Genomic DNA, 57,460 nt, shown 5'->3' with positions numbered 1-57,460 from the left:
TTGTTATTCTTAGTCAAGTATTTGTTGGTTTAGATATTTACCAGTATTTGCTTGAAGGTTCATTCAATTCGAAAAAAAATGCGAAGGCTAATGTAATTTCTCGTTTGTTAGCTATTTTTCTTCGTTATTTACTGATATTTTTTTCAGCAGAAGTTTTATGGTTTGTAGTTCCTTATTTCGTTGCTGGATCGGTCTCCTATGTTCTTAAAAGAAAGTACGCAGGAATAGTAAGGGTAAGAAATAACAGATTATATAGTGCATATTTGATTACAAATGGTAAGTATTTCGCCATTGCCGGTGTAATGGCATTTTTGTATACAAAAATATCTGAGATATTACTTGGGACATTGTTAGGATTTGAGGAATCAGGCATTTTTGGTGTTGGTGTTACCATAGGGTTTGCTGCGACTTTCTTTCCATTGTCCATAGGGCATGCTTTGTTGAGTAAGGGATTAGCGGAGAACGACCTTTCTAGTAAGTTCGTTGTTAGTAACTTTCTGATGATAGTTAGTTTTCTACCGGTTATTATTATCCTCGGTCTTTTCGGCGAATATTTGGTTGATCAATTCCTGGGCAAACAATACAGTGTGCTAGGAAATTATATTTGGTTGTTTTCTTTGATAGGACTTTGCTCAGTTTTAAGTGTTATAAACAATAGATATATAGGCACATTCAGCAATGGGTCTAAATATTTAATTAAAAAGGTTATTCTTGCCGCATTAATTGCTCCTATAACGAGTTATTTTTTGATAATTAGGTTCGGGCTGGCGGGCGCGATATATTCGCTTTTGCTCGTAGAATTCTTGCAGTTAACTATCTTTAATTATCCATTTCGAAGTGGACTGTTGTTAAAGCAGCATTTTAGAATATTTCGAGTTCGTAAGTTTACAGTGTGATTTCAGGTCTTGATGTTTTGAAACATTTATTCGCAATAATTTGTCATGAACCAACTAATACTCTACATCACTCCTTATTAGAGATACAAAACGATCCTTGCAGTCAAGCGATTGTACATGTCGACAAGAAGACTGATATAGAAAAGTTTAACAAGTACTTTGATTATGAGAGCTGTAAGTTTCTAGAGGAACGAGTTGATGTTACTTGGGGAAGCAAGTCTCAGATAGAATGCATGTTAAGAATTTTAAAGTACGCAGTCTCAGAACTAAAGTTTACACACTTAAGTTTTATATCTGGAGATGATTACCTTTTTAGAGGGATTAAACCTCTAAACACTTTTTTACAAGCTAACTCAGAAAGAGAGTTTATAGGTATAGACCATAGTTTTTTTTCTGATTGTAAAGGAGAAGCCAGATTTAAACGTAAACACTTTTGGTTTGATTTTGAAAGAAAAGCTAATTTATTGAATCTAATGTTGAGGAATTTGCGAAATGTAGCGTTTAACTTCGGTTGGTTTGGAAATACTGAGAAGCAACCTTTCGAGAGAATGTATAAAGGTAGTAATTGGTTTACTGTTACGTTCAAGTGTTGTAAGGACATAGTTTTATACACTCAGAATAATCAAAAGTATGAATCATATTTTAAAGATAGCTTTTGTTGTGATGAAGTTTTTTTTCATAGTTTGGTTTTAAATAAGATAGTTAAAAATCATATCGGGCTGGAACGTCGTTACGAGGATGATAACCTTCAATCTTTAAGGCTGGTCGATTGGAAGTCTGGTCCGGATTTTCCAAAAGTATTTACTTTAGAAGAGCTAGAAAAAACAAAGTCATTAGATGTATTTATTGCCCGAAAAATTGATAGGAAATATAGTTTAAAGCAACTTGAGGATTTCGTAAGTAAGTATGTATAGACTTGGTAAACAAAGAGTCTTCGTTGATGCCTCTAACATCAAAGTAGGAGGAGGCGTACAAGTAGCGTTATCTTTCATAAGTCACACTCTTAAGGTTGAATACAAAGAATTTGAATTTTTCTACTTAGTATCCAGTAATGTCGCAAAAGAATTGCCCCCTGAATTTTTTAATAAAGAACATTTAGTTTTAACGACAGGCGTAAAAACACTAGTACCCCTTTCGAAGGATAGATATAGAATACGTTCGTGTATAAATAGTTTTAAACCACATGTGGTCTTTACAATATTTGGCCCTTGTTTTTGGGGGACTAGCAAAAATCATGTAGTTGGATTTGCAAATGCTTGGTTAGTTAGACCCGACAGTAGTGCTTATTTTGAGTATAGCCCATTTAAAAGATTTTTTAAGAAAATAAAGAACTCTATACTTTTATCGTTTCTTAAAAGAAATGGAAGTAACTATATAACCGAAACTAAATCAATGAAGTTAGCGTTAGTTAAATATGGGAAAGTTTCGGAAGATAAAATTGTGATTGTACCAAATGCGTTACCATACAGTTACACTAAAAATGACTATATAAACTTCGAAAGAATGAGTGGTTCTAAGAGCGATGAAGTGGGTGAATTCAAATTCGTCACAATTTCAGCTCCTTATGTTCATAAAAACTTGTCGATAATAGAGGATGTTGGGAACGTTCTCTTAGAGCGTGGTTATAATTTTAAGTTTTTAGTAACTTTCACTGAAGAAGAATATGAATGCTTTAGTTGTCGGTTTAAACTTCACACAACAAATCTTGGAAGGCTGACTGTAGAAGAATGCAAGGAACATTACTCAAGTGCTGATGCCATGTTTCTACCAACATTGCTAGAAAGTTTTAGTGTTAGCTATTTAGAAGCTATGGCTTGCCATACCCCCATCTGCACTAGTGACTTATCATTTGCTCGAGATGTTTGCGGAGATGCAGCGTTATACTTTGACGCTAGAGATCCAATTGACATAGCAGGTAAATTGGCATTATTAATGGATGATCGAACACTAGCCGACCAGTTAGTTGAAAATGGCCGGAAGCGATTGTCATATCATATTGATAACGATGAACGTGCTAAGCGGTATTTAAATTACATTAAAGGTTTTGGAGTTAATTAGTATGTTTAAAGATAAAGTTCTGCTCATTACTGGCGGTACCGGCTCTTTTGGAAATGCAGTATTACGTCGTTTCCTGAATACAGACATAAAGGAAATTCGGATTTTTTCCCGAGATGAGAAGAAACAAGATGATATGCGCAAGCATTTTCAGTCGGATAAGTTGAAATTCTACATTGGAGATGTACGAGACTATCAAAGTGTTTCGAACGCAATGCGTGGCGTCGATTATATATATCACGCAGCAGCTTTGAAACAAGTTCCATCTTGCGAGTTTTATCCGTTAGAGGCTGTTAAAACCAATGTTATTGGCACTGAAAATGTACTAGAAGCAGCTATTAATCACGGCGTAGAACGCGTTGTATGTTTGAGCACTGACAAGGCCGTTTATCCGATCAATGCGATGGGTATTTCAAAAGCTATGATGGAGAAGGTAATCGTTGCTAAGAGCCGAAACCTAGAGCACACAAACACTACTATCTGTTGTACTCGTTACGGAAACGTTATGGCATCTCGCGGTTCCGTAATTCCTTTGTTTATACGTCAAGTAGTGAACGGTGATCCAATTAGTATTACAGATCCAAATATGACACGTTTTATGATGACATTGGATGACGCTGTTGATTTAGTACTGCATGCTTTTGAAAATGGCAGTAATGGGGACATATTCGTTCAAAAGGCACCTGCAGCAACTATTGATGTACTAGTTAAGGCGCTATTAGAACTTCTCGATGAGGGAGGACATAATGTTAACATCATAGGCACTCGCCATGGCGAAAAGCAATATGAAGCGCTGTGTAGCCGAGAGGAAATGTTTGTCGCTCAAGACCAAGGTGATTACTATCGTATACCCGCTGACAATCGAGACCTAAATTACTCTAAGTATTTCGATGAGGGCGAAAAAGATCTTTCCAAAGTAGAAGATTATAACTCCCACAACACCGAACGCCTTGACGTTGAAGGCATGAAGCAATTGCTGAGAAAGCTTGATTTCATTCGCGAAATTGAAGCTGGCAATATGATTGTTCCGGAAGGTGTGTAACGTGAGAGTTCTTGTTATCGGAGCGACAGGGATGCTGGGTTACAGTATCTTCTCAAACCTTTCTGAAGTCCCAAATCTAGAGGTTTATGGCACTGTTCGTACATTAAAAGGCTTAGATAAGTTTTTTTCGTCAACGGATAAATTGATAGCCAACGTTGATGTGAAAGATTTCGAGACCTTAGAACGCACAGTGTTAGAGGTGAAACCTGACGCGGTAATCAACTGCATTGGTTTGATTAAACAGCATGATGTCTCTAAGCAACACGTTGACGCGGTAGAGATCAACGCTCTGCTTCCCCATAAAATTGCGCAACTTTGCGATACCATTGATGCTCGTCTCGTTCATTTTTCTACAGACTGTGTCTTTGATGGCAAAGTGGGAAATTACGTTGAGTCGGATTTGCCAACAGCAACAGATCTTTACGGAAAATCCAAGTGCCTGGGCGAAGTTGACTATGGTAAACACGTTACTTTGCGCACCTCGATTATCGGTCATGAGCTGAAGTCTTCGGTGAGCTTAGTTGATTGGTTTTTGAGTCAGGAAGGCTCTGTAAGAGGTTTCTCGAAGGCAGTCTTCTCTGGACTACCAACAGCTTACGTTGCAAAAGTTCTTGTCGAACATGTACTGAATAATCCGTCGCTTTCGGGCTTGTATCAATTATCTGTGCAGCCTATTGATAAGTACTCTCTGCTTTCAAGAGTTGCCGATGTCTACAACAAGCGGATTGAGATTGAGAAATTTCAAGACTTCGCAATTGATCGCTCTCTCGATTCAACAAAGTTCCGCGAAGAAACCGGATTCGTACCACCAAGTTGGGATGAATTGGTAGCATTCATGCACAGCGATTACAGCAAGAGATATAGCAATGACTAAATTAAAAGTGGTAACCGTGGTTGGCACTCGCCCCGAGATTATCCGCCTTTCGCGCACGATAGCTAAGCTAGACCAGTACACTGAGCATCACTTAGTTCATACTGGCCAAAATTATGACTACGAACTGAATCAAATCTTCTTCGATGATTTAGGGATCCGCGCTCCAGACGTTTTTCTAGAGTGCGCCGGCGGCACTGCCGCTGAGACCATGGCCCAGGTGATTAGTAAGTCAGACAAGCTTTTTGAAGAGATTAAACCAGAAGCGGTACTGATTTTGGGTGATACCAATAGCGCCCTTGCTGCGATTTCGGCTAAACGCAAAAAGATTCCAATCTTCCATATGGAAGCTGGTAATCGCTGTTTCGATTTACGTGTTCCCGAAGAAATTAACCGAAAGATCGTCGATCATATCTCTGATGTGAATATGCCTTACAGTGATATCGCTCGAGACTACCTGTTACGCGAAGGGATCAGTCCTGACTTGATTGTTAAAACCGGTAGCCCGATGGATGAGGTCTTAAATCACTACAAAGAAAAAATCGCACAGTCTGATGTGTTAGAACGTCTAGAGCTCATCAGCGAAGGCTACTTTTTAGTCAGTGTGCACCGCGAAGAGAATGTCGATTCTGAGCGCAATATCAACAACTATGTGTTGGCGCTAAATACGATTGCTGAGAAATATAACCTGCCGATTATTGTTTCGACACACCCTCGGACAAGAAAGAAAATTGAGTTACTGAACCTAGAGTTCCACCCTCTAGTGCGTTTGATGAAACCTTTGGGTTTTAGTGACTACATTCGTCTGCAGAAAGAGGCGAAAGTTGTTCTTAGTGACAGCGGCACGATTACCGAAGAGTCTTCAATTTTAAACTTCCCGGCAATCAATATTCGTGAAGCACAAGAACGACCAGAAGGTTTTGAAGAAGGCGCGGTAATGTTCACCGGGATGAGCGTAGAGCGCATTCTGCAAGCGATCGAAATTTTGGATGACCAACCAAGGGCACAACAGCGCTTGTTGAATAAAGTCGCTGACTATATTGCGCCTAACGTATCTGACAAGGTGCTTCGCACCATCCTAAGCTACACGGACTATGTAAATCGCGTTGTTTGGAAGAAGCAGTAATGCGGTTGGCGTTGATTATTGATGACTACTTGCCACACAGTACTCGTGTGGCAGCCAAAATGTTCCACGAATTAGCTAAGCAGTTTTTATTGATGGGGCATCAAGTAACTATTATTACTCCTGATGTAGGGCAAAAGTCCCAACTAGTGGTTTCAGAGTATGATGGAGTGACTGTTTGGCGCTTTTCGAGCGGTGCTATCAAGGATGTTGGAAAAGTCAGAAGGGCTATAAACGAAACATTATTATCTAGTAGAGCATGGGGCGCAATTTCTTCCCAGGTTTCAGCAGATACCTTTGATGGTGTAATTTACTATTCACCCTCGATATTCTTCGGGAATTTAGTAAAAAAACTTAAGAGTCGCTGTAAATGTCCTTCATACCTGATTTTGAGAGATCTTTTTCCTCAATGGGTTATCGACGCGGGAATGGTGAAAGAAGGGTCTGTCATTGAGCGTTACTTTCGGTTCTTCGAAGCACTCTCTTACAAGCAAGCTGATACGATCGGCCTAATGTCTGAAAAGAATCTGGAATTGTTTGATCGAATGACAGATGCCCGGTATCCCACTGAAGTATTGCGCAATTGGGCCTCTCTCGAACCTCATAAAAGCCGAGAGAAGGGGAGATACAAAAGAGAGTTAGGCCTTGAGAGTAAAGTTGTTTTCTTTTATGGCGGTAACATAGGTCATGCACAAGATATGAGCAACCTAATGCGCCTAGCCAAAGCAATGCAACCACATGGCGATGCACACTTTCTTTTCGTAGGGCAAGGTGATGAAGTTGATTTGATAAATCGGTTAGCATCAAATTGGGAGCTGACAAACTTTTCTTATTTACCATCAGTTAGTCAGGAAGAATTTAAAGAGATCCTAGCAGAAATGGATGTTGGGCTTTTCTCGTTAGCTGCAAATCATACCGCGCACAACTTTCCCGGCAAGCTTCTAGGATATATGGTTCAGTCTCTACCGATTCTAGGCAGTGTTAACTCTGGAAATGATTTGTTAGATATAGTGAACAGCAATGAGGCCGGCTTTATTACAATCAATGGGGAAGATGACCTGTTATTCGAGAATGCGATTCGGCTGTTGAATTCGTCTGCGCGAAAAGCCACTGGCTACTCTGCCTATAATCTACTTGAAACTGAGTTTTCAGTGGAGAGCATTGCTAAAAGCATAGAGTCCAATTTAAGTACAACAGAGAAAACATAGGGCTTTTTAGTATCTAAGTCCTTCTAATTTTGGAAAGCTCCGGTTAATTTCACGCATACTCTTTCATAATTCAGACTAAAAGTTCAATTTAGCGAGAACTCCCGCCCTAGTGCGTTGTGTGGATATTTTCAAAGTGGCTGAGCTCTTTGAATGCGTGAATAAAGATTTCTATAGTCGTGGCTGGAAAATCTCCGAGATTTACCCAAGCTAAACATCTAACAGATAGTGAAGTTGTGGTAAGGACAGTCTGTTTCCGACTTATCATTTGTAGTGATTCATGAAGAGTTTGTTATATGAAAGCAATTATTCCTGTAGCTGGCTTAGGCACTCGCATGCTGCCTGCTACCAAAGCAATTCCGAAAGAGATGTTGCCAATCGTCGATAAACCTCTAATTCAGTACATCGTTAACGAATGCGCTGCAGCGGGTGTTACTGAAATTGTATTGGTCACTCATGCATCAAAAAATGCCATCGAAAATCACTTTGACACCTCTTACGAGCTTGAATCGACGCTTGAAAATCGAGTAAAGCGTCAGCTATTAGATGAGGTGCAAAGCATATGTCCCAAAGGCGTAACCATTATGCATGTGCGTCAAGGTTCAGCAATGGGCCTTGGCCACGCGATTCATTGTGCTTACCCAATGGTTGGCGATGAGCCTGTTGCGGTTGTGTTGCCTGATGTGCTGATTGACGAGTATGAATCAGATCTTGCCAAAGATAATTTGGCTGAAATGGTTAAGCGCTATCAATCAATTGGTCATTCGCAAATCATGGTAGAAGCTGTGCCTGATACCGAAGTAGATAAATACGGAATTGCTGATATCAACGGCGTTGAACTTAACCCTGGCCAAAGTTCTGCCATATCTCAATTGGTTGAAAAGCCTTCGGTTGAGAATGCACCTTCGAATCAGGCGGTTGTCGGTCGTTACGTGTTGTCAGCCAAAATTTGGGAAAAGCTTGTCGTAACACCACTTGGTGCAGGTGATGAAATTCAGCTGACTGACGCTATTGCCATGCTCATGGAAGAAGAGCAAGTAGAAGCCTATGGGCTTAAGGGCTGTTCTCATGATTGCGGCAGCAAACAAGGATACCTGCAGGCCAATGTGCTTTATGGCTTGCGTCACTCCGAACTTGGCACTGACTTTAATCGATTCTTATCTCAACTGAACCGCTAGAAAGCACCCCTTCAAATCTCCGTTTCTAAGTGAGACACAATGTTTGAATTCACTCCTTTAGCCGTCATTTTGGCGAGCTTTATAGGCTCGCTAATGGCTATTACTTTGCTGCGTAAGTTCGCGCAGCGCGTTGGTCTTGTCGACAAGCCAGATCATCGTAAACACCACCAGGGCGCTGTTCCTTTGGTTGGTGGTATTGCTGTGTTCGTCGGTATTGTCATCGGTGGGCTTGGGCTTGCCCATGTTGCCGATTTTGGCATGCACGATGTGTATCTATTTCTCACCGCTTCAACGATTTTAGTAGTGGTAGGTGCAATTGATGACAAGCGTGACTTAGGCGTTCGAATTCGTATTGTCTGCCAGACCATTGCAGCACTGATCATGATGCTTGGTGCGGGTTATGGCATATTCGAGCTTGGCGCTTTATTGGATATCGCGGGACTTGAGATTGGTAGTATCAGCCTAGGCTGGTTTGGCTATGTGTTCACCATTCTTGCGGTTATCTTCGCTATTAATGCCTTTAACATGGTTGATGGCATTGACGGTCTCATTGGTGGAATGGCGGTCAGCGCCTTCTTAGGCTTGGGTATTTTGTATTACTCGGTCGACCTTTGGGAAAGCGCTGTATGTGTGTTGTTTGTAGCAGTACTGCTTCCTTACCTTATGTTTAACCTGCAGCTGTTTGGCAATCGCCGTAAAATCTTTATGGGTGATGCGGGGAGCATGTTCATCGGCTTTGCGGTGATTTGGATGTTGTCTACTGGCAGCCAGGGAGAGGACGCTGCGTTTCGTCCGGTAATGGCTTTGTACCTGGTAGCTATTCCGATTATGGATATGGTGGGGATTATGATCCGCCGTGTGCGTAAGGGGCAGTCGCCGTTTCGTCCTGATCGGGATCACCTGCATCATATATGTTTGCGTGCCGGTTTTAACTCCTGGCAGACCTTGGCTTTGATTACCACTTGCTCGCTTAGCATTGTTGGTATGGGTTTGGCGATGGAAATGGCGGGTGTGGCCGAGTCGATTATGCTGCTGGTGTTCTTGGCTATGTTCGCTTTGTATGTTTGGGTGTTGAACCATATTTGGAAATTGCTGGTGTGGTTTCACAAGCTTGGGTTGGTTAAGCCAAATGCTGAGGTTCGTCAGAACAACTAAGATGCAATTTCGTTGATACAAATAAAGCAGCTATCTAGCTGCTTTTTTCGTTTGTGGATTTTGTGCTGCTCAGGCTAAAGCGAGGAATCCAATAATTTTTTGACATAATCAGGAGAGCGATAATACTTCTCCCAAACTTCATCTATCGTCATGTCCAAAGATGGAATGTATTCACTGGGTGAGCGGTTGCCATCATACTTGCCATTATTCAGTTTGGTTACTGAGAAAATAAGACTTCTTTGCACATCGAATACTCGTAACCAATGCCCGGTAGACATTACCGTTACAGCCCATCTTAAATCGGTTTCAACCGCTTCTCCACCGTAAAAAGCCTTGCCAGTTTCTACCCCTTGGTAGAAGGAAGGCTCGTCATTATCCCTACCTACATTTGCCGAGAAAAAAGTCGTATCGCACATATTTCTGCCAAAGGCTGGATTGCCGTCACGATCGTATACAGGCGGAAGGGAGTGAGACCAAAATCGATAATCAATGGTTGTTGAGTGACCAATAGTTTCGTACCAATGGTCATTGGCGCAGCCTTTTGGAAATCCATTTCGATCAACTTCAGGGCCAGGCTGTGTCGGTGGCTCTGGTGGAGTGGGTGTAGAGTTGGATTTTGGATTGGAGCAGGCACTGAGCAACAGCAGAGCGGGTAGATACAAACAAGCTTTTTTCATTCTGTTTTTAGTTACCTTGAGTAAAACGTGAATTACGTGAGCATGCTAAGCCTTTTTATAGTGAAACGCCACGTTTAAGCCGGATTAAAAGTGCCGCGAGATCGGGTGTTTTTCGTTTGTACGACAGGCGTTATTAAAAAAAACGTTGGCAAGGGCTGTGGTCAGATGGGGGCAGCGGATGATGAGGATTAAATCTAGCCTGTTTGAGTTCTAAAAAAGCTCTCCCTGCGAACAGCGGATTATTATCTATTTGTAGCTCATTAACCAATCTGTAAACCCACTACCTCTTAAGCGCAAATGGTAGCCTTCGGCTATCGTTAATGCTTCTATGTCTGTCACTTTTTTGTCATTTTCACCTGTCAAAATTTTGCCAATTTTCATTTGAGGCGTATACTCTCCGATGCTTTCTTTGAGTCACGCAACCGCGTGAGCCGTCTCAAGTGCTAAAGCAGGATTGTTGAAAACCGTTATGGAAGATGGGTGGGCACCATGGATACGGCACTAATCGCAGCAATATTGCTGTGCAGTTTTTTGGGTTCTTTTCTTACGCTAACAGCCTTGCGCAAGTTGGCTCTCTCTATCGGCTTGGTCGACAAGCCAGATCATCGTAAGCATCACGCCGGTGCCGTGCCACTGGTTGGTGGATTGGCGGTATTCACTGGCGTTTTAGTCGGTGGTCTCGCGCTCACTTATATCGCAGAATTCCCTTGGTACAATGCCGCGCTATTTTATGGCAGTTCGGGCCTACTAGTATTAATTGGCGCCATTGATGACAAGCTCGACTTAAGTGTGCGAGCTCGGCTCGGTGCACAAGCTTTGGCAGCCGTAGTAATGATGTTCGGCTCCGGTGCGGTAATCATTGAGCTAGGTGCTTTACTCGATTTTGGTGCGTTCAGTTTTGGCAGCGTGTCCATGGGGGGCTTTGGCTACCTATTTACTCTGCTTGCTGTGGTATTCGCGATTAACGCTTACAACATGGTCGATGGTATCGATGGACTAATTGGTGGTATGGCAGTTAGTGCTTTTCTTGGCCTTGGCTTTATGTTCGCGCTAGGCGGTCATTTTCTGTTTTGGTTCTGCTTATTGTTCGTTGCTGTGCTACTCCCTTACTTGATGTTTAACTTGGAACTGTTAGGTAACCATCGCCGCGTGTTTATGGGTGATGCGGGCAGCATGTTCATTGGCTTTAGTCTTATTTGGTTGTTGGCGCGTGGTACCCAAGGTGGAAGTGCTGCTTTCTCTCCGGTGTTGGCGTTGTTCTTTGTGGCTATGCCGGTAATGGACATGGTTGGTATTATGCTGCGCCGAGTGCGTAAGGGGCAGTCGCCGCTAAGGCCCGATCGCGACCATTTGCACCACATCTTTATGCGTGCCGGTTTTGATTCTCGTCAAACCTTGGCGTTAATGACTCTGGGCTCGTTTGTGATTACTGGGATTGGTGTCACCATGGAAGTCAGTGGTGTGCCGCAAGGGGTTATGCTGTTGGTCTTCTTGGGGATCTTTGCCTTTTACAATTTCAGCCTGTCGCACATTTGGCGCATATTAGTTGTCTTTCGCAAATTGGGCTTGGTTAAGCCTTTGGCTAAGACTCATGAGTTTGAAGCGCCGGCAACTGGTGTAAAACCTAATTTGGATAAAGCGGCCTAGGCTTGGTTTACCAATCGACAAAAAATGAGAGGATGCCTTAACGGCATCCTTTTTCGTTTTAGACACACAGAATCCGGGGCACGCGCAAAGGTCGAAAATCCCATCCGAGTTTGGTAGCGTCTTAAATTGGCTTTTGCTTTTTAATAAGCTCAGCGCAGTCAGTAAAGACTTGCACTGATTATCACTGTGGTAACGGCTACTGGCTAACTACTTTGCTACAACATGACACAAGGAGGTGTTATGAAACAGATTGCTATTTTAACCTTACATGGCATGGGCAATCAGACCCGTGACTATTCCAAAGATCTAGAACACGCCTTGGCAGAGCGATTGGGCTTGGCTTGGGAGCAGGTCTACTTTCATCCCATCTATTACGCTGATTTATTGCAAGGTCCACAGCAGACTTTGTGGGAGGCGATGAAGGCTGAGCCGACTAATCGGTTAGATTTCGAGGCTTTACGTCAGTTTTTGTTGTACTCGTTGGGTGATGCAGCGTCATTAGAGTACAGCGCCCATCGCAACCGGGGGCAATATGATGCGGTTCAACAGCGCATTAGCCAGAGTTTACTAGCGGCCTATGATGCTTTGGGTGGTGAAGCCAAGCCTGTGATTGTGGTGGCGCACTCGCTGGGGTGTCAGGTGTTTAGTAACTACTGTTGGGATTTGACCCATGATGAGGCGTTGTGCAAAGCGGTTGGGGTTTTGGATGACAAGGCTTGTGAGTTTGTTCGTTTACGCAGTTTGGCATCGATGGTGACCCTTGGGTGTAACATTCCGTTGTTTGTTAGTGGGCTTGAGCGTCGGGAGTGTTTTACTCGACCGAATGAGGCGATGCGTTGGCTGAATCTGTACGATCCGGATGATGTGCTGGGGTGGCCGGTGAGGCAGTTGGGGCCAAGTTTTAAGTGGGTAGAGGATTATCCCACTCACGTAGGCGGAGTCACCAACGGCTGGAGTCCACTAAGCCACATGGCCTATTGGCAAGACCGCGATGTCATCCAGTGTATCTGTGATCAAGCTCTTAGTTTGCTGAAATAAACCTAATTGCGGTTCTTCAAAGCGCAACAGAGTGTGAAAATTCCAATGCGTTTAGCTTATACAGTAAGTTGCGTTATCCGATGGCGCAGCTAACCATGTCCACTTTCCAAAAGAAAAGAATGACAGCGAGCTGTGTCACACCAAAATCCTCACAAGTTCACTTGTGACATGAAGTGCATCACGGTAAACTCGGCTTCAATCTAATTGTAAGATGGTCGTAATAATTAATTGAGCGCCACGGAAGCGGCAGGGTAGTGCCTGTTGCAGGTGTTAATACAGGGACAGGAAGTTTTTCCCTAAGGGTTTCAGCGTGCTGACAATAAAAAACAATCGTTGGATAGCCGGCATTCGCTCGGTTGCCATGGGCTTTTTCGTACTTGCGTCTAGTGGTTTTGCAAGCGCCCAAATGAATATCTCTCCTCAAATGCTAGAGCAGTTCAAGCAGCTGCCACCGGCTCAACAACAACAACTCGCTCGCCAATACGGCATTGATCCCAGAACTTTGCAACAGATGATGCAAGGCGGTGGTTCAAGCACAAATCAAAGCATAGATAATCAGTCTCAATTGTCTCAGCCAATGCCTATGGTTGAGGAAGAAGAAGACCTAAATGCGTTGCCAAGCTATGAGCTGGTTCGCCGTCTCGAAGAGCTGCAAGAAAAAGAAAAAGCGATTGAAGACAAAACCTTAAAACGTTTTGGTTATGACCTATTTGAGCAAGCCAACTCAGCCATGCTAACGCCAGGCGACATTCCGGTGCCCACAGATTATGTACTGGGTCCAGGCGATGTGGTCGAGGTTCAGATGTACGGTAAAGATAACCAAGAGTACAGCCTGCAGGTTAACCGCGAAGGCCAGGTGGTATTTCCACAGCTAGGGCCAATTTCGGTTGCCGGGCTTAGCTTCACCGAAGCCCGTGCTGTCATCGCTAAACGCGTTAAGCAGCAAATCATTGGCGTTGAAGCGTTAGTCACCCTAGGTGAGCTCAAGTCGATTCGTATCTTTATTGCCGGTGATGCCAATAAACCAGGCGCCTATACCGTGTCATCTCTGTCGACCATAACACAGGCGTTATTTGTCGCCGGCGGCATTAATGACATCGGCTCGCTTCGTAACATTCAACTCAAGCGCCGCGGCCAATTAGTAACCGAGTTTGATTTGTATGACTTGTTGGTGCGTGGAGACGCCTCTAACGATGCCAGGCTGCACTCGGGTGATGTGGTCTTTATTCCGCCGGTCGGTAAGTTGGTGTCGGTTGGCGGTGAAGTGCGTCGCCCAGCGATTTACGAATTAAAAGGCAAAGAGACCTTTGCCGATGCCATTGCCGTTGCCGGTGGATTAACTGCTGGCGCCTATCCAAAGTCTTCTAGCGTCGAGCGATACAACCCGGGCAGTTTGAAAAGCGTTATCAGCGTTGACTTCACCTCTGATACAGCCAAGCGCCAGCTTGCAAGAGACGGTGACGTGATTCGAGTTCAGTCGGCTTCAAGCCGCTACGACAACGCCATTACTCTTGTGGGGGCTGTCACCCGTCCTGGTCACTATCAGTGGTATCCAGGGCTTAGAGTTAACGGCATTATCCCGTCGCTTTGGGACGACTTAGCGGTATCAGCCGATTTGGATTACGCGATTGTTCTGCGTCAAATTAACGACCGTGGCGATATTGAAGTTCACCAAGTGAACTTGGGCGATGCGATCACTAAGCCAAATTCAGTCTCTAATATCGAGCTTCGTGCCCGCGATAAGTTAATGGTGTTTAACTACTCAGACGCCACGCTCGCGCGCAACGAGTTGAACAAATTGGTTCAATTCCGCTTGGACGAGCACGAGGCTATAAGCAGTAATCCATTACTTACCTCTGACATGTTTAATGTTGGCTTTAACGAGTTGCAAGAGAATCGCCTTACCGAACGTCGCGAATTGGGCGGTGTGAGCCTATCGGACGAAGAGCAAGCTCAGCAGGACGAAGCCGACTTGTTGAAAAATCAGGTTAGCAAAATGCTGTTTAACCTGTTTAACGATGAAGAGCTGATTGCACTATCGGGCAACCTTAGCCGAAAAGAGTTGTTATTTCCTGTTCTGGCAAAAATTCAAAGCCAGTCTCGCCATGGTCAGCCGGTTCAGTTGGTCGCTATTACTGGCCAGGTAAAACACGAAGGCGTCTATCCGCTGGCGGTAAACTCTAAAGTCTCCGATTTGTTGGTAGCCGCAGGCGGCCTGGAAGAAAGTGCTTACGTGGTTCGCTCTGAGTTAACTCGACTGAATGACAATTCTGAGGGTTCGTCGATCTCTCACCAAGGCCTAGATTTGACCTTGGCCATGATTGGCGACGAGCAACACAATATTCAGCTAAAGAGTCGCGACAAGTTATCCGTATTGACCGTGCCTGACTGGCAGCAAACCAGCACGGTAGAAATTCGCGGTGAAGTTAAGTTCCCTGGGGTTTACAACATTAACCGCGGCGAAACCCTTAAAGACGTGATTGAGCGCGCTGGTGGCTTTACCCGCTTTAGTTACCTACCTGGCGCGGTGTTCGTGCGCGAGTCGGTTCGCAAACAAGAACAGTTAGAAATCTCAAAGCTTGCGGATCAACTGCGACGTGACGTAGCAACTCGAGGTGTATCTCAAGAAGGCAACTGGGTTAGTTTTGCCGATGCTCAGAGCATGATCGAAGAGCTCGAAAACCTTGAAGCCGTGGGTCGTTTGGTTGTTGATGTTGATGCGATTTCCGGTGGATTGGAGAGTGCCAACTTACAACTTGAGAACGGTGATGTTCTGTATGTGCCGACAACTCAAGAGACCATTGCGGTAATGGGCGAAGTTCAGCACGCAACCACTCATAGATACACCCCAGGTTTGTCTGTTGAAGATTACTTGCTGCGCTCCGGTGGACCTAAAGAGCGCGCCGACGAGAAGCGTTTGTACGTGATTCGCGCCAATGGCGAGGTGTTCTTGCCCAAGCGCTCGTTCTGGTTTGGCAATCAGTCCCAAGAGCTTCAGGCCGGTGACACCATTATTATGCCGCTGGATACCGCCTACAAAGACAACATGACTTTGTGGACTCAGGTAACCACCATTATTTACAACAGCGCAGTAGCGTTGGCGACAATTGCTCGGTTGTAGCAAGCACTAAGAACAAAGGACAGTTGGACGTGACAACACAAGTCTTTAGCTTGAACGACTTTTTGAAGCAAGCGTGGAAAAACAAACTTGCCCTAGCAGGGTTCATTACCGGGTTTTCGGCGATAGCTTTGGCTATCGCCCTTTGGCTACCCAACGTATATCGCTCAGAAGCGCTATTACTCCCAACCGAGAGCCAACAAAATTCAGGACTAGGGGCACTAGCTTCTCAATTTGGCGGGTTGGCATCGATGGCAGGGCTCGGTGCACTTGGGGATGGAGCTGACAAATCGGAGCAAGCGTTAGAAATTCTGAAATCCCGCCAATTCTTTGCGCGAGTTATGGATAAAGAGGACATGCGTCCGGCATTGCTCGCTGAACCCAGATGGCAGCCTCATAGTGACCAATTAGACTTTGACGATTCTTTGTATGACGCGAGTTCTAGCGAATGGGTGAGGGATGTTAGCTGGCCTCAGCAGACCATCCCTACCTTGCAAGAATCCCACAAAGAATTCTTGGAAGTGCTGCGTATTAACAAAGATCTGAATTCGGGTTTTGTTCGCATTGGGATTGATCATGTATCTCCTATCGTTGCTCAACGTTGGGTTCAATTGTTAGTTAGTGAATTAAACGACTATTTGAAGCTGCGTGACATTAAGGAAGCTAACAAAAGTATCGCTTTTCTCAATGAGCAGATCGAAAAGACCAATGTAGCCGAAGTACGCTCAGTACTGTTTCAGATGGTCGAAGAACATTACAAAACGCTAGTACTCGCCGAAGCTCGCGATGAGTACGTGTTTCGGGTGGTAGACGCCCCAGTGGTAAGCGAGCGAAAAGTAAAGCCTATGCGCGCTGTCATCTGTATAGCCGGTAGTTTGATTGGATTATTTATTGGACTTATCTGGATGGCATTGTTTCGTATGCCGTCAAAAGAACAGTCCTAATTTTTTGTATTCGAGGTCAGGATAGATGTTGAATTTTGCATTGGTAGGGTGTGGTCGTATTGCTAAGCGCCACTCTGAGTTGCTAGGGAACGGCATAATTGAAGGCGCAAAGTTAGTCGCGGTTTGCGATGTGAAGGTTGAGAGAGCCCAAGCGATCGCTGAAAAGTTCTCGGTTAATTATTACCAAGACTTGCATCAAATGATGAAGAGCGAGCAAATTGACGTTGTTGTTGTGCTGACACCTTCAGGTATGCATGCACAGAACACCATTGATTTGGCGCCTTACGGAAAAGACATCATTGTTGAGAAGCCAATGGCTCTGACGCTAGACGACGCGGATCGCATGATCAGTGCTTGTGACACCCATGGTTGCCGACTGTTTATTGTTAAGCAGAACCGTTTCAATGTACCAGTTCAAAAGTTGCGTCAAAGCCTAGAGCAAGGCCGCTTTGGCAAGCTTGTACTGGGTACAGTTCGAGTTCGTTGGTGTCGTGACCAGGGTTACTATGATTTAGACGATTGGCGCGGCACTTGGGCTCAGGACGGCGGTGTTCTGACCAACCAAGCGAGTCATCACATCGACTTGTTAGAGTGGATGATGGGTGACATCGAATCGGTATTTGCTCGAAGCACTACCGCACTTGTCGATATCGAAACCGAAGATACTGCGGTAGTAACCGTAAAATTTACCAATGGCGCTTTGGGTGTTATTGAGGCGACTACTGCTGCTCGTCCAAAAGATCTCGAAGGCTCTTTGTCGGTGCTTGGCGCAACAGGAACTGTTGAAGTTGGCGGTTTTGCTGTCAATGAAATGAAGACCTGGAATTTCCTTGAGCCTCAAGAAGGCGATGACCAAGTGCTAAGCGAGTTCTCGGTTAACCCGCCAAACGTATATGGCTTTGGGCACCAGGCGTACTACGAGCACGTGGTTGAATCCATTAATCAGGGCTCTGCTGCTTTGGTTGATGGTTTACAAGGCCGTAAGAGCTTGGAGTTGATTTCGGCGATTTACGAATCCATTGAAACCGGCGAAGAAGTGTTCCTGCGCTTTAAACCTAAGCGTTGCAAATTGGGCGGCGTATGATTGCCAAAACCGCGATTGTTCACCCAAACGTAGAGTTGGGTGAAAATGTAATTATCGAAGACTACTGCATTATTGGAACGCCTTCGGCGTCTGCGTTGAAGGCTGGAGACCAGGTGCCAGTGACTCGAATCGGCGATAACTCTGTGATTCGAGCTCACACGATTATTTACGCGGGCAATCAAATTGGGCGCGGGTTTCAGACCGGAAACCGCGCCAACATTCGAGAGAACAACACAATAGGTGACAACGTCAGTGTTGGCACTGGCTCTGTTGTGGAGCACAGCGTCACTATTGAAGACGGAGTCCGAATACACAGTCAGGCTTTTGTGCCTGAGTTTTGCGTGCTTAAAGCCCATTGTTGGATAGGTCCCAATGTGGTTTTGACTAACGCTAAATACCCTCAATCAGAATCCGCTAAACAAAACCTTATCGGCCCGACTGTTGGAGAGAATGCCCGTATCGGAGCTAACTCAACCGTGTTGCCGGGTGTAGACATTGGTGAGCGCGCATTGATAGGCGCCGGAAGCTTAGTAAGCAAACCGGTTGAAGCTAAGAAGATTGTTGTCGGTAATCCAGCGAAAGTCGTAGGAGAAGTGGATTATTAATATGGTACGTTTTTTAGATCTAGACAAAGTACACACAGGCATGGGCGACGAACTGTGGGAAGCAGTGCAGTCCGTGGTAAAGCGCTCTGCATTTATTGGCGGTAGCGAAATCAAAGAGTTTGAGCAAGCCTTCGCGGAATATCAGCAAGCGGAACACTGCGTTGGGGTTGCCAACGGTACCGATGCTTTGGAAATTGCCATTGAAGCGCTTGATTTGCCAGCAAACAGCGAGATCATTGTTCCAGCAAATAGTTTTGTTGCCAGCAGCGAGGCTGTAACTCGCGCTGGACACAAAGTTGTATTCTGCGACTGTAATGACCAAGACATGGGTATTGATCTTGATAGCATTGCTGCCCAGATTACCGACAAAACCGCTGCCATTGTGGTTGTCCATTTGTATGGCCATCCAGCTGACATGGATGGTGTTTTGGCGCTAGCTAATCAACACGGACTCAAAATTGTAGAAGACTGCGCTCAAGCCCACGGCACGGAATACAAAGGTCGACGTATCGGCGCGATTGGAGACGTTGGTACCTTTAGTTTTTATCCAGGTAAAAACTTAGGCGCTTGGGGTGATGCGGGCGCGGTATTGACCAATGATAAGTCGATAGCCGAGCGCGTGCGCATGATCGCTAACCACGGACGTTTGAGCAAATACGACCATGAATTCGAAGGTCGTAATTCACGCATGGATACTTTGCAAGCTGCAGTACTTGGGGTGAAACTCAAGCACCTAGAAAAAGCGGTTCAGCAACGAATCGCTATTGCTGATACCTATCTTGCGCAGCTGTCTGACATCACTTCACTTGTGTTACCAACTCGACAAGAATGGGCTCGCCAAGCCTATCATTTGTTTGTGGTACGCACTGAGCAGCGCGATGCGCTGAAGCAGCACCTAACAGATAGCGGCGTTGCTAGTGGTATTCATTACCCAATCGCGCTTCCCAAGCTTCAAGCCTATGACTATCTAACGCAAGATACTTCGGGCTTTAAGGCGTGCCAGATGGATACTCAATTATTGAGTTTGCCGATTGGCGAGCACATGACCAATGACGACGTAGAGAGAGTTGTGGTGGCTGTTAGGTCGTTTTTTGAGAACGGTCAGGCCTAGAGCACCTCGGAGAAGTTGTTGATGAAACGTGTGCTCATGGTAGTGCATTCGTACTACAAAGAAGATACTCGTGTTCGCAGGGAAGCGCAGGCCTTGATTCGTGCCGGATACGACGTCGATGTGGTTTGTCTCAACAAGGGGCATGAACCACAAAACGAAGTATTCGAAGAGGTTTCGATCTATCGATGCGACGTTAAACGCTCCGAAAGCCGTGGCAAGCTCGATTACATTTGGGAGTATTTGAGTTTCTTTTTTGGCGCTTTCGCTAAGTGTTCGCGCCTAGCATTCAAGCACAAATATCGCGTGTTCGAAGCGCATAATATGCCTAACTTTTTGGTGTTTTGTGGCTTGATACCCAGATTGCGTGGTGCTCGAGTATTGCTCGATATGCACGATTCGATGCCTGAGCTGTACGTAAACATTTTTGGCATCAAATCAAAGTGGTTAAAGCGTTTTTTGTTCGCAGAAGAATGGATGAGCAACAAGTTTGCCCATGCCTCTATGACGGCCAATCTGCCAATTGCCAAACTGCTAGGTGACAGGAATAATTGCGAGTTTTTTGTACTTCACAATACACCTGATCCCAAAGTCCTACCGCAGGTTGAATCCGTTGAATTAGAACAACAGTACGTTCGGTTATTCCATCACGGAAATATTCATCGGCGTTATGGTTTAGAGCGGATTTTGCCAACGCTGTCTTTACTCAATCAAGGAAGTAACTCGAGCCAGTTCCGTCTAGAGGTTCATGGCCAGGGACCTTGGTATGCTGAAGTCCAACAGCAGGCTACCGAGCAAAACGTTGCTCAGCACTGTGATTTTCACGGGGCGTTTAATCCTGAAAGTATCGGGCCACATTTGGCACAGGCTGATATTGGCCTCGTGCTGAATCATAAGGACGACCTTACCGATTTGCTTTTACCGGTCAAGATGCTTGAGTACATCAGCTTTCGAATCCCTGTGATTTGCCCAAGAACCGCCGCGATTGAAGATTACTTCGACGATGAATGCGTTTTTTACTTTGACAATGATGACGAGCTCGAGCAGTTGGTTCGATACATCGCGGCTCATCCGGAGGAAGTGAGTCAGAAGGTAGAAAAGGCATACCAGATCTACAGTGATATCACTTGGCCAAGGGAGCAAGAACGATTTGTTCGCTTTGTTGAAGCGCTTTAAAAGTGTAGGGGTAGTCTTCGTACTAGCTATGGTAGGGCACTTGCTTGGCTTTGGCCGAGAAGTGTCTACCGCTTACTACTTCGGTACCAGTGGGATCGCCGATGGTATTTTGGTGGGTATTATTCCTCTGACTTTGTACGCTTCTGTGTTTGGCACTGCCTACGCTAACGCGGCAATTGTGCACATTAAAGAGCCAAGTAATCTTCAGGCTATCCGTAACTGCAGTACTCCTTTGCTGTTATTGGCTATTTTTACCGGCGCATTCTTTTTGTGCTTTGCTGAGCCTTTAGTTGCTCTAATGGCTCCAGGTATCAATGAGCAAGGGCGCGAAGTCGCAATAGCCTTTGTGCAGCTTTCTTCCATCGGTATGGCGTTAGCGTCGTTGTCATTTCTTGGGCGCGGAATACTGCACTTGGAGCAACGGTTTGCTCGAGCCAGTATTTCGGATTTGATGCCGAATCTAGGGGCTATCACCGGCATCGTTGTTTTGTATCACTGGCTCGGTGTTTACGGGTTAGCCTTGGGTGCGCTCGTCGGCTACTTTTTGCAGTTTTGGGTGGTATCGAACCCTAGCCATTTCGCGATTAACAGACGTTCGTTTCAGAGCCTGTTGAGTGAAGAGCAAAAAGCCATCTATCGCAGCACCTTGATGGCGGCGGTAAGCTATTCGGTGGTTTATATCGATGTGCTCGTAGACCGTTATTTTGCCTCTCAGTTGGCTGAGGGCGCTGTTGCGACGATGAATTACGCGCAGAAGATCATGTTGTTGCCCTTGTATACGGTCATCTTCGCAATCACAACTGTGTTATTTCCAAAGTTAATTGCTTTGCAGGACAACCCTGAGGCTTTCCATAGACTGAAGAGAAAGACCTATGGTGTGGTTTTGGGCAGTAGCGTAGCCATTTCGATTTTTACGATTTTTGCTGCTGAGTTCATTATCGAACTTGTTTTTGGCTATGGTCAGTTTACTCAGCAAGACGTACAAGCCACTTCTCAGGTCTTGATGATCTACATGTTGGGCCTGACAGGGCATGCGTTTGTGCTTATGGCGAGTCGCGTGCGCTATGCGATGAAAGATTTTCGAACCCCATTGATAGCCGGGGTGGTAGGTGCGTTCGTTAATTTAGGTTTAGATATTTTATTGGTAGACGAATACGGCATGACTGGTTTGGCGATGGCCACAACCATATCTGCATTCGTCAACGGGCTCATTCTCGTCGCGAGGCCTTATGGCAAGCCTGTATAACCAAACTTTACTACTGAGATTACTGTTTTTGGGAATTCCTTTAGCGGATGCCCTTTACGGTATGTTGGTATATTTCGGCGTTGAATTGCCAATCAGTTTGGGGTTTCGACTACTGGTAGTCGCCTATTCATTGGGCGTTTTTGTGATGTTTCCCGCTGACCAAAAACGCTGGTTAGCGATGTTCGCGATGATGCTGCTGTTGCTTGCTAGCGCAGCGGTTTGGAGTGTATTTAATCCCTCCGGTGTTGCGGAAGGTGTAGGCATTTACCTTAAGAGTTTTTATTTCCTTATTATTCTGAATTTGCTGCTCTGCTTGTCTGATGTACCGCTAGAAAGGATTGTTCGCTACGCGAGCTTTTACGCTGTGATGTGTGCTCCGTTATTCGTATTTTCATTTGTAACGGGGATAGGTTTTGCGACCTACGGAGACTATGCCTTTGGTACCAAGTCGTTCTTTTTCTCAGGAAACGATATTGGTCTAACCGTATTCTTGTCGTCTGTGTTTTCGGCGTTTGGTTTGATTCGCTATCGCAAATCTCTGTACTACTGGCCTATGCTTTGTGGCTTGCTAGTACTGGCCTTACTCGGGACTAAAACCTCGTTTATTTTCACTTTATTGCTCGCGGGGCTAATCGTATTTGTCTGGTTTAGCCGTCCCTCTAGAGCGGTAGTGATTCCCGTTAAGTTAGCTTTGTTGTCCTGCGTCCCCGTGGTTTTAGTACTGAGTGCAAAACTAATCGGCGAGAACCTGGAAGCCCTGGCTTTTCAGCTTGAAGGCTTTAAGTCGTTGCTTGACGCGAAAGGGCCTCGGGACTTTTTGATTGTGTTTGGAAAGCAGGTTCTCTCACAGTTTCACGGTTTTCAGCACTTATTTGGGGTAGGTGGGGATTTTTATCACCTAGTAGGAAACGAGTTCTTTAGGCACTATGTCAACGACTTCATGGCGCCGTCCCGGCGCGCGATTGAGAGCGATATTTACGATTTGTGGGGCTGTCTAGGTTTGATCAGCTTAGTAGTGATTTTGGCTGTGTATGTTTTGATTTGGCGAAGTTTATACCAATTCTATAGAAACACTTCTAAGCTTGAGTTTTTGGTGCTCTGGGTAGGCTTTGGGTTGGTGATTGCCCATGGCTTATTGGCTGGTCACGTGATGGGCAGTCCTCAGGTAGCACTGATGGCGGGTATGTGTGGATACTTGGTACTGCGCTTGAAATCGAATAGCGCTAGCAAGGAGGTGTCATGACCGAGTCTAAGTCTGTCGACAACTTGTTGGTGTCCAACATGTTCCCCAGCGCGACTAACCCGTTAAGAGGCATTTTTGTCAAGCGCATCGCCGATCAACTACGAGATAGCGGTATTGGCCTAGATCAGCAAGTATACATTGCCAAAGGTGACAGCAAGCTAGGCAAGCTGTTGGGGTATGTAGCCTTTTACTGGCGCGTGGTTGTCGCGCTGATGTTTGGCGGGTACCAACGGGTGTACATCCATTACGCATCACATTGCGCTATTCCGGTTTTGATAGCTCGGTTATTCAAGAATTTTGAAATCATTACCCATGTTCACGGTGGCGACGTCAAGCTGCACAGCGCGCACTCTAAGCTGTTTTTCCGCATTAAAACGTTTTTCTCTAAACGGCTGATACTGTCATCGGACACGGTTGTCGTGCCCTCAAAAAATTATCGTGAAATGGTGGAGCAGTCATTCGGTGCAAACAACACCTTGGTCTATCCGTCGGGTGGGGTCGATCTTTCGTTGTTTGATGCTCCAGCTACGAAGATCAAACCTACGGTTTCTAGGCTTGGTTATGCCGGTCGTCTTGAGGCTCTAAAACGAGTTGATTGGGTGATTTCATCATTTGCAAAGCTGCAACAAGTGTACCCGGATTTACAGCTAGATATAGTCGGTGACGGCAGCGTCAAACAGCAGTTAAAAGAACAAGCAAAGGCGCTCGGTGTTGACGGCAAGGTCACTTTTTCCGATACCAAGAATCAAGCGCAATTAGTGAAGTGGCTTCAAACACTAGATGCCTTAGTTTACCCCTCTGAGAGCGAGAGTTTAGGGCTGATGCCGCTTGAGTCTATGGCTTGCGGTGTTGTTCCAATTTTGTCTGATATTCCTGCATTTGCGGAATATATCAGTGATGACAATGGCTACCTTTGTTCCGATGAGGAGTCCTTGTACTTAGCATGCCGTGAGTTTATGTCTTTATCGCAAAAGCGCCGACAAGCGATGGCACATGCCGCCAGAGCGACCGTTGAAGCGCGCTACGATTCGAACAAAGTTTTAAGCCAATTGGTGCACTTATTTGCACCCGCAACAGCAAAGATTTAGGAGAGTATATCCATGGAAAATACGTTTTTTGCCCATGCAACCGCAGAAGTATCTCCAAAAGCCTCAATTGGGGCAGGCAGTAAAGTTTGGAACCTTACTCAAATCCGTGAGGATGTGGTCATTGGTGACGACTGTATTTTGTCGAAAAATGTTTACATCGATTTTGGTGTAAAGATCGGGAATCGCGTAAAGGTTCAGAACAATGTGTCTGTCTACAACGGGGTCACGATTGAGGATGATGTCTTTGTCGGACCGTGCGCTGTATTTACCAACGACATGACTCCGCGAGCAGTTAACCCTGAATGGAAAGTTACAGAAACCTTGGTTAAGCACGGAGCGTCGCTCGGAGCGAACTGTACGGTTGTCTGCGGGAACACCATTGGTCGCTATGCCATGGTTGCTGCTGGTTCTACGGTTACCAAAGATGTCCCAGATCACGCACTGGTAATGGGAAATCCTGCTCGAATCGCTGGGTATGTTTACCGCACTGGTGAGCGCGTGAGCCTAACGCATATTCAATCTGCTAAAGACGGGGTAGCAGTATTTATAAACCCCCAAGATGGTGAAGAGCTTCAATTGCAAGCTGGCAACATACAGTTGCGCTAACACCCGAAAAGCCGAATTAGAAACTAGAAGTGAGAAGTAAATTATGATTGGTATGGCAAAGCCCTTTGTAGGTCAGGAAGAAATCGACGCAGTAGTCAATGTCATGAAGTCTGGAATGTTGGCTAGTGGCGCAGTTGTTACCGAATTTGAGCAAGCCTTTAGCGATTACATTGGTACTGCTGCGGGAGTAGCAAGCTGCAACGGCACCACGGCACTGCATATTGCGCTGTCGGCACTGGATATCGGTGAAGGCGACAAGGTTCTGACGACTCCGTTTACTTTTATTGCTTCATCTAATTCGATTCTCTTTAACCGCGCAACACCAGTTTTCATAGATATTGATGAAGACACTTACTTGATGGATCCAGTAAAGCTGGAAGCATACTTAGAGACTCACTACACCCCAGAGATGAAAGCTCTGTTGGTCGTCCATTTATTCGGGCTCGCTTGCGACATGGAAGCCATTATGGCGATTGCCAAACGCTATAACCTCGCGGTAATCGAAGATTGTGCCCAAAGCCATGGCGCTTTAATCAACGGCAAAAAAGCGGGCTCATTTGGCGATGCCGCTTGTTTTAGTTTCTACCCGACCAAAAATATGACCACTGGCGAAGGTGGCATGACCTTGTTTAATGACGCCAGCAAAGCAGATCTTGGGCGCAAGATCGCGAATCACGGCCGCGTCGACCAGTATCGTCACGACGTACTGGGCTTTAACTACCGCATGACTAACATTGCCGCAGCCATTGGCCTGCAGCAGCTAAAACGCCTTGATGGGTTTAACGACTTGCGAATTAGAAATGCTGGTATTTATGCTGAAGAACTTTCAGGTGTTGCTGAAATTCAATTGCCATTCGTTCCTGAAGGCTACAAGCACGTGTTCCATCAATTCACTATCGCTTTGAAAAATATCGATAGAACCGCGTTTCAAGCCTTCTTGAAGGAACATGGAATTGGCAGCGCTGTCGTTTATCCGTTTAGTATGCATGATCAACCTGTTTACAAAGACCGTTGCGAGTATGACTCACTTGAAGTAGCATCGTCTAAGGCAAAAGTTGTGTTGTCTTTGCCCGTTCATCCAGGATTGACAGAACAAGAGGTTCTGACAGTGTGTGAACGAGTCAAGGAGTTCTGCGTTCAGCAAAAGGAGGCGCGCTCATGAACAAAGCAAACAAGGAAGTCAGGGTTGGTATCGTAGGCGTTGGCGCTATGGGTAAAAACCATGTGCGTGTTGCCACCAGTCACCCTATGACTCAGTGTGTTGGTGTATTCGACCCTAATGAAGTTGCTGGACGTGAGATCGCACGCCTTCATCGTTGCCAGTACTTTAGCGATTACGCTACTATGCTTGATGCTGTCGATGCAGTCATTATTGCTTCTCCTACTTCTACTCACTTTGAAATGGGAATGGCCGCTTTGGAAAAAGGGGTTCACTGCCTGATCGAAAAACCTATTGCTGTAGATGTGGAAGAAGCGACTAAACTGTATCAAACGGCTCGTGAAAAAGAATTGACCTTGGCTGTGGGCCACGTAGAGCGTTACAACCCCGTGTTCCCGGAATTGATGAAGATTCTTGAGTCAGAGACTTTGTTGTCGGTGAATGTTAATCGTTTGAGCTTTAACCTATCGAGAGCAAACGACGTTGATGTAGTACTGGATCTGATGATTCACGACCTGGATGTGGTCAATCAAATGCTAGGTGGCAAAGTTGCAGTAACTGGTGCTGCCGGTAATGCATTTAGAGGACACACTTCGGATTACGTAACCGCATTATTGCGGGGACAATCTGGAGCAATCGCGCAAATTACGGCGAGCAAGATTAGTCAGACTAAACATAGAATGATGACTATCTCTTGCGTCGATAGCTTTATACGAGTCGATTTTTTGCGTAAAGAAATTGAAATTACTCGCCACCACGTTGGCAAGTACATTTCAGATAAAGACAATGTGCGCTTTAAACACGAAGCTCTGGTTGAAAGAGTTTGGGTGCCGAATGTTGAGCCCCTTTTCGCAGAGCTCTCAGATTTTGCGGAGTCGATTCTTGAGAATCGTGTACCAAAAGTGTGCGGATATGCAGGGATAGAAGCACTAAGTTTGGCGAAAGGAGTACAAGAGAAATGTCTCGCCTCATAATTCGACTACTGGATCTGGTAATAGCCTTAATAGCTATTGTCGTATTTAGTCCAGTCATGCTGGTCGTAGCCTTCGTGGTTGCAAAAACCATGGGACGTCCGGTGATTTTTACTCAACAACGCATGGGTAAAGATGGCAACTTGTTCACTTTGTATAAGTTTAGAAGCATGGTGAACCGGCCTCTTAAAGAGTGTGAACAAGGGGAGTTGGTCAACAGCTATACCATTAAGCTGAAAGACGACCCAAGAATCACGCCTTTTGGGAACTTCATTCGCAAGACCAGTTTGGATGAGTTACCGCAACTTTGGAACGTTATTAAGGGCGATATGTCGATTGTTGGACCGCGTCCTTTCGTTCCAGAAGAGTACGACAACTTTCCAATGGATTGGCACCGACGTCTAGACGCTTTGCCTGGTATTACCGGTCTAGCTCAGGTCAGTGGTCGCAGTGACTTGCCGATGGATGACATCATTCGATTGGATAGGGTTTGGGTTGAGAGTATTTGCCCTAAGCTTTATTTCAAAGTCATCATGCAAACTGTGCGTTTGGTAGTTAGCGGAAAAAGCAGCTATTAGAACGTGTTGGTACTAAAAAAGGACGCTTTTAAGCGTCCTTCTTAGTATCTATGCTGGGGTTAACCCTGTTTAGCATGCGGATTTCGTGTCGTCTCCGCTTCACCCAAGTTGCGCATCAAAATCGCTTTACTCAGGTCTAGCTCTTCACTCAACGGCATATAAACCGTGTGGCCAGAGCCTAAACCTGCTTCAACGGCTTCGCCCTTTTGATTGACCAACTGCTCAACGGTTAGCATTTCATTGCCTTGTGGCGTCATCAATTCAACGCTATCACCTAGGCTGAATTTGTTCTTCACAATGATCTTGGCCCAGCCTTGCTCGTTGCGCTCACCGGTTAGCTCTCCCACAAACTGCTGCTTATCTGAGATAGAGTAGCCGTACTCGTAGTTTTGATACTCATCGTGGGTGTGACGACGCAAGAAGCCTTCGGTGTAACCGCGGCTTGCTAGGTTTTCTAGGCGGAACATCAAGCTTGGGTCGAACTCGCGACCCGCTGCTGCATCTTCGATCGCCTGACGATAGATTTGCGCGGTACGAGCTACGTAATAGAAGGACTTAGTGCGGCCTTCGATTTTCAAGCTGTCTACGCCAATCTTGGTCAGGCGCTCTACGTGCTGGATTGCGCGCAGGTCTTTTGAATTCATGATGTAGGTGCCGTGCTCGTCTTCGAACGCTGGCATGTACTCGCCTGGGCGGTTGCCCTCTTGCAGCAAGTAGATGTTATCTGTGGTGCCGCCTTCGCCTAGGGTTGGCTCTGGGCTATCAGCTGGCTGAATTGCAACGACATCGCCGGATTCGTTCTCTTGCGCTTCGTGCACACCGTATTTCCAACGACAGGCGTTGGTGCAAGTACCTTGGTTCGGGTCGCGCTTGTTGATGTAACCCGATAGCAAACAACGGCCAGAGTAGGCCATGCATAGTGCGCCGTGTACGAACACTTCTAGTTCGATGTCTGGGCAGCGCTGACGAATCTCTTCGATTTCATCTAGTGACAGTTCGCGACTGAGAATCACGCGCTTAATGCCTTGGGTTTCCCAGAACTTTACTGAGGCCCAGTTAATCGCATTGGCCTGTACCGACAGGTGAATTTCTTGGTCAGGGTAGGCTTCGCGCATCATCATGATAAGACCGGGGTCGGACATAATAATGGCATCTGGATTCATTTGAACCACAGGGTCCATATCTTTGAGGTAGGTTTTTAGCTTGCTGTTGTGCGGCGCAATGTTGCTCACCACGTACAGCTTCTTGCCCAGCTCGTGAGCTTCCTTGATACCGGCATCCAAGTTTTGCAGATTAAAGTCGTTGTTGCGCACGCGCAGACTGTAGCGCGGTTGGCCGGCATAAACGGCATCGGCGCCGTAAGCGAAGGCGTATCGCATGTTTTTGATGGTACCCGCAGGCGACAATAATTCTGGCTTAAACATGGGCGGAAATAGACCTCAAAGCGTTAGCAGATGGTTAAAGGCGGCCATTATAGTGACTCGCATCTGTTAAGTATATCGCTTGCGCTCAAATAGTGACCATGGGTTTTGTGTGGTTAAGTGTGTGTCTAGGGCTTGTGGGGCGTGGGTTTTGGGGTGGTTGAGGTGTTTCATGCACAGGGTATACGTGGGGCTATTGCTGGTACCGTGGGTGAATAGAATGGAGCAGCTAGATGGCCAGGGCGGCAATTACGCGCAAGGCTGCGAATAAAAAAGGAGCCAAGTCACTTAGCGAAACTTGGCCCCAACGCAGGAACTCTGAGCATTAGCAATTCATTTAGAAATCGGTTTGCAGGGCTAACTGTGCGAGTAGTTCGTCGCGAGTTTTGATGTTAGCTGGCTGCAGGCGACCATTGGACTTGATCATGGCTTTTGGAGCGCTCGAGAATCTCATAGCTTCTTGAACTGACACTATTTTGTCGGTAACAAGCTCGATTGGGTCACCCTGATTGTCCACCACCAAGTAAAACGGGGTTGATAGGATAAAATCGTGGCTATCGGTGCCGGTGTAATGCAACTGCTTGTATTGCAGGGTTAGAACCTGGCGCCCCTCACCGAGAGGAATCACGTCTTGAAAAGCGGCAATGTCTTGTCCATTGAGCTCTAGGGCATCGATGTACTCGGGCAATTTAAGTTCACCAGCAAAAACAGAGGTGCTCGCTACAGCACTAAATAAGGTCGCGGTTAGAAGAGTCTTGATGTTCATGGGGCACTCCGGCAAAAGTTATCGTCTGCAATAAAGACCCACTGAACTACTAAGTTATTTCAAGGTGTCGCTCAAAAAATAATCTGCCCATATCCCCCAAAGGAATGAAAGTCTCCCTGTGGACAGTATTTATGCTTCTACCCATAGGGGACAGTCCCCTGTGGGTAAGTATTCGATTTTGCGGGATTCGGTACGATTTCCTGTGGGTAACGGCACTGGATTTTGGGGGAGGGGACAGTCCCCTGTTGGTAACTACTGGCGGGCGAGGCGAATATTTTTTGGGGTTGGCTCGAAATTGGAGCGAAACGGATTAATATCTAGTCCGCCTCGGCGAGTGTAACGGGCGTATACGCTGAGTTGTTCGCAGTGGCAGTAGCGCATTAGGTCCATGAAAATTCGTTCGACGCATTGCTCGTGAAATTCGTTGTGCTGACGAAAGCTGATCAGGTAGCGCAGCAGAGCTTCGCGGTCGATCTTCGGGCCTTTATAGCGAATCTGCACCGAGCCCCAGTCGGGCTGACTGGTGATCAGACAATTGGATTTGAGTAGGTCGGAGTTGAGGGTTTCTTCCACCAGGTTCGAGGTGTCTGCAGCGTCTTTAAGCCAGTCGGGGTTGAACTCGTAGTTATCGATGCTGATGTCTTGCTCATCGATGTTGTCGCCCGATAGCTCGGTCACGACCTGCTTAGGAAACTCTCTGGCGGGAGTTACGTTGACTAGGACGTCGCCACCGGCGCAGGCACTTAGGTCTTGGCTCAAAATGTTGGCTACTGCCTCAGTGCTGTCAAAACGAGTCTGGTTAAAACTGTTGAGATACAGCTTGAAGGACTTCGACTCTACTAGGTTTGGGCTAGTGCAGGGCACTTGTGCTTCTAAAATCGCGACGACAGGTTTGCCTTTGCTATTCAGCCAGGACAGTTCAAAACCGGTCCACAGATCGCTGCCGCTAAATGGCAACTCGCCACTAAGTTCGATGGCGTCGCGGTTTAAGCTGCGAGGTACGCCTTGCAGCAGACTCGCGTCGTACTCACTTTTGTATTCTGTGCTTTGACCTAAGGTTAGGTCGCTTAGGGCTTCGGCCTGTTGGTAGGACTTAGGTGTGGTCGGTTTGTGTGTCATTTGGCGCGCTAAACGGTGTAAACTTGGCGCCATTATAGATCAAAACCTTGCGGAAACTTACCGATGGCCGGTGAACTGACAACTGAATCCATGGATAACTGGCTTAACGCCTACGTTGAGCGCTACAAAGACTCTCTCGATGAACTGCCTCAATTTTACTTTGGTGCTGAGTCGAGCCCCTGCCAAAAGGGTCAGGCGAGAGATGGGTTTGTTGGCTGGAAGCCTGTGCTGCGTGAGCCCCAAGATGACCTTAATGCGATTGAGCAAGCCTTAGAAACTCAATTCGCTGCGGATATGCATTGGTATTACGGCCGTTACTTCTGTCCACCGGTTAAATTCTCTTCTGAGTTTGGCGAGGGTGAGTTGCTTCAGTGCTATAACCAAGAAGATTTTGATTTTCTACAGAAAAATCTAGTGGGCCACGTGCTGATGAAGCGTAAGCTCAAGCAGCAAGAGACGCTGTTTATCGGTGTGCTGGATGACGGCGATTGGATGATTACGGTAAAAAGTGATGACGGCAGTGTCTGGCTAGAGCAGCCTGGGCAAGAGCCCGAAAAGCAGATCGCCACTAGCATCGCTGAGCTGTTTGAGACGATTCGGCCTCGAGTCGCACCAGCGAGCGCCCCAGAGATTGACGATATGCCAGAGCATCAGGGCCTGTTCGCCCGTTTTAAGCGAATGGCGCGCTCCTTATTTGGCCGCTAACCCTTTTCTAGCGCATCCAGTCGGGTGCGCAATTCAGCGACTTCCTTCTGTAAGCTTTTGATTTCAGCCTTGAGCTGAGCCACATCACTCGCAGCTTTTGTTTTTTTGGTCGGGACTTTGTCGATTTGAGCGACGTCTAAGCGCGCGCCGCCTTGAAAGCGTTTTATTCCTTCAATCATGGCAGGCAGGCTCACCTTGGTGGTGAGGCTACTTTTTACCGTGGCGGTTGAGATTTTTCGGCCCTCAGCTTCGAGGCGAGTGGCGGCAGCGATGACCTGTTCAATTTCGTTCATTATTGAGTGATTTGGCTAGTATCTGGTAAATTCCACAACTAGAGCTGACAAGTATAAACCTAAAGCCTAATAAAAACAGCGGGTTGCGATGTTGGCACTAGCTTTGCAAATTCAGGGCAATGCTTGTCATCCCCTTTTAGACGAGCGACGCGGCAACACGATCGCCGCGGACTTATAATCATACTGAAATCTCTAGGGAGTAGAAATGTCAAAATGGGTAATGTTGGCGCCAGCGGCGCTTCTGGTAGCGACTTTGTCCGGTTGTTCGGTTCACGTGGGTTCCGATAAGTATCGCGAGCACAACTCTGATTGGGAGAAAACCCAACTGGAAAACCGTAAGAACCTGAATGGTCTGACGATTGGGATGGACAAAGACCAGGTTCAGAACGTGATGGGTTTTTCTGACTTAAACGAAGCTTTTCAAAAAGATGGCAAGTTAGTTCAGCTTTGGTACTACCGCACTCAACATGTCAAATCAGACGGTCGCACCACCAAGGACGAGTGCACCCCGCTGGTTTTGGTTGACGGTAGTTTGATTGGCTGGGGCGAATCGGCGGTACAAAGCCTATAAGCTTTGTTGCAATTCAGTTAATTTTTGATAGCTTGGTCTCATTGCCTGCCGAACAAGGATTTGCCAATGAGCCAAGCTGCTCTCGACGCCAGCTACCGCGCTGCCTACCTGACTCCAGAAGACTTTCGAGTCGCCGCCTCGCTATTGTTTAGCGCCTATCAAGACGATCCCGGTTACAAGCAAGCCTTGGGCGATGAAGATCAAAGCGTCTTTGAAAAGCGTCTTCGCAGTGCCATTCGCGAAGAGCTCAGCGAGCTTTGGACCGAAGAGCAACCGTTAATTGGCTTGTTCGAGCAAGACAAGCTAGTGGCTATGGCAGGACTGGCGTTAAACAAGTTTCCATTGGGTGACCAAAGATATTGGCACTGGCGTTTGAAGATGATGCTAGTGGCAGGCTGGAATAGCACGCAGGCGCTCATAGAGAAAGAGCAGGTCATTCGCGGATGGTTGCCCGAAGGTGAGCAGGCCATGCTGCAGTTTGTGGCAGTGGCCAAACACCGACAGCGACAAGGCATTGGTCGAGCACTGTTAGAGGTGGTAGAGCAATGGCGCTCTGAGCAGGAAAAGCCAACCGGCCTTGTGGTATTTGCGCCAGATGAACATCAGCAGGCCTTCTTTAAGTCCATGGGCTTTAGTTTGCACAAGCAAGTGGACCTTCCAGACATGCAAGGACAGCTGTTAATTAGCGCCGGCAGTTAACTTCCTTGTGGATAATTTGAGCGATAATTGACCCATATTTCGCAAAAATTGTGGATAAAACAGCCGAAAAATTGGGTAGGGGACAGTCCCCTGTTGGTAAGTTGTGGGTAAAACGGAGGTTTTGGTGATGGCTAAGTTTGATAGCTTTTGGGAGTTTTACCCTTATTACTTGAGTGAGCATAAGGATGTTCGCTGTCGTGCTTTGCATTATGTTGGCTCGACGCTGGCTTTGCTGAGCTTGGCCTGGGTCATTTTGGTTGGTGGGCTGGGTTATATCTGGGTGCCGTTGTTGTGTGGTTATGGGCCGGCTTGGGCGGGGCACGCGCTGTTTGAGAAGAACAAACCTGCGACCTTTAGCTATCCCTTTTACAGTTTTTGTGGCGATTGGGTCATGTTTTTTCAAGCCATCACTGGACGCTTGCGAATTCCCGCCTAAAATCTACCTCTAAATTAGTATTTTTATACCCATTTTGGATTGGTTTTTTTTCTGAAACAGCCCAATATTTAGAGTAATTACTCTAAAATTTGTAATCCGCGGATTACAAATTTGGATTACACGAGAATTAGGCTTGCGAACAATAAATCATTAAATCGCGCTGTGATGCCCGTAGTTATTGGGTTTCGAGTTTTACCAGCGATAATTAGGTTAATCTAAAGTTAAAAAACTGTTGTGCCGCTCTTTACTTCTTGCCAGATCAGTTAATCTATGTATGTCCGATGGATAAGTAATGGATTGCATGGACAATGCAGGAAGCAGGTTTGGGGTTATCAAGGAAGAGAAGGATTCTCTATCGATAAACCAAATCAACGAAGCGATTAGGAAGATCGCTACAAGGAGTTAGGAAAGGCGTTCACGGAAGATGTGTCATGGATATGGCAGCCACGGCTCGGTACAAGGAGTTACCGGATCAAGGACGGTAGTAAAAATACATGGAACCAACAAGACGTTGAGCATGGAAGACGCAGGACGCAAAAAAGCAAGGATGGCGCACGGAAGCACCATATTAGTAGGAAGCTAAACTTAGCATTAGCGAACTAAGATACAAGGAGCGGCCTTCGGGTCGCTCCTTTTTCTTTTTGGGATTTGGCGTCATTCCCAACTTGATTGGGAATCTACCTATTGGCGAATAGCGGTTGGCTAGATTCCCGCTTTCGCGGGAATGACGGAATTAGGGGCGGAAATGACGGGGTTGGCTAGCGGCAACGTCCGCCGCTAGTGCCGCACTTAGGTCCACAACCACCAATCTTGCCACGGGCCGTCGGGGCTTCGTGCCACTCAGGCTCAGGGAAAATCGGCCAGTTGATTTTGGTGATGCGCAAGCCGTGCATGGCGATGCTGCCAACGAATTGATTGATGCCGTCGGTGGAAAACTCAAACTGATAGTCGGCTTTCCAGCCAATCCCGCTAGTACCGCCAAAAGCTGGGCGCGCGTTGGACTGAGCCACGCTTAGCAACTGCACGTTCTGACGAGCGCACTCACGAGTGGCAAACTGCTTGGCTTGCTCGGCCATTTGGCGTAACTGCCAAAATAGCGCGGCGATGCCAATTAAACCTAAAATCAGTAGTAAATCTGTCATGACTGCATCATCTCTTAAAACACTTGTCACTATAAACAAGAGTACTTTTTAGCTAGGAAGTCAGTCTAGCTAAGACTCCCTTCAACCAAGAGCTGTGTTAACCCCCAGTCCCTTTAACCAATAGTCCCTTTAAACAATTGACCGATAGCACTGCCAAGCGCTTCGCTGCGCTCTGGATTGCGTAGCTGAGCCAGCAAATTGACTCGCACGCTAGGAATCGCCACCAAGTCAGCAAACAGTTGCGCAAATACCTCAAACTCTTGAAGTGCCGCCGCCTCTAGATACTGCAAGGCAAACTCTGGACGCTCGAATTGCGGCCAATGGCGAGCGGCGATAATGGCCAAGCTGTTAACGTCCAGCTTTGGATGCGCCAACAAGGCTTCGCAAACCATTTGCGCTTTGCCAGGATGTCCAGCCAAACCGCGCAACCAAGAGTGCAAACGCTCTGGCGCCACGTCATTATTCAACGAATCCATCACATGCGCCGCAATCGCGCCAGCCAAGTCGTCGTTGAGTTTTTGGTTCTCAAGACAGGATAACACAGGCTGTAACACCGGCTCAGGCAACTTAGCCAACGCACGCAGCAAAACCTCGGCGTGATCAAGTTCGTCTAAACGGGCGACGAAGTCGGCGATACCTTGAAGACCAAGCTGTTGCCAATGTTCAGAAGGCATTTGCCCCGACAGGTACTGATAGGCCAACTCGTATTGCGCCGAAGCGCTTTGACCTAAGGTCTGCTTCACCTTGGCGTTGAAGGTGGCTAGCTTGTTCTGCGATGGGGTAAACACCAATATATTGCTTGCCAACTCTTGCTGCTGCTCTTGGCTCAAAGGCTGAGTTGGGTCTTGCCCCAAGCCTTCAAGCACTTGCTGCATAAACTGAGTGCGCGCCGCCGGTTGAATTAAGCCGCGCTCATCGAGGGGTAACTTTAAAAACCAGACAAAATGGCTGTCGGCACTCTTCCAGAACACTATCCCCAAAAAGGCATGGCCTTGTAGCGGGTAGGGGTATGGCGAAGACAAAGCTTCGATTTGCTGAAAAGCGACATGATCGATTGGCACAATGCGGCGTCCCAGGTCAAAAACTTGGTACTGACTGCCGCTGGCTTGCAGGAAATCGCCTAAGGTATTGATTTGCTCCATCACTGATAGGATCACTTGATAAAATCAGGCGCCATTATAGGGAGTTGCGCTTTAGGATGATATGATGTTGCGCCGTTTTTTGCCTTGGAGTGGTCATGAACACCGTGCGCGCTGCCGAAATTTTGATCGACATCGAATCTCAACTCAAGTCTTTGTCCTTGTGGTCTGAGCAACTGCCCAGCGAGCAAGCACTCTCCAGCCAGCAGCCGTTTTGCGTCGACACTCTGGCTTTTGAGCAGTGGCTGCAGTTTGTGTTTCTGCCTCGCATGACTCAAATGGTGACAAGCGGACAAATTCCACCGCACAAATCTGGATTGGCCGCGATGGCCGAGGTGGTGTATCGCGAGCGCTTTGACACCGATGCGCTGGTGTCTTTGCTAAAAAGCTTTGATGAGCTAGTAAACGGGGCGAGCTAAGTGGAATTACAGGCTTTATACGAAGACGAGTACCTGATTGCGATTCACAAGCCGGCGGGCTTGCTGGTTCACCGAACTTACCTGGCGCGCAAAGAGCGCTGGTTCGCGATGCAGCTAGTGCGCGATATGGTTGGAACCCACGTGTATCCAGTGCACCGACTCGACCGTCCTACCTCTGGCGTGTTGCTGTTTGCCAAATCCAGCGAGATTGCCCATCAGCTCAATCTGCAGTTTCAGGCGCACACCATTGAAAAGGACTATCTGGCCATTTGTCGCGGCTATGTGACCGAGACCGAAGAGCTCGACTACCCACTCAAAGAAGAGCTCGATGCGATTGCTGATGTGCATGCCGACCCAGACAAGCCTGCGCAAGAGGCGGTGACCTGGTATAAGCCACTGCAGACCGTCGAATTACCAATTCCATGCGGTCGCTACGACACCAGCCGCTTTTCTTTGGTGCAGATGCGCCCACTGACTGGCCGCAAGCACCAACTTCGCCGCCATATGAAGCATTTGTTTCATCCGATCATTGGCGACACCAGTCATGGCGATGGACGGCAGAACCGAGTGTTTAGGGATCATCTGGAGTGTCAGCGCTTAATGCTGATCGCAAAGCGTCTGGCGTTCGTACATCCAGTCACAGGCGAGAAGATGGTGGTCGAGACCGAGCTAGAGGCCGAGTGGCTAACTTTATTCGAACGATTTGGTTGGTCGACGCAGGATTACGGCTTTGATGCCGGTTGGACCGAGCTCACGGGCTCCGCTTCTTTGCCTTCTGCGGGTAGCATGTAGTGTAACTGTTTGAAGTAGGTTTGACGGCGATAACGCACCAAGCGTTGATGGTGTTTGTGCAGTCGTTTACGACGGGTTTGACGCATGCTAGCCACTCAATTTTCGCGGGTTTTGCTTGTTGCCCAATGACTTTGCTTTCGCTATGTTGGTCAACAAGTTGTTGAAAGGGAGTATAGCATGAAGCGGGTTACCCTCGTCTACGGAACTGTTTACGGTGCTGCTGAAAGTGTGGCCGAAGCCTTAGAGGCAGAATTAAGTTCTCAAGACATTCCGTGCCGGTTGATAGAAGAACCAAACTTTGATGATATCGCTGGCCTCAAAGCCGACCAAGATCGCCTGGTGTTAGTGACCTCAACGACCGGTGAGGGCGATATTCCAGATAACATTATGCCGCTGTTTGACGAGTTGCGTACACGCTTTCCGTTGCTTGGTGGGCTTGAGTTTGCGGTGGTTGCCTTGGGTGATTCGAGCTATGGCGATACCTATTGTGGTGCCGGTCGCCAGTGGCAAGCACTGCTTGAAGAATTGCAAGGCGAAGCCTTTAGCGAAATGCTCAAAATCGATGCTTGTGAGACCATGGATCCTGAGCAAGATGCTATCGATTGGTGGCAGAGTTTGACCAAAGCGGCGGCCTAGTTTTTAGCTGCCTGAAATGATTTCATTCATGAGAAAGAGCGCTTTTTAGCGCTCTTGTTGTTTCCTTTTCCATAGTCATTCCCTTTGCGTTTGTCATTCCCTTGAAAAAGGGAATCTAGCCACTTGCCATTGGCGGTTAGCTAGATTCCCAATCAAGTTGGGAATGACAAGCGCGGGGCTCGCAGAATGACGAGCGTGGAGCTCGCAGCTATGACGAGCGTGGAGCTCGCGGGTAATCCGCCAGGGTTACTGGCGGTTAGCTAGATTCCCAATCGAGTTGGGAATGACGCGAATCGCCGCTACTCAGCCGCGCGCAACAGCTCGTTGATGCCCACTTTCGAGCGGGTTTTCTCGTCGACTTTCTTCACGATAATCGCTGCATACAAGCTGTACTTGCCACACTTCGACGGCAGGTTACCAGCAACGACCACAGAGCCTGCGGGTACGCGGCCGTAGTGCACTTCACCGGTTTCGCGATCGTAGATCTTGGTGGACTGGCCGATGTACACGCCCATGGAAATCACTGAGCCTTTCTCAACAATCACACCTTCTACAACCTCAGAGCGCGCGCCAATAAAGCAGTCGTCTTCGATGATGGTTGGATTGGCTTGTAGCGGCTCAAGTACACCACCTATGCCCACGCCGCCCGATAGGTGAACGTTTTTACCAATTTGTGCACAAGAGCCTACGGTGGCCCAAGTGTCTACCATGGTGCCCGAGTCAACGTAAGCGCCAAGGTTTACGTAGGATGGCATCAATACCGTATTTGGTGCGATAAAGCTGCCTTTGCGAACTGCCGCTGGTGGCACAACGCGCACGCCTTCGGCTTCAAAGCGCGCCTGGTCGTAGTCGGCGTACTTCATAGGTACCTTGTCGAAGTAGCGCGACTCGCCGCCGTCGATAACCTGGTTGTCATTGATGCGGAAAGACAACAATACGGCTTTTTTCAGCCACTGATTGACCTGCCATTCGCCATCGATTTTTTCCGCTACGCGCATCTTACCGCTGTCCAGCAGTTCCAGTGCTTGGTTTACGTCTTCGCGAACTTGTTCGCTAGCAGTGGCTGGGGTGATGCTGGCGCGGTCTTCAAAGGCCGCTTCGATACGTTGTTGCAAGGCTTGCATGCAGGTCTCCGTGATTAATTATTCGGTTGAGCCAGAAGCTCGACTAGGGTTTGTTTGAGTTGTTGTTGCTGCTCGTCGTTCAAGGCAGTGCCCTCGGCGTTCTTTAATACAAAGAAATCCTCGGCACGCTCGCCAATGGTGGTGATCTTGGCGGACTGCAAAGAGATTTGGCAACGATAAAAGGCTTCGCCGACTTTGGCAAGCAACCCGGGTTTATCCAGCGCAATTAGCTCCATTAGGCTGGTGGCCTGGCGGTGGCTTTTAATAAAGCTCACCTGAGTGGCCACCCTAAAGGGCTTCATTTGACGCGAGATGCGACGAGCGGTTGGCAGTTTCGGACTGTCCTTCGACAAGGCCTTTTCCAACGCGCGGCGAATACTCTGTATTCGTGCTAGGTTGACCACCTGCTCGCCGTTAGGTTCCAGAATGACAAAGCTATCCACCACGTAGCCATCTTTGCTGCTCAAAATTGAGGCATCGTGCACGTTTACGTTCTTAGCGTCTAACACTGCCATAACAGTGGCGAACAATTTGGCTCTGTCTGGGGTGTAGACAAACAGCTCTGTACCACCGCGAGTGGCGTGTTTGCTGAGCATTACCAGCGGGCCGTCGTCCTTATGACGTAAAATCGACTCAGCGTGCCAGGCCAGCTGATTGGGTTGGTAACCAATAAAGTAATCGGCGGGGAAGCGCGCCCAAAGCGCGTCGATGTCTTTGTCGCTAAAGCCCGAGCGCATCAGCTCGCGGCGCGCCTTACCCTGATGCTCACGCACTCGAGCGCGCACATCCATGGTTTTCTCTTTACCGCGCGATAGCACCCGTTGGGTCGAGAAGTAGAGCTCACGTAGCAACGAGCCTTTCCAATTGTTCCAAAGCTTGTTGTTGGTGGCGCAAATATCCGCCACGGTCAGGCAATACAGGTAGCTTAAATGCACCGCATCGCGCACCTTGTCGGCAAACTCGTTAATCACATCCGGGTCGTTAATATCCCGGCGTTGAGCTACTACCGACATCAACAAGTGGTTCTCTACCAGCCAGCTGACGGTGCGGCCATCGTGCTCGTTTAAGCCGTGCTGTCGGCAAAACTCTAACGCATCCACCGCGCCCAATTCACTGTGATCACCACCGCGACCTTTGGCGATGTCGTGGAAAATCGCTGCGAGTACCAGCAAACCTTTTTTGGGTAGCTGGTCAATCAGCACAGAGCCTAGCGGGAACTCTTCCTGATGGTCTGGGTTAGAAAAGCGCTCGATGTTTTTCAGCAGGCGATGGGTGTGCTCGTCCACGGTATAAGCGTGGAACAGGTCAAACTGCATCTGACCTTCAATTTCTTTCCACTGCGGCAGGTAGGCCGATAGCATGTTGTGCTTGTGCATTAGAGACAGACCGGCGATCCCGCGAGGATGACGCAGTATTTCCATGAATACTTTGCGACATTCTGGGTGCTCCACTAACGGCACTGGCTGGTGACGGCGATGGTGTCGCAGAGCGCGCAGAGTAGGGGCGTAAATCCCCTTAATGTTGGAATCTTTGGCCACGTACCAAAACAGCTTTAGCAACTGCTCGGGCTGACCAAATAAGCTAGGGTCATCGCACTCTAACAATGAGCCGCGACGCACAAAACCAGGTGCCACTTTAGTCGGCTCGGTTTCCGGCTGATTAAGCGCTGCGCGAGTAAACAGCTGCAACAGCATTTGGTTGAGTTCGATTAAGCGGCGCACATTGCGATAGTAGCGCTTCATCATTTGCTCAACTGCGAGCGTGGTGCCGTCGGTGTAGCCCATGGTCTCGGCCACTTGGCGCTGCAGGTCAAACAGCAGACGGTTCTCAGCACGACCGGCAATCATGTGCAGGGCAAAGCGCAATCGCCACAAAAAGTGCAAACACTCGGTAAGTTCGGTGAGCTCTTCCGGGCGCAAAAAACCGTACTCGACCAGCTCGTCTAAGCTGGCAGCGTCAAAGTGACGCATGGCCACCCAAGCCACGGTTTGCACATCGCGCAATCCGCCCGGGCAGGTTTTAATATTGGGTTCTAGGTCAAAGGCCGAGGCGCGTTGGTGGCGAGCGTCTTGCTCGTCGCGCTTGGCCAAAAAGAACTCAGCCGAGGGCCAAAAGTCGGGCTGACGTACCGCGTCGTGCAAATGCAAATAGTGCTCATCAGAGCCAATCAGCAGGCGCGATTCCAGCAAGTTGGTGGCAATAGTGATGTCTTCTAGCGCGACTTCAATGGTTTGCGGCAGGGTGCGAACACTGTGGCCCACATCCAATTTGCAGTCCCACAAAAACGCCACAAACTCGCCAATGGCTTGCTTGTGCTCAGCGGATAACTCGGACTCGAGCAATAGCAGCAAGTCGATGTCTGAGTGAGGGTGCAGCTCACCGCGGCCATAGCCGCCCACGGCAATCAAACTGATAGGCGCTTTATCCAGCCCAAGCTGTTGCCACAGACCGACCAATAAGGCATCAATTCGCTGGGAGCGGGCGTACACCAAATCGACAATGCTAAGGCCCGATTCAGCCCCTGATTTAAAGGCGTCTAAGTCCTTCAAAGCAGCATCGTTGAGCGCCGCTTTGCAGGTCTCAGGGCTAAGCGGTGCCAGTTCGGTTACGTCCGCCATGGATTATCCGTTTTTCACTATTGGTGTTAACTATCTGACGTTGCTATCAGCTTTTCGCTATCAGTTCTTCGCTATTAATTCTTCATTAGGCGCGGAATCGTCTCGTCTTTTCGCAGCGTCAGTACTTCGCAACCGTCTTTGGTGACCAAAATGGTGTGCTCCCACTGGGCCGAGTTTTTGCCGTCCACTGTGGTCGCAGTCCAACCATCGCTCTCATCAACTACCGCTTGGAAACGACCGGCGTTGATCATCGGCTCGATGGTAAAGGTCATGCCTTCTTTTAGCTTGGTGCGATCGCCGTTCTTATAGTGCACTACTTGCGGCTCTTCATGGAATACGTTGCCAATGCCATGGCCACAAAAATCTTTCACGATGGAGTAACGTCCCGCTTTCTTGACGTATTTCTGAATGGTGTTGCCAATCTCACCCAGCGGCACGCCAGGTTTTACTTTGCGCATCGCCGCGTACAAGGATTCTTGAGTGATTCGGCATAGGCGCTTGTCTTCAGCGGATACTTCACCTACTAAGAACATTTTTGAGGTATCGCCGTGGTAACCGTCGGTTGGACGAATCGGCTTGCCGTTGTCATCAAACTTAAGTTCGGCGGTGGTCACCACAGTAATGTCGATGTTAAGAATGTCGCCGCTTTCTAAAATGTGGTCGTCTGACGGGATGCCGTGACAAATCACATGGTTGTACGAGGTACAAATCGACTTGGGAAAACCGTGGTACTCCAATGGCGCCGGATAAGCTTTTTGCACTTCGGTGATGTACTTGTGGCAAATGCGGTCTAGCTCGCCGGTGGAAACCCCAGGTTGAACGTGCGGTTCAATCATTTCCAGTACTTCTGCGGCCATGCGGCCAGCAATGCGCATTTGTTCAATTTGTTCTGGGGTCTTAATGACAATACTCATAGTGCCTTTTCTCGTCGCTCTAATTGGTTTCAACCGTGTTCGCTGGCGCCCAAAAATGATGGCTCGTGTTTGTACCCGAGCGCTAAATATGGTATAAAGCGCGCCGTTAACTCTGGTCTGCAGTCGAGGACCTTACTCGAGGATATCCTGGACTAAGATTAGTTGTTGGCGGTCATTATACATATATGTGTATGTGGCAGAGAACTTTAACTTAAATCGCACACGTATCGACACATTACCCGGGGTGCCTGAAAAGGTCGGGTCCAATGGGGTACGTGGAGGCCTAACCCCAATTCACTAAGGAATTAAACATGGCAAACGTATCAATGCGCGACATGCTGAAAGCAGGCGTACACTTCGGTCACCAAACCCGCTACTGGAATCCAAAGATGAAACCTTGGATCTTCGGTGCCCGTAACAAGGTTCACATCATCAACCTTGAGCACACTGTTCCTATGTTCAACGAAGCGTTGGACATGATCAGCAACGTAGCTAGCAAAAAAGGTAAAGTCCTGTTTGTTGGTACTAAGCGCGCTGCCTCAGACGCTATCAAAGAAGCTGCTGTTTCTTGTGACCAGTTCTACGTAAACCACCGTTGGTTGGGTGGTATGCTGACTAACTGGAAAACTGTTCGTCAGTCAATCAAGCGTCTAAAAGATCTAGAAGCACAAGCTCAAGACGGTACTTTCGAAAAGCTAACCAAGAAAGAGGCGCTAATGCGTACTCGTGAAATGGACAAGCTTGAGAAGTCACTGGGCGGTATCAAGAACATGGCTGGCCTGCCAGACGTATTGTTCGTAGTAGGTGCTGACCACGAGCACATCGCAATCAAAGAAGCTAACAACCTGGGTATCCCAGTTGTTGCTATCGTTGATACCAACTCTAACCCAGACGGTGTTGATTACATCGTTCCTGGTAACGACGATGCGATCCGTGCTATCCAGCTTTACACCAAAGCCGTAGCCGTTGCTGCTAGCGAAGGTCGCAACCAAGACATCGCTGTTCAAGCTGAGCAAGACGGTTTCGTTGAAGCTGAGTAATAAGGTGTAATGCTCACGCATTGCCCTTATTAACCAATAGAACGACATTGGTTAACGGGGGCCTTAACGGCCCCTGTTTTTTATATTTTTACTGTTGAAGTGACAGAGGATTTAACAATGGCAATTACTGCTGCCCTAGTTAAAGAATTGCGCGAGCGCACCGGCGCCGGCATGATGGATTGTAAAAAAGCGCTGGTTGAGACCAATGGTGACATTGAGCTGGCCATCGAGAACATGCGTAAGTCTGGCCAAGCCAAAGCGGCTAAAAAAGCCGGTCGTATCGCTGCTGAAGGTGTAATCATCGCTAAAGTAGCCGACGGCGTTGCCGCTTTGGTTGAAGTGAACTGCGAAACTGACTTCGTAGCTCGCGACGAAAGCTTCCTAGCGTTTGCTAACAAGGTTGCTGAAGCAGCACTTGCTGGCAAGATCACCGAAGTTGAAGCGCTTAACGCTGCTGACATCGACGGTCTGAGCGTTGAAGAAACTCGCGCTAACCTAGTGGCTAAAATCGGCGAAAACATGAGCGTACGTCGTTCTGTTATCGTAGAAGGTGACAACCTAGGTACTTACATCCACGGCGGTCGCATTGGTGTTATCTCTAACCTGACTGGCGGTGACGCTGAGCTGGCTAAAGACATCGCAATGCACGTAGCAGCTTCTAAGCCTGACTATGTTAAGCCTGAAGATGTACCAGCTGACGTTGTAGCGAAAGAGAAAGAAATTCAAATCGACATCGCTATGCAGTCTGGTAAGCCAGCTGAAATCGCTGAGAAGATGGTAATGGGTCGTATGGCCAAGTTCACCGGTGAAATCAGCCTGACTGGCCAACCTTTCGTTAAAGATCCTTCTTTGAAAGTTGGCAAGCTGCTGAAAGACCAAGGTGCGGACGTTGTAAACTTCGTACGTTTGGAAGTTGGTGAAGGTATCGAGAAGAAAGAAGAAGATTTCGCAGCTGAAGTAGCGGCGCAAATCGAAGCCTCGAAAAAAGGTTAATTTAGCCTTATATTGATACCAGATAAACCGCGGCACCAGCCGCGGTTTTGCTAACCACAGGATAATGACAGCATGAGCACCAATCCCAAACCGACTTTCCGTCGCGTACTTTTAAAACTCAGCGGCGAAGCATTGATGGGCGAAGAAGGCTTTGGCATCGACCCCAAAGTCCTAGACCGTATGGCCCAAGAGATTAAAGAACTGGTCGAGCAAGGCATTCAAGTTGGACTGGTGATCGGCGGCGGTAACATTTTCCGCGGCGAAGGTTTGGCCAAAGCAGGCATGAACCGCGTCGTAGGCGACCACATGGGTATGCTGGCAACCGTAATCAACGGTTTGGCCATGCGCGACGCACTGCACCGCGCCTATGTCAACGCTCGTCTAATGTCAGCATTCCCGCTAAACGGCGTGTGCGACAACTACAACTGGGCTGAAGCCATTAGCCTGCTAAAAACCGGCCGCGTAGTGATTTTCTCTGCCGGTACTGGTAACCCATTCTTTACCACCGACTCGGCCGCTTGCTTGCGCGGTATCGAGATCGAAGCCGACGCTGTGCTCAAGGGCACCAAAGTGGACGGCGTGTATTCCGATGACCCAATGAAAAACCCTGACGCCGTTAAGCACGACACACTGACTTATGCAGATGTGTTGGATAATGAGCTTAAAGTCATGGATTTGGCCGCCTTTACCTTGGCGCGGGATCACGAATTACCTATTATGGTATTCAACATGAACAAGCCTGGTGCTTTGCGTCGCGTTATTATGGGCGAGGCGGAAGGTACTCTGATTAGCAAGTCAGCCGAATAATTGCAGTAGCAAAGTTAAGGAAACAAGCGTGATTAACGATATCAAACAAGACGCAGACCAACGGATGGACAAGTCCGTTGAATCGACCAAAACTCAGTTCGCCAAAGTGCGCACCGGTCGTGCTCACCCAAGCCTACTCGATAGCATCCACGTAAACTACTACGGCGCTGACACTCCGTTGAAGCAGCTGGCCAACATTGGTACCGAAGACTCGCGCACTCTGTCTGTGACCGTATTCGACCAATCAGCGATTCAAGCGGTAGAAAAAGCCATTATGTCTTCAGATTTGGGCCTAAACCCTATGTCTGCAGGCGCGGTTATTCGCATTCCACTGCCTGCGCTAACCGAAGAGCGTCGTAAAGACCTTATCAAAGTGGTTCGCGCCGAAGCCGAAGGCGGTCGCGTAGCGGTTCGCAACGTACGTCGCGATGCCAACTCTGACATCGACTCGCTAGAGAAGGAAAAAGAGATCTCAGAAGACGATGCGCGCAAGGCCAAGGACGACGTTCAAAAGCTGACTGACGCACATATTAAGCAGATTGACGCGATTCTAGCCGACAAAGAAAAAGAGCTGATGGAAATTTAGGCTTAGATTCAGCCGGCACTAGAGTTACCACGCCGTGTAGGGTATTCTACACGGCGTTTGTTTTTTGATAGGGCTCCCCTTTATGTCTTCCATTCCCGCTCACATTTCTGAGTTGCCAGCCTCGGCTTTACCCCAGCATGTGGCGATAATTATGGATGGAAACGGCCGTTGGGCGCAGAATCAAGGCAAACAGCGGGTTTTCGGCCATCGCGCCGGAGTTAAGTCGGTGCGTCGTACCGTCAGTGCCGCCCGCGAACTAGGCATCAAAAGCGTCACTTTGTTTGCGTTCTCTAGCGAGAACTGGGGTCGACCCAGCACCGAAGTTAGCCTGCTAATGGAGCTGTTCTTAAAGGTTTTAAAACGAGAAATAAAAGAACTGGGAGAGAACGGTATTCGGCTGAAAGTGGTGGGTGATACCAGCCGCTTCTCAGCGCGCCTGCAAAAGCAAATTGCCACCGCCGAAGCGGAGACTGAGCACAACACTGACATGGTGCTCAACATTGCCGCTAACTACGGTGGTCGCTGGGACATTGCCCAAGCGGCGCAGCAATTGGCCCAGCAGGTTGCACAAGGTCAACTGGACGCCGAACAAATTGACGAGAAGCGCTTGAGTGAAGCGCTGTGTATGAGCGAACAGCCCGAGGTGGATTTGATGATCCGTACCGGTGGTGATACTCGCATCAGTAACTTTATTCTGTGGCAAGCGGCCTACGCCGAGTTGGTGTTTACTCCCATCTTGTGGCCCGACTTTGACAAGGCGGATTTCTACGCCGCCATCGAGTCCTTTTGCCAACGCCAACGCCGTTTCGGCTTAATCGGCGAACAGATCGAAGCCAGCGCCTAAGCTGGTTTCGCGTATTAGAGGTTTATTTTGCTAAAACAACGCGTTGTAACGGCGGCGGTCCTGCTGCCATTAGTATTAGCGGCCATCTTTTTTGTGCCGACTGAGGCCCTGGTTTGGGGCTTTTTTGCGATCTTTATTCTTGCGGGACGCGAGTGGGGCAACATCATCAGCCCAAATTGCAACGCGACCCGTCTGACTTTTGCTCTGACCATCGGCATTCTGATGCTGGCGGTGATCTTCTTGGTGCCCGTCTCCGAGTACTGGTACCTCGGGCGCCTGAATCCCATCTTATTGGCGATTATTTTAGTGGGTGTGGGCTGGTGGCTGGCGGCCTCGCTAATGGTAGCCATGTACCCCAACGGTGCCAAAATTTGGCGCAACAGCCCGATGTGGATGTCGATTTTTGGCCAACTGACGCTACTGCCAGCTTTTGTGTCACTGTGTGTGCTTAAGTCCATGGTATCCAATCAAAGCGAGTACTTTGGCGCTTGGTTGTTGTTGGCTGTGATGCTGATTGTATGGGCGGCGGACACTGGCGCTTACTTCGTTGGGCGCAAATGGGGCAAGATAAAGCTGATGCCCAAAGTGAGCCCAGGCAAAACCTTTGAGGGCTTTTTGGGCGGTCTAGTGACCACTATGATCCCAGTCACCATCTATCACAGCTTTGTGCCGCAATCCGAGTGGATCCCTATGGTGATTATTGCTGTCGTGACCGCGGTGGCGTCTGCGCTGGGTGATCTCAGCGAGTCAATGTTCAAACGAAACGCTAATATTAAAGACTCGGGTAGCATTTTACCCGGCCACGGTGGCGTGTTAGACCGCATTGACAGTCTGACCGCGGCGCTGCCTGTGTTTATTTTGATGTACCTGTTGCTTTGGACCTAGGCCAGGTGATATTTCCCGCAATGGACGCGCATCCCACGGAAAAAACCATGCAACAACTTGCCGTACTCGGAGCCACTGGCTCCATCGGTAGCAGCACACTCGATGTGGTGCGTCGCAATCCTCATGCCTATCAATTGCGCCTCCTGTTAGCTCACCAGAACGTCGACAAAATGGCAGAGCTAGTGGCCGAGTTTAACCCGAGCTTTGTTGCCATGGTTGAGCCAAGTGCCGCAGCACAGTTGGGCCAACGCTTGCCAGAGCTAGGGCAGGGAAAGACCCAGTTGTTAGACAGTGATGACTTGGTACATCAGCTGCTCGCCAGCGATCAGGTGGATATGGTGATGGCAGCGATTGTGGGTGCGGCGGGCTTGCCATCGACTTTGGCGGCGGTGAACGCGGGTAAAACCGTACTACTGGCCAACAAAGAATCCTTGGTGATGTCCGGCAAGCTGTTCATCGAAGCGGCTCACGCATCCGGCGCGCAAATTCTGCCGGTCGACTCTGAGCACAACGCGATTTACCAGTGCATGCCAGAAGCGGTACAGCGCTCGATGGGCGCAAGTGATTTGGCCGAGCACGGCATTGAGCGCATTCTTCTGACAGGCTCTGGCGGTCCTTTCTTGACCACGGACTTGAGTGAGTTGGCCCACAAGACCCCGGCCCAAGCCTGTAAACACCCGAACTGGTCCATGGGGCGCAAGATCTCCGTCGATTCCGCCACTATGATGAATAAGGGGCTGGAATACATTGAGGCCAAGTGGCTGTTTAACGCGACGCCAGAACAGCTGCAAGTGGTGATTCATCCGCAAAGCGTGATTCACTCCATGGTGCAGTTCAAAGATGGCTCGACCCTAGCGCAAATGGGGCGTCCGGACATGCGTACACCGATTGCGCATTGTATGGCCTATCCGCAACGAATTGACGCCGGTGTTGAACCTTTGGACTTTTTCTCAGTCGGACAGTTAAGTTTTGTAGAACCTGACTTTGCTCGATATCCAGGGCTTAAGTTGGCGATTGACGCCTGCCACACCGGCCAGGCGGCTACCACCGCACTCAATGCGGCCAACGAAGTAGCGGTTGCAGCTTTCTTAGACGAACGCATCGGCTTTACTGATATCGCCGCAGTTAATGCTGCGACGCTGGACTCGATGGCCTTGCCTGAGTTGAACAGTATTGAGGCCATTATGGCTTGGGACGCGCAAGCCCGCGAAGTGGCGAGCGGCCTGATTAGCAAGCGAGGAGCTTAATGCTAGCGATTTTGTGGAACCTAGGTGCCTTTATTGTTGCACTGGGAATTTTGATAGCGATTCACGAGTACGGCCACTTTTGGGTGGCCCGTCGCTGTGGCGTTAAAGTCGAGCGTTTTTCGATTGGTTTTGGTAAGACGCTGTGGCGCAAAGTAGGCGATGACGGCTGCGAGTACGTGATTGCCGCCATTCCACTGGGTGGCTATGTCAAAATGCTCGACGAGCGCGTCGAAGAGGTTCCTGAAGAACTCAAAGACCAAGCCTTTAACCGCAAGTCGGTATGGGCGCGCAGCGCGATTGTCGCCGCAGGTCCGCTGGCCAACTTCGTCTTCGCTGTAGTGGCTTACTACTTGATGCTGGTCATGGGCCTACCTTCGATTAAACCGGTGATTGCCGGTGTACAAGACAACACTCCAGCCGCTGTGATCCAAGTGGACCAGCCGCAACAAATTACCGCCGTTGGCGGGCGCGAAGTGCGCAACTGGGAAGAAGCGCAAATGGCGATCATTGGTCATATTGGCGCGCCTCAAATTCAGTTTACCGTGCAGCCGCTACAAGGCGGTGCCAGCAACCAATACACCTTAGATAGCCGCAATTGGAAATTCGACCCGGAAACCGAGTCGCCAATTCGCAGCTTAGGCCTAACCCCATACACCCCAACCGTGAGCACCGAAGTGGCAGTGGTGATGGACGGTGGTGCTGCGGCTAATGCTGGATTGCAGCAAGGCGATGTGCTGCTTAGCGTCAATGGCGATGCCATTGAGTCGTGGGAAAGCTTTGTTGAAATCGTACAGCGCAGTGCGGGCATACCGCTGGCGCTGCAGATCGAGCGTGCAGGGCAGAAGCTCGATGTGAGCGTGATGCCTGAAACCGTGACCGATCGTCAAGGCAAAGTGACCGGCCGAATTGGCTTGTCACCGGTGGCTGAATCTTGGCCTGAATCCATGCAAATTGTGCTGCAATACGGCCCGCTAGAGGCAATTGGTGCGGCATTAGATAAGACTGGGCAAATGATAGGTTTGACCTTCAGTATGCTGGGGAAACTGGTCACAGGTGATATTGGCCTGAACAATTTGAGCGGTCCGATTAGCATCGCTCAAGGCGCTGGTAACAGCGCGGGCTATGGATTAGTGTATTTTCTCGGATTTTTGGCACTGATTAGTGTTAACCTTGGCATCATAAATTTGTTACCTTTGCCTGTTCTAGACGGCGGGCACTTACTGTATAACCTGATTGAAATGGTGACTGGTAAACCGGTACCGGAACAAGTACAGGAAATTGGTTTTCGCATTGGCGCGGCCACACTGTTATTGGTGATGGGTTTTGCCATTTTTAATGATATCGCTCGTCTTTAAGACGGCTATTAGAACAACAATACTTAGAAGTTTTCTATGCGACTGAACAAAATCATGGCGGCTATGTTGCTGCTGGGCATGGGTAGTGCCAAAACGGTTCAAGCAGAGTCTTTTCAGCCTTTTGAAGTCAAAGATATACAAATTGATGGCTTACAACGGGTGGCTTTGGGGGCAGCACTTCTCAACCTGCCAATCAAAGTAGGCGACACTGTCGATCAAGCACGACTGGCGGCCGCTGTTAAAGCCCTTTATGCGTCGGCCAACTTCGAGAACATTGAAATCGAAGAAAACGACGGCATTCTTCAAGTTTGGGTGCGCGAGCGTCCAACCATTGCCGAAATCAGTTTCGACGGCAACAAAGACATCAAAGATGAGCAGCTGCAAGAGAGTCTGGACGACTCGGGCGTGCAGGTGGGCGAAGCCCTTGACCGCACTATGCTGTCTGGCATCGAGAAAGGTCTGCAAGACTTTTACTACGGCGTGGGTAAATACGGCGCCAAGGTAGAAGCGCAAATTGTTAACCTGCCGCGTAACCGAGTGGAGTTGAAATTCCAGTTCACCGAAGGTGAAGCCGCTGAGATTCAGCAGATCAACATTGTGGGTAACCAGGCTTTCTCCGATGGCGACTTGGTGGCTCAACTTGAGCTGACCGACTACGTCGCTTGGTGGGACTTGTTCGGCGAGCGTCGCTACCAGAAGCAAAAGCTTCAGGCGGACCTTGAAACCATCACCTCTTACTATCAAGACCGGGGTTACATTCGCTTTGCGATTGAGTCGACCCAGGTAGCCATGACTCCAGACCGCAAAGGCCTGTACGTGACGGTAAACGTCAACGAAGGCGAGCAGTACACGGTCAAGGAAACCAACCTAACCGGTGATTTGCTAGGTCGTGAAGACATTATGAAACTGCTGGTGCCGATTCAAGACGGCAGCCAGTACAACGCGGCTGAGGTGACCTACACCGAAGAGCTGTTCTCCAAGTACTTGGGCCGCTTTGGCTACGCCTATCCTGAGGTAACGACTTACCCAGAGATTGACGATGAAACCAAAGAAGTCACTCTGAACATCAATGTAAACCCTGGTAAGCGGGTTTACGTGCGCACCATCAACTTCACCGGTAACCAAACCACCAAAGACGAAGTGATGCGTCGCGAATTGCGTCAAATGGAAGGGGCTTGGCTTAACAACCGCCAAGTGGAACTTTCGAAAGACCGTCTCAACCGTTTGGGCTTCTTTGAAACCGTTGAAGCCGATACCGTGCAGGTACCGGGCACCGACGATCTGGTGGACGTGAACGTTGCGGTGAAAGAGCAGCCTTCTGGCTCGTTTAACGGTGGTGTGGGTTACGGTACCGAATCAGGCCTAAGCTTGCAGTTCGGTGTTCAGCAGAACAACTTCATGGGTACTGGTAATCAGGTGGGGATTAACCTCAACACCAACCGCTACTCGAAAAACGTCAACCTGAACTACTCAGACCCTTATTTCACCAAAGACGGCATCAGCGCAGGTGGTAGCATTTACTGGCAAGAATACGATGCTGGTAAAGCGAACTTGGAAAAGTATAAAAACCGCTCTTACGGTGTCGGCGTGGACATGGGTTTCCCGCTCAACGAATTTAACCGTTTGAACTTTGGTTTGGCGTACCGCCACAACACTATTTCTGAAATTTCTGCGTACGAGCAGGCGTTGCGTTTCTACAACATTTACCGCGACCCCAATAACCCGCAAGGGGACTTGAGCTTCGACAACTTCGAAGTCAATGCGTCGTGGTATCGTTCGACCTTAAACCGAGGCACCTTCCCAACCGCAGGCTCAAGCCAGCAGTTGTATGGTAAGGCCACGGTACCGGGTTCGAACCTACAGTACTTCAAGGTGAACTTTGAAACTCGTCACTACTTCCCAATTGACCGCGAGCACCGCTGGGTGTTTATGGCCAAGGGTCGTTTAGGTTACGGTAACGGTTATGGTAAGTTTGGTCAGAACGACCAGATCCTACCGTTCTGGGAGAACTTCTATGCCGGTGGTAGTACAGCGCTGCGTGGCTTTAGAAGTAACACAGTAGGTCCGCGTTCCTTCTACGTATTCCGCGGTGGCGAGCCATGTTCGCCAGATCCAAGCGGCGACGGTTGTAGCTTGCCGGGTCCAGAGGATACAGTGAACGTGACCAGTGGTAACTCGGTCGGTGGTAACGCCATCGGTTTGGCCACAGCCGAGCTGATTGTTCCTACGCCATTCCTAGACGAGTCGTACCGCAACAGTGTGCGTACCAGTATCTTTATGGACGTGGGTAACGTGTGGGATACCGAGTTTGACTACAACGGGTATCGCTACTTGCCAGCGGATCAGTTTGCCAAGATTCAGGATTACTCGGATCCCAATCGCTACCGTGCGTCGGTGGGTTTGAGTGTTCAGTGGATTTCGCCAATGGGCCCAATGGTGTTCAGTTTGGCGCGACCAATCAAGACACAAGAGAACGACCGTACCGAGGTGTTCTCGTTTAATATTGGTCAAACATTCTAAATCGGATAGACTAGCCATTCGGCGCTATACGATTAAAAAGCTTTAGTTTTAAAAGGAGAGAGTTTTGAAAAAAGTGGTTAATAGTGCGTTGCTTATTCTAAGCATGCTTGCAGTACCTTTCGCAGCCAATGCAGCGGACAAGATCGTTGTTGTTGATATGCAGAAAGTCTTTGAGCAATTGCCGCAACGCGAAACCGTAGCGCAAGCCATCAACGCTGAGTTTGGTGACCGCATTGCCGAAGTTCAAAAAATGCAAGACGACTTGCGCGCTGACATGGAAAAGCAGCAACGCGACGCAGCCTTGATGAACGACAAGCAAAAAACTGACCTAGCCCGTCAAATCGAAGGTGCACAAGCCGACTTGCAGCTAAAAGGCAAAGCGCTTGACGAAGATTTGCGTCGTCGCCAAGGTGAAGAGCAAAACAAGCTTCTGATGCAAGTTCAACAAGCGATCAACGCTCTGGCAGAGAAAGAGCAATACGACCTGATTATTCAGCGTGGCGCGGTAGTTTTCGCTAGCGAAAAGACCGACATCTCTGACAAAGTGGTTGAAGCGCTAAGCAAAGGTAAGTAATTGAAAAGCTATACTCTTGCCCAGCTTTGCGAACAGCTGGGTGGTGAGCTTAAAGGGGATGGCCAAGTGGCCATCCACTCAGTCGCCACCCTAGAGCAAGGCCAAGCGGGCCAAATTGCCTTTCTGGCAAACCGCAAATACCAAGCACAACTGCAGTCTACTAAGGCTGCAGCTGTGTTATTAAGCCCTGGTGATGCCGAAGATTTCAACGGCAATGCCATCATCCTAAAAGACCCTTACGTGGCATTCGCTCGCGTCGCACAGCTGCTCGATACGACTCCGGCTGCAGCTACCGATATTCATCCAAGCGCTGTGGTTGACCCAAGTGCCAAGCTCGGTGAAGGCGTGGCACTGGGGCCAAACGTGGTTATCGGTGCTAATGTGACCTTGGGCGATCGGGTTCAAATTGGCGCAGGCACTGTGATTGGCCAAGACTGCCAAATCGGTGCGGACACGCGTCTGTGGGCCAACGTTACCATTTATCACAATGTTCACTTAGGTGAGCGCTGCATTATCCACTCGGGCACTATTTTGGGCGCCGATGGCTTTGGTTACGCCAACGAGCGCGGCCATTGGATAAAAATCCCGCAAACAGGTGGGGTGCGCATAGGTAACGATGTGGAAATTGGGGCGAGCACCACAGTAGACCGAGGTGCGATCGACCATACTATCATTAAGGACGGCGTGATCATTGATAATCAGGTGCAAATTGCACACAACGATATCATTGGTGAGCACACCGCCATTGCTGGCTGCACTACGCTTGCCGGCAGTGTCACCATAGGCAAGCATTGCATCATCGGCGGCATGGTGGCCATTAACGGTCACATGGAAATCTGCGATGGGGTGCATTTAACCGGCCGCACCATGGTGATGAGCTCGATTAAAGAGCCAGGAGTTTACTCAGCAGGTACTCCGCACATGACCAACAAAGACTGGCGTAAGAACGCCGCTCGCTTCCGTCAACTCGACGGCTTGTTCAGTCGTGTGAAGCAGCTAGAAAAAGCGGAAAAGCGCCGCGAAGACGAAAACGACTAAGCAGGATAGAAACGTGTCTGAAGAGAATAAAGTAATGGATATTAACCAGGTGTTGGAATACCTGCCGCACCGCTATCCGTTTCTACTGATTGACCGAGTGTTGGATTACAAAATTGGCGACACTCTGACCGCACTGAAAAACGTTACCTTTAACGAACCTTTCTTCCAAGGGCATTTCCCGGTTAAGCCGGTAATGCCAGGTGTCTTGATTCTAGAAGCCATGGCGCAGGCCACTGGTATTCTGGCGTTCAAAACCATGGGTAAGCCGCCTTCAGAAGTGCTGTACTACTTTGCTGGTATCGACAAAGCGCGCTTTAAGCGTGTGGTTGAGCCAGGTGACCAAATCATCTTTGAAGTGAAACTGTTGAAAGAGCGCCGTGGTATTGGCGTGTTCTACGGTGAAGCTAAAGTCGATGGCGAACTGGTATGTTCTGCCGAGTTGATGTGTGCCCGACGCGAGATTAACTAGTGATCAGTGAACAAGCGTATATTCATCCGAGCGCCAAAATTGGCAAAGACGTGACCATAGGTCCGTTTTGCTACGTGGGTGCGGATGTGGAACTGGGCGACGGCTGTGTGCTGGAGCCAAGCGTTGTGGTTAAAGGACCGTCGGTAATCGGCAAAAACAACCACTTCTATCAGTTTGCTTCGATTGGCGAGGACTGCCAAGACAAGAAATACGACGGTGAGCCAACCCGCTTGGTCATGGGTGACAACAATGTGGTTCGCGAGCATGTGACCATTCACCGCGGCACCATTCAGGACAACAGCTTGACCCAAATCGGCAGTAACTGCTTGCTGATGGCACAGGTGCACATTGCCCACGATTGCATGGTGGGTGACAACGTGATTATGGCCAATGGCGCCTCTATCGCTGGTCACTGTCACGTGGGCGACTGGGCGATTTTGGGTGGCATGACCGGTGTGCACCAGTTTGTGCACATTGGCGCGCACGCCTTTACTGCGGGCTATTCGCTGGTGCTGCAAGACGTACCTCCGTACGTGATGGCTGCTGGTCAAAGTGCTGTACCTCGTGGAATTAACTCCGAGGGTCTTAAGCGTCGCGGCTTTAGCAAAGAAGCCATTAGTGCAATTAAGCGCAGTTATCGCTCAACCTTCCGTGCCAACCTTGGCAAGGACGAGGCGATTGAAGCCATGGCCGAAGACGCTGCTCAATTTGACGAAGTGAAAGTCTTTAGCGACTTCTTGGCCAACTCGAGCCGCGGTGTTATTCGCTAGGGTGTCATTGGTTAAGGCCCATTCTTTACGGCTCATATTTTAAGAAATAGAGCGCTAGTATGACTCAAACAAGTGCGACGCCAGTCGCCGAAAAGCCACTAGTGATTGGGCTAGTGGCCGGTGAGGTTTCCGGCGATATTCTCGGTGAAGGCCTTATCAAAGCCCTACAAGCGCGCCATCCCACGGCGCGCTTTGTTGGTATTGGTGGCCCGCGTATGAAAGCCTGCGGCTTTGACGCTTGGTTCGACATGGAAGAATTGTCCGTGATGGGCCTGGTGGAAGTGCTGGGGCGCTTACCTCGTCTTCTCAAAGTTCGCCGCCAATTAGTGGACCGTTTGAAAGCCGAAAAAGTTGACCTGTTTGTGGGAATCGACGCACCGGATTTCAATTTGCGAGTAGAGCCAGAACTCAAGCAGTTTGGTATTCCGACCGTGCAGTACGTTAGCCCGTCGGTGTGGGCCTGGCGTCCTAAGCGCATCTTCAAAATCGCTAAGGCCACCAATTTGGTGTTGTCTTTGCTGCCTTTCGAAAAAGCCTTTTACGACAAGCACGACGTGCCTTGCACCTTTGTCGGCCACACTTTAGCGGACGATATTGCCATGGAACACGATGCTGCTGCGGCTAGAGCTGAGCTTGGCTTGAATGTCGAGGCTAAAACGCTGGCAGTAATGCCGGGCAGTCGTGGCGGCGAGCTTAAGCAATTAGCGGCGCCTTTTTTGGAAGCGGCGAAGCGGCTTAAGGCTGAGATGCCTGAGCTGCAGTTGGTGGTGCCTTTGGTGAACGAGGCGCGTAAACAACAGTTTTTGGCCACCAAGGCCGAAGTGGCACCGGATTTAGAAATGCATCTGGTGGATGGCAAGTCCCGCGAAGTGATGGCATCGGCGGATGTGATTATGTTGGCCTCAGGCACCGCCGCCCTTGAGGGTATGCTGCACAAGCGACCTATGGTGGTAGGCTACAAAGTCAGCCCAATTACCTACGCGATTGCTAAACCTATGATGAAGATTGACCGTTATTCGTTGCCGAATTTATTAGCGCCTGAGTTGGACTTGGTGCCTGAGCTGATTCAGGACGAGTGCGTTGCCGATAACTTGGTGCGCGAGGTTGGGCGTTTGCTAAAGCGCGATAATAGCGACATTATCTCGGCGTTTACCGAGTTGCATCAATCGATGCGCTTGAACGCGTCTGAGAAAGCGGCTGAGGCTGTGTTGGGGCTGATTGGGCGTTAGGGCCTCCAGCTGTCATTCCGGCAGCCAACTCCGTCATTCCCAACTCGATTGGGAATCTATCGAGTTGCTACTGGCGGTTGGCTAGATTCCCGCTTTCGCGGGAATGACAAAGCAAGGGACTCGCGGTAATTCGCAGCTAGCTAGATTCCCAATCAATCCCCTGTCAAGCTGAGGATGACGGGAATGACAAGGCAAGGCATTCACGGCAACTCGCACCTAGATAGATTCCCGCTTTCGCGGGAATGACGGAGTTTGTCGCGGGAATGACGCATATTGATTAAAAGAGACAAAAACATGCAACTGATCGCAGGCGTAGATGAAGTGGGCCGTGGCCCGCTAGTAGGCGAGGTGGTTACCGCTGCCGTAATCCTAGACCCAAGCCGTCCTATCGAAGGGCTTAACGACTCCAAAAAACTCTCTGAGAAAAAGCGCAACGCGCTGGCCGAGCAAATTTGCGAGCGCGCTTTGTGCTGGAGCCTAGGTCGCGCTAGCGTGG

The 57,460-nt window shown here is 48.6% G+C and carries 56 protein-coding genes (2 of these 56 cut by a window edge); 46 read left to right on the top strand and 10 right to left on the bottom strand.

The window, feature by feature from the left end:
- From CLC93_RS01025 to wecA (CLC93_RS00985), 9 genes are all read left to right on the top strand, one after another.
- Positions 1-896: the 3' portion of an oligosaccharide flippase family protein gene (locus tag CLC93_RS01025; RefSeq protein ID WP_095504081.1), read on the top strand. The gene continues 337 nt to the left of window position 1, outside the view; the window shows 896 of its 1,233 coding nt (coding positions 338-1,233); its start codon lies beyond the left edge, outside the window; it ends in the stop codon at positions 894-896.
- Positions 893-1,810, top strand: coding sequence for a core-2/I-branching beta-1,6-N-acetylglucosaminyltransferase family protein (locus tag CLC93_RS01020; RefSeq protein ID WP_095504080.1), 918 nt, complete (start codon positions 893-895; stop codon positions 1,808-1,810). The genes CLC93_RS01025 and CLC93_RS01020 overlap by 4 nt, the downstream gene beginning before the upstream one ends.
- Positions 1,803-2,954 carry a glycosyltransferase gene (locus tag CLC93_RS01015; RefSeq protein WP_095504079.1) on the top strand — a complete coding sequence of 384 codons (1,152 nt, stop codon included), beginning with the start codon at positions 1,803-1,805 and terminating at the stop codon, positions 2,952-2,954. Before CLC93_RS01020 ends, CLC93_RS01015 begins: the two co-directional genes overlap by 8 nt.
- A 1-nt stretch (position 2,955) precedes the next feature.
- Complete coding sequence (locus CLC93_RS01010; protein WP_095504078.1) at positions 2,956-3,993, top strand: nucleoside-diphosphate sugar epimerase/dehydratase; 1,038 nt, start codon at positions 2,956-2,958, stop codon at positions 3,991-3,993.
- A gap of 1 nt (position 3,994) precedes the next feature.
- The gene (locus CLC93_RS01005) at positions 3,995-4,867 is read left to right on the top strand and encodes a dTDP-4-dehydrorhamnose reductase family protein (RefSeq protein WP_095504077.1); all 873 of its coding nucleotides are present in this window, start codon (positions 3,995-3,997) and stop codon (positions 4,865-4,867) included.
- Complete coding sequence (gene wecB, locus CLC93_RS01000; RefSeq protein WP_095504076.1) at positions 4,860-5,990, top strand: non-hydrolyzing UDP-N-acetylglucosamine 2-epimerase; 1,131 nt, start codon at positions 4,860-4,862, stop codon at positions 5,988-5,990. The genes CLC93_RS01005 and wecB overlap by 8 nt, the downstream gene beginning before the upstream one ends.
- On the top strand, positions 5,990-7,195 hold the full coding sequence (locus CLC93_RS00995) for a glycosyltransferase family 4 protein (RefSeq protein ID WP_095504075.1): 1,206 nt from the start codon (positions 5,990-5,992) through the stop codon (positions 7,193-7,195). Before wecB ends, CLC93_RS00995 begins: the two co-directional genes overlap by 1 nt.
- A gap of 293 nt (positions 7,196-7,488) precedes the next feature.
- Positions 7,489-8,370 (top strand): UTP--glucose-1-phosphate uridylyltransferase GalU, encoded by an 882-nt coding sequence (gene galU / locus CLC93_RS00990; RefSeq protein ID WP_095504074.1) that lies wholly within the window; start codon positions 7,489-7,491, stop codon positions 8,368-8,370.
- Between the two features lie 39 nt (positions 8,371-8,409).
- Positions 8,410-9,525, top strand: a complete 1,116-nt coding sequence (gene wecA / locus CLC93_RS00985) for a UDP-N-acetylglucosamine--undecaprenyl-phosphate N-acetylglucosaminephosphotransferase (protein WP_095504073.1) — start codon at positions 8,410-8,412, stop codon at positions 9,523-9,525.
- 74 nt (positions 9,526-9,599) lie between these two features.
- Here the strand turns inward: wecA (CLC93_RS00985) and CLC93_RS17570 are convergent, their stop codons facing one another.
- Entirely contained in the window at positions 9,600-10,202 is a 603-nt protein-coding gene (locus tag CLC93_RS17570; RefSeq protein WP_141237321.1) for a hypothetical protein, read from the bottom strand.
- Between the two features lie 489 nt (positions 10,203-10,691).
- On the opposite strand from CLC93_RS17570, the gene wecA (CLC93_RS00975) reads away from it, so the two are divergent.
- The 15 genes from wecA (CLC93_RS00975) (at position 10,692) to CLC93_RS00905 (ending at position 27,813) form a co-directional block, all read left to right on the top strand.
- Positions 10,692-11,849: a UDP-N-acetylglucosamine--undecaprenyl-phosphate N-acetylglucosaminephosphotransferase gene (gene wecA, locus CLC93_RS00975; RefSeq protein ID WP_095504071.1), complete on the top strand. Its 1,158-nt coding sequence runs from the start codon at positions 10,692-10,694 to the stop codon at positions 11,847-11,849.
- Between the two features lie 240 nt (positions 11,850-12,089).
- Complete coding sequence (locus tag CLC93_RS00970; RefSeq protein ID WP_095504070.1) at positions 12,090-12,887, top strand: hypothetical protein; 798 nt, start codon at positions 12,090-12,092, stop codon at positions 12,885-12,887.
- A gap of 361 nt (positions 12,888-13,248) precedes the next feature.
- The gene (locus CLC93_RS00965) at positions 13,249-16,008 is read left to right on the top strand and encodes an SLBB domain-containing protein (RefSeq protein ID WP_095504521.1); all 2,760 of its coding nucleotides are present in this window, start codon (positions 13,249-13,251) and stop codon (positions 16,006-16,008) included.
- A 29-nt stretch (positions 16,009-16,037) separates the two neighbouring features.
- Positions 16,038-16,949, top strand: coding sequence for a Wzz/FepE/Etk N-terminal domain-containing protein (locus CLC93_RS00960; RefSeq protein WP_169902743.1), 912 nt, complete (start codon positions 16,038-16,040; stop codon positions 16,947-16,949).
- Positions 16,950-16,974: 25 nt separating this feature from the next.
- Complete coding sequence (locus CLC93_RS00955) at positions 16,975-18,033, top strand: Gfo/Idh/MocA family protein (RefSeq protein WP_095504068.1); 1,059 nt, start codon at positions 16,975-16,977, stop codon at positions 18,031-18,033.
- The gene (locus CLC93_RS00950; protein ID WP_095504067.1) at positions 18,030-18,638 is read left to right on the top strand and encodes an acyltransferase; all 609 of its coding nucleotides are present in this window, start codon (positions 18,030-18,032) and stop codon (positions 18,636-18,638) included. Before CLC93_RS00955 ends, CLC93_RS00950 begins: the two co-directional genes overlap by 4 nt.
- A gap of 1 nt (position 18,639) precedes the next feature.
- Positions 18,640-19,749, top strand: a complete 1,110-nt coding sequence (locus tag CLC93_RS00945) for a DegT/DnrJ/EryC1/StrS family aminotransferase (RefSeq protein WP_095504066.1) — start codon at positions 18,640-18,642, stop codon at positions 19,747-19,749.
- Positions 19,750-19,770: 21 nt separating this feature from the next.
- The gene (locus CLC93_RS00940) at positions 19,771-20,922 is read left to right on the top strand and encodes a glycosyltransferase family protein (RefSeq protein WP_095504065.1); all 1,152 of its coding nucleotides are present in this window, start codon (positions 19,771-19,773) and stop codon (positions 20,920-20,922) included.
- 28 nt (positions 20,923-20,950) lie between these two features.
- Entirely contained in the window at positions 20,951-22,168 is a 1,218-nt protein-coding gene (locus CLC93_RS00935) for a lipid II flippase MurJ (protein ID WP_095504064.1), read from the top strand.
- Complete coding sequence (locus CLC93_RS00930) at positions 22,152-23,411, top strand: O-antigen ligase family protein (RefSeq protein ID WP_095504063.1); 1,260 nt, start codon at positions 22,152-22,154, stop codon at positions 23,409-23,411. Before CLC93_RS00935 ends, CLC93_RS00930 begins: the two co-directional genes overlap by 17 nt.
- Complete coding sequence (locus CLC93_RS00925; protein WP_095504062.1) at positions 23,408-24,499, top strand: glycosyltransferase; 1,092 nt, start codon at positions 23,408-23,410, stop codon at positions 24,497-24,499. Before CLC93_RS00930 ends, CLC93_RS00925 begins: the two co-directional genes overlap by 4 nt.
- 12 nt (positions 24,500-24,511) lie before the next feature.
- Entirely contained in the window at positions 24,512-25,105 is a 594-nt protein-coding gene (locus CLC93_RS00920; protein WP_095504061.1) for an acyltransferase, read from the top strand.
- Positions 25,106-25,148: 43 nt separating this feature from the next.
- Positions 25,149-26,267, top strand: a complete 1,119-nt coding sequence (locus CLC93_RS00915) for a DegT/DnrJ/EryC1/StrS family aminotransferase (protein WP_095504060.1) — start codon at positions 25,149-25,151, stop codon at positions 26,265-26,267.
- Entirely contained in the window at positions 26,264-27,238 is a 975-nt protein-coding gene (locus CLC93_RS00910; RefSeq protein WP_095504059.1) for a Gfo/Idh/MocA family protein, read from the top strand. The genes CLC93_RS00915 and CLC93_RS00910 overlap by 4 nt, the downstream gene beginning before the upstream one ends.
- The gene (locus CLC93_RS00905) at positions 27,223-27,813 is read left to right on the top strand and encodes a sugar transferase (protein ID WP_095504058.1); all 591 of its coding nucleotides are present in this window, start codon (positions 27,223-27,225) and stop codon (positions 27,811-27,813) included. Before CLC93_RS00910 ends, CLC93_RS00905 begins: the two co-directional genes overlap by 16 nt.
- A gap of 59 nt (positions 27,814-27,872) precedes the next feature.
- Here CLC93_RS00905 and trhP read toward each other — a convergent pair whose 3' ends face one another.
- The 3 genes from trhP to queF form a co-directional block, all read right to left on the bottom strand.
- On the bottom strand, positions 27,873-29,237 hold the full coding sequence (gene trhP / locus CLC93_RS00900) for a prephenate-dependent tRNA uridine(34) hydroxylase TrhP (protein ID WP_095504057.1): 1,365 nt from the start codon (positions 29,235-29,237) through the stop codon (positions 27,873-27,875).
- A gap of 334 nt (positions 29,238-29,571) precedes the next feature.
- Positions 29,572-30,000 carry a DUF2057 family protein gene (locus tag CLC93_RS00895; RefSeq protein ID WP_095504056.1) on the bottom strand — a complete coding sequence of 143 codons (429 nt, stop codon included), beginning with the start codon at positions 29,998-30,000 and terminating at the stop codon, positions 29,572-29,574.
- A gap of 252 nt (positions 30,001-30,252) precedes the next feature.
- On the bottom strand, positions 30,253-31,119 hold the full coding sequence (gene queF, locus CLC93_RS00890) for an NADPH-dependent 7-cyano-7-deazaguanine reductase QueF (protein WP_095504055.1): 867 nt from the start codon (positions 31,117-31,119) through the stop codon (positions 30,253-30,255).
- Positions 31,120-31,182: 63 nt separating this feature from the next.
- Between queF and syd the strand changes: the two genes are divergently transcribed.
- On the top strand, positions 31,183-31,824 hold the full coding sequence (gene syd, locus CLC93_RS00885; RefSeq protein ID WP_095504054.1) for a SecY-interacting protein: 642 nt from the start codon (positions 31,183-31,185) through the stop codon (positions 31,822-31,824).
- On the opposite strand, the gene CLC93_RS00880 is transcribed toward syd, so the two are convergent.
- Positions 31,821-32,117 carry a hypothetical protein gene (locus CLC93_RS00880; protein WP_095504053.1) on the bottom strand — a complete coding sequence of 99 codons (297 nt, stop codon included), beginning with the start codon at positions 32,115-32,117 and terminating at the stop codon, positions 31,821-31,823. The genes syd and CLC93_RS00880 overlap by 4 nt on opposite strands.
- Positions 32,118-32,322: 205 nt before the next feature.
- On the opposite strand from CLC93_RS00880, the gene CLC93_RS00875 reads away from it, so the two are divergent.
- From CLC93_RS00875 to CLC93_RS00865, 3 genes are all read left to right on the top strand, one after another.
- A complete protein-coding gene (locus tag CLC93_RS00875) occupies positions 32,323-32,688 on the top strand; it encodes a DUF3192 domain-containing protein (RefSeq protein WP_095504052.1) in 366 nt (121 codons plus the stop codon).
- Positions 32,689-32,754: 66 nt separating this feature from the next.
- Positions 32,755-33,387 carry a GNAT family N-acetyltransferase gene (locus tag CLC93_RS00870; protein WP_095504051.1) on the top strand — a complete coding sequence of 211 codons (633 nt, stop codon included), beginning with the start codon at positions 32,755-32,757 and terminating at the stop codon, positions 33,385-33,387.
- 127 nt (positions 33,388-33,514) lie between these two features.
- Complete coding sequence (locus tag CLC93_RS00865) at positions 33,515-33,823, top strand: Mpo1-like protein (RefSeq protein WP_095504050.1); 309 nt, start codon at positions 33,515-33,517, stop codon at positions 33,821-33,823.
- Positions 33,824-34,581: 758 nt separating this feature from the next.
- Here the strand turns inward: CLC93_RS00865 and CLC93_RS00860 are convergent.
- Positions 34,582-34,965, bottom strand: coding sequence for a DUF3301 domain-containing protein (locus tag CLC93_RS00860; RefSeq protein ID WP_095504049.1), 384 nt, complete (start codon positions 34,963-34,965; stop codon positions 34,582-34,584).
- A 113-nt stretch (positions 34,966-35,078) separates the two neighbouring features.
- Positions 35,079-36,107, bottom strand: a complete 1,029-nt coding sequence (locus tag CLC93_RS00855; protein WP_095504048.1) for a DUF3549 family protein — start codon at positions 36,105-36,107, stop codon at positions 35,079-35,081.
- Between the two features lie 95 nt (positions 36,108-36,202).
- Here CLC93_RS00855 and CLC93_RS00850 point away from each other — a divergent pair, with 95 nt between their 5' ends.
- The 3 genes from CLC93_RS00850 (at position 36,203) to CLC93_RS00840 (ending at position 37,951) form a co-directional block, all read left to right on the top strand.
- Complete coding sequence (locus tag CLC93_RS00850; RefSeq protein WP_095504047.1) at positions 36,203-36,523, top strand: YqcC family protein; 321 nt, start codon at positions 36,203-36,205, stop codon at positions 36,521-36,523.
- The gene (gene truC / locus CLC93_RS00845) at positions 36,524-37,315 is read left to right on the top strand and encodes a tRNA pseudouridine(65) synthase TruC (RefSeq protein WP_095504046.1); all 792 of its coding nucleotides are present in this window, start codon (positions 36,524-36,526) and stop codon (positions 37,313-37,315) included.
- Positions 37,316-37,492: 177 nt separating this feature from the next.
- On the top strand, positions 37,493-37,951 hold the full coding sequence (locus CLC93_RS00840; protein WP_095504045.1) for a flavodoxin: 459 nt from the start codon (positions 37,493-37,495) through the stop codon (positions 37,949-37,951).
- 299 nt (positions 37,952-38,250) lie between these two features.
- Here the strand turns inward: CLC93_RS00840 and dapD are convergent, their stop codons facing one another.
- The 3 genes from dapD to map all read right to left on the bottom strand — a co-directional run bounded on the left by dapD (position 38,251) and on the right by map (position 42,631).
- Entirely contained in the window at positions 38,251-39,075 is an 825-nt protein-coding gene (gene dapD, locus CLC93_RS00835; protein WP_095504044.1) for a 2,3,4,5-tetrahydropyridine-2,6-dicarboxylate N-succinyltransferase, read from the bottom strand.
- Positions 39,076-39,089: 14 nt separating this feature from the next.
- Positions 39,090-41,693 carry a bifunctional uridylyltransferase/uridylyl-removing protein GlnD gene (gene glnD, locus CLC93_RS00830; RefSeq protein ID WP_095504043.1) on the bottom strand — a complete coding sequence of 868 codons (2,604 nt, stop codon included), beginning with the start codon at positions 41,691-41,693 and terminating at the stop codon, positions 39,090-39,092.
- Positions 41,694-41,767: 74 nt separating this feature from the next.
- A complete protein-coding gene (gene map, locus CLC93_RS00825) occupies positions 41,768-42,631 on the bottom strand; it encodes a type I methionyl aminopeptidase (protein WP_281254651.1) in 864 nt (287 codons plus the stop codon).
- 287 nt (positions 42,632-42,918) lie between these two features.
- Here map and rpsB point away from each other — a divergent pair, with 287 nt between their 5' ends.
- From rpsB to rnhB, 15 genes are all read left to right on the top strand, one after another.
- Positions 42,919-43,647, top strand: a complete 729-nt coding sequence (rpsB, locus tag CLC93_RS00820) for a 30S ribosomal protein S2 (RefSeq protein ID WP_095504041.1) — start codon at positions 42,919-42,921, stop codon at positions 43,645-43,647.
- A gap of 117 nt (positions 43,648-43,764) precedes the next feature.
- Positions 43,765-44,640, top strand: coding sequence for a translation elongation factor Ts (gene tsf / locus CLC93_RS00815; RefSeq protein ID WP_095504040.1), 876 nt, complete (start codon positions 43,765-43,767; stop codon positions 44,638-44,640).
- 72 nt (positions 44,641-44,712) lie between these two features.
- Positions 44,713-45,447 (top strand): UMP kinase, encoded by a 735-nt coding sequence (gene pyrH, locus CLC93_RS00810; RefSeq protein WP_095504039.1) that lies wholly within the window; start codon positions 44,713-44,715, stop codon positions 45,445-45,447.
- Positions 45,448-45,475: 28 nt separating this feature from the next.
- Positions 45,476-46,033: a ribosome recycling factor gene (gene frr, locus CLC93_RS00805; RefSeq protein WP_095504038.1), complete on the top strand. Its 558-nt coding sequence runs from the start codon at positions 45,476-45,478 to the stop codon at positions 46,031-46,033.
- 82 nt (positions 46,034-46,115) lie between these two features.
- Positions 46,116-46,877, top strand: coding sequence for a polyprenyl diphosphate synthase (gene uppS, locus CLC93_RS00800; RefSeq protein WP_095504037.1), 762 nt, complete (start codon positions 46,116-46,118; stop codon positions 46,875-46,877).
- 27 nt (positions 46,878-46,904) lie between these two features.
- Positions 46,905-47,762 carry a phosphatidate cytidylyltransferase gene (locus CLC93_RS00795; protein ID WP_095504036.1) on the top strand — a complete coding sequence of 286 codons (858 nt, stop codon included), beginning with the start codon at positions 46,905-46,907 and terminating at the stop codon, positions 47,760-47,762.
- Between the two features lie 47 nt (positions 47,763-47,809).
- The gene (ispC, locus tag CLC93_RS00790; protein ID WP_095504035.1) at positions 47,810-49,009 is read left to right on the top strand and encodes a 1-deoxy-D-xylulose-5-phosphate reductoisomerase; all 1,200 of its coding nucleotides are present in this window, start codon (positions 47,810-47,812) and stop codon (positions 49,007-49,009) included.
- Positions 49,009-50,364, top strand: coding sequence for a sigma E protease regulator RseP (rseP, locus tag CLC93_RS00785; protein ID WP_095504034.1), 1,356 nt, complete (start codon positions 49,009-49,011; stop codon positions 50,362-50,364). Before ispC ends, rseP begins: the two co-directional genes overlap by 1 nt.
- A 36-nt stretch (positions 50,365-50,400) precedes the next feature.
- Positions 50,401-52,884 carry an outer membrane protein assembly factor BamA gene (bamA, locus tag CLC93_RS00780; protein ID WP_095504033.1) on the top strand — a complete coding sequence of 828 codons (2,484 nt, stop codon included), beginning with the start codon at positions 50,401-50,403 and terminating at the stop codon, positions 52,882-52,884.
- Between the two features lie 73 nt (positions 52,885-52,957).
- Positions 52,958-53,458, top strand: a complete 501-nt coding sequence (locus CLC93_RS00775; protein ID WP_169902792.1) for an OmpH/Skp family outer membrane protein — start codon at positions 52,958-52,960, stop codon at positions 53,456-53,458.
- Entirely contained in the window at positions 53,459-54,496 is a 1,038-nt protein-coding gene (gene lpxD, locus CLC93_RS00770; RefSeq protein ID WP_095504031.1) for a UDP-3-O-(3-hydroxymyristoyl)glucosamine N-acyltransferase, read from the top strand.
- Positions 54,497-54,530: 34 nt separating this feature from the next.
- Positions 54,531-54,965, top strand: coding sequence for a 3-hydroxyacyl-ACP dehydratase FabZ (gene fabZ / locus CLC93_RS00765; RefSeq protein WP_095504030.1), 435 nt, complete (start codon positions 54,531-54,533; stop codon positions 54,963-54,965).
- Positions 54,965-55,735 (top strand): acyl-ACP--UDP-N-acetylglucosamine O-acyltransferase, encoded by a 771-nt coding sequence (gene lpxA / locus CLC93_RS00760; RefSeq protein ID WP_095504029.1) that lies wholly within the window; start codon positions 54,965-54,967, stop codon positions 55,733-55,735. The genes fabZ and lpxA overlap by 1 nt, the downstream gene beginning before the upstream one ends.
- Before the next feature lie 59 nt (positions 55,736-55,794).
- Positions 55,795-56,964 carry a lipid-A-disaccharide synthase gene (gene lpxB, locus CLC93_RS00755; protein ID WP_095504028.1) on the top strand — a complete coding sequence of 390 codons (1,170 nt, stop codon included), beginning with the start codon at positions 55,795-55,797 and terminating at the stop codon, positions 56,962-56,964.
- A 294-nt stretch (positions 56,965-57,258) separates the two neighbouring features.
- Positions 57,259-57,460 carry the 5' end (the start) of a ribonuclease HII gene (gene rnhB, locus CLC93_RS00750; RefSeq protein ID WP_095504027.1) on the top strand. Its footprint extends 368 nt past the window's final position, so only the first 202 of its 570 coding nucleotides appear in the window; its start codon is at positions 57,259-57,261; its stop codon lies beyond the right edge, outside the window.

It is taken from the genome of Paraferrimonas sedimenticola (assembly GCF_002282855.1).
Lineage (GTDB): Bacteria > Pseudomonadota > Gammaproteobacteria > Enterobacterales > Shewanellaceae > Paraferrimonas > Paraferrimonas sedimenticola.
The sequence above is the reverse complement of the archived record's forward strand: the minus strand, read 5'-3'. Positions and strand labels throughout refer to the sequence as shown.

What these genes read in the sequence shown, in the direction of transcription:
- CLC93_RS01015 (WP_095504079.1), top strand. Translation starts at nt 1,803, where the DNA reads ATGTATAGACTTGGTAAACAAAGAGTCTTCGTTGATGCCTCTAACATC.
- CLC93_RS01010 (WP_095504078.1), top strand. Translation starts at nt 2,956, where the DNA reads ATGTTTAAAGATAAAGTTCTGCTCATTACTGGCGGTACCGGCTCTTTT.
- wecB (WP_095504076.1), top strand. Translation starts at nt 4,860, where the DNA reads ATGACTAAATTAAAAGTGGTAACCGTGGTTGGCACTCGCCCCGAGATT.
- CLC93_RS00995 (WP_095504075.1), top strand. Translation starts at nt 5,990, where the DNA reads ATGCGGTTGGCGTTGATTATTGATGACTACTTGCCACACAGTACTCGT.
- galU (WP_095504074.1), top strand. Translation starts at nt 7,489, where the DNA reads ATGAAAGCAATTATTCCTGTAGCTGGCTTAGGCACTCGCATGCTGCCT.
- wecA (WP_095504073.1), top strand. Translation starts at nt 8,410, where the DNA reads ATGTTTGAATTCACTCCTTTAGCCGTCATTTTGGCGAGCTTTATAGGC.
- CLC93_RS17570 (WP_141237321.1), bottom strand. Translation starts at nt 10,202, where the DNA reads ATGAAAAAAGCTTGTTTGTATCTACCCGCTCTGCTGTTGCTCAGTGCC.
- wecA (WP_095504071.1), top strand. Translation starts at nt 10,692, where the DNA reads ATGGATACGGCACTAATCGCAGCAATATTGCTGTGCAGTTTTTTGGGT.
- CLC93_RS00970 (WP_095504070.1), top strand. Translation starts at nt 12,090, where the DNA reads ATGAAACAGATTGCTATTTTAACCTTACATGGCATGGGCAATCAGACC.
- CLC93_RS00965 (WP_095504521.1), top strand. Translation starts at nt 13,249, where the DNA reads ATGGGCTTTTTCGTACTTGCGTCTAGTGGTTTTGCAAGCGCCCAAATG.
- CLC93_RS00955 (WP_095504068.1), top strand. Translation starts at nt 16,975, where the DNA reads ATGTTGAATTTTGCATTGGTAGGGTGTGGTCGTATTGCTAAGCGCCAC.
- CLC93_RS00950 (WP_095504067.1), top strand. Translation starts at nt 18,030, where the DNA reads ATGATTGCCAAAACCGCGATTGTTCACCCAAACGTAGAGTTGGGTGAA.
- CLC93_RS00945 (WP_095504066.1), top strand. Translation starts at nt 18,640, where the DNA reads ATGGTACGTTTTTTAGATCTAGACAAAGTACACACAGGCATGGGCGAC.
- CLC93_RS00940 (WP_095504065.1), top strand. Translation starts at nt 19,771, where the DNA reads ATGAAACGTGTGCTCATGGTAGTGCATTCGTACTACAAAGAAGATACT.
- CLC93_RS00935 (WP_095504064.1), top strand. Translation starts at nt 20,951, where the DNA reads ATGGTAGGGCACTTGCTTGGCTTTGGCCGAGAAGTGTCTACCGCTTAC.
- CLC93_RS00930 (WP_095504063.1), top strand. Translation starts at nt 22,152, where the DNA reads ATGGCAAGCCTGTATAACCAAACTTTACTACTGAGATTACTGTTTTTG.
- CLC93_RS00925 (WP_095504062.1), top strand. Translation starts at nt 23,408, where the DNA reads ATGACCGAGTCTAAGTCTGTCGACAACTTGTTGGTGTCCAACATGTTC.
- CLC93_RS00920 (WP_095504061.1), top strand. Translation starts at nt 24,512, where the DNA reads ATGGAAAATACGTTTTTTGCCCATGCAACCGCAGAAGTATCTCCAAAA.
- CLC93_RS00915 (WP_095504060.1), top strand. Translation starts at nt 25,149, where the DNA reads ATGATTGGTATGGCAAAGCCCTTTGTAGGTCAGGAAGAAATCGACGCA.
- CLC93_RS00910 (WP_095504059.1), top strand. Translation starts at nt 26,264, where the DNA reads ATGAACAAAGCAAACAAGGAAGTCAGGGTTGGTATCGTAGGCGTTGGC.
- CLC93_RS00905 (WP_095504058.1), top strand. Translation starts at nt 27,223, where the DNA reads ATGTCTCGCCTCATAATTCGACTACTGGATCTGGTAATAGCCTTAATA.
- trhP (WP_095504057.1), bottom strand. Translation starts at nt 29,237, where the DNA reads ATGTTTAAGCCAGAATTATTGTCGCCTGCGGGTACCATCAAAAACATG.
- CLC93_RS00895 (WP_095504056.1), bottom strand. Translation starts at nt 30,000, where the DNA reads ATGAACATCAAGACTCTTCTAACCGCGACCTTATTTAGTGCTGTAGCG.
- queF (WP_095504055.1), bottom strand. Translation starts at nt 31,119, where the DNA reads ATGACACACAAACCGACCACACCTAAGTCCTACCAACAGGCCGAAGCC.
- syd (WP_095504054.1), top strand. Translation starts at nt 31,183, where the DNA reads ATGGCCGGTGAACTGACAACTGAATCCATGGATAACTGGCTTAACGCC.
- CLC93_RS00880 (WP_095504053.1), bottom strand. Translation starts at nt 32,117, where the DNA reads ATGAACGAAATTGAACAGGTCATCGCTGCCGCCACTCGCCTCGAAGCT.
- CLC93_RS00875 (WP_095504052.1), top strand. Translation starts at nt 32,323, where the DNA reads ATGTCAAAATGGGTAATGTTGGCGCCAGCGGCGCTTCTGGTAGCGACT.
- CLC93_RS00870 (WP_095504051.1), top strand. Translation starts at nt 32,755, where the DNA reads ATGAGCCAAGCTGCTCTCGACGCCAGCTACCGCGCTGCCTACCTGACT.
- CLC93_RS00865 (WP_095504050.1), top strand. Translation starts at nt 33,515, where the DNA reads ATGGCTAAGTTTGATAGCTTTTGGGAGTTTTACCCTTATTACTTGAGT.
- CLC93_RS00860 (WP_095504049.1), bottom strand. Translation starts at nt 34,965, where the DNA reads ATGACAGATTTACTACTGATTTTAGGTTTAATTGGCATCGCCGCGCTA.
- CLC93_RS00855 (WP_095504048.1), bottom strand. Translation starts at nt 36,107, where the DNA reads ATGGAGCAAATCAATACCTTAGGCGATTTCCTGCAAGCCAGCGGCAGT.
- CLC93_RS00850 (WP_095504047.1), top strand. Translation starts at nt 36,203, where the DNA reads ATGAACACCGTGCGCGCTGCCGAAATTTTGATCGACATCGAATCTCAA.
- CLC93_RS00840 (WP_095504045.1), top strand. Translation starts at nt 37,493, where the DNA reads ATGAAGCGGGTTACCCTCGTCTACGGAACTGTTTACGGTGCTGCTGAA.
- dapD (WP_095504044.1), bottom strand. Translation starts at nt 39,075, where the DNA reads ATGCAAGCCTTGCAACAACGTATCGAAGCGGCCTTTGAAGACCGCGCC.
- glnD (WP_095504043.1), bottom strand. Translation starts at nt 41,693, where the DNA reads ATGGCGGACGTAACCGAACTGGCACCGCTTAGCCCTGAGACCTGCAAA.
- rpsB (WP_095504041.1), top strand. Translation starts at nt 42,919, where the DNA reads ATGGCAAACGTATCAATGCGCGACATGCTGAAAGCAGGCGTACACTTC.
- tsf (WP_095504040.1), top strand. Translation starts at nt 43,765, where the DNA reads ATGGCAATTACTGCTGCCCTAGTTAAAGAATTGCGCGAGCGCACCGGC.
- pyrH (WP_095504039.1), top strand. Translation starts at nt 44,713, where the DNA reads ATGAGCACCAATCCCAAACCGACTTTCCGTCGCGTACTTTTAAAACTC.
- uppS (WP_095504037.1), top strand. Translation starts at nt 46,116, where the DNA reads ATGTCTTCCATTCCCGCTCACATTTCTGAGTTGCCAGCCTCGGCTTTA.
- ispC (WP_095504035.1), top strand. Translation starts at nt 47,810, where the DNA reads ATGCAACAACTTGCCGTACTCGGAGCCACTGGCTCCATCGGTAGCAGC.
- rseP (WP_095504034.1), top strand. Translation starts at nt 49,009, where the DNA reads ATGCTAGCGATTTTGTGGAACCTAGGTGCCTTTATTGTTGCACTGGGA.
- bamA (WP_095504033.1), top strand. Translation starts at nt 50,401, where the DNA reads ATGCGACTGAACAAAATCATGGCGGCTATGTTGCTGCTGGGCATGGGT.
- fabZ (WP_095504030.1), top strand. Translation starts at nt 54,531, where the DNA reads ATGGATATTAACCAGGTGTTGGAATACCTGCCGCACCGCTATCCGTTT.
- lpxB (WP_095504028.1), top strand. Translation starts at nt 55,795, where the DNA reads ATGACTCAAACAAGTGCGACGCCAGTCGCCGAAAAGCCACTAGTGATT.